Source organism: Rhodococcus sp. NPDC003348, assembly GCF_053589375.1.
The window spans coordinates 1-54,879 of sequence record NZ_JBSFRT010000026.1; the positions used below are offsets into that span (position 1 = coordinate 1).

At 69.5% G+C, this 54,879-nt stretch carries 56 protein-coding genes and 1 riboswitch (1 of these 57 only partly in view); of the genes, 25 read left to right on the plus strand and 31 right to left on the minus strand.

Annotated elements, in window-relative coordinates; genetic code table 11:
- The first annotated feature begins 17 nt into the window (after window positions 1-17).
- Window positions 18-1,919 carry a sulfate adenylyltransferase subunit CysN gene (gene cysN, locus ACWDU4_RS17455; protein ID WP_450115170.1) on the plus strand — a complete coding sequence of 634 codons (1,902 nt, stop codon included), beginning with the start codon at window positions 18-20 and terminating at the stop codon, window positions 1,917-1,919.
- A gap of 81 nt (window positions 1,920-2,000) precedes the next feature.
- Window positions 2,001-2,363 carry a nuclear transport factor 2 family protein gene (locus ACWDU4_RS17460; protein ID WP_450115171.1) on the plus strand — a complete coding sequence of 121 codons (363 nt, stop codon included), beginning with the start codon at window positions 2,001-2,003 and terminating at the stop codon, window positions 2,361-2,363.
- A gap of 284 nt (window positions 2,364-2,647) precedes the next feature.
- Here the strand turns inward: ACWDU4_RS17460 and ACWDU4_RS17465 are convergent, their stop codons facing one another.
- The 5 genes from ACWDU4_RS17465 to ACWDU4_RS17485 all read right to left on the minus strand — a co-directional run bounded on the left by ACWDU4_RS17465 (window position 2,648) and on the right by ACWDU4_RS17485 (window position 7,420).
- Entirely contained in the window at window positions 2,648-3,160 is a 513-nt protein-coding gene (locus ACWDU4_RS17465) for a polyketide cyclase (protein ID WP_450115172.1), read from the minus strand.
- 285 nt (window positions 3,161-3,445) lie between these two features.
- Window positions 3,446-3,745, minus strand: a complete 300-nt coding sequence (locus ACWDU4_RS17470) for a hypothetical protein (RefSeq protein WP_450115173.1) — start codon at window positions 3,743-3,745, stop codon at window positions 3,446-3,448.
- Window positions 3,746-4,080: 335 nt separating this feature from the next.
- A complete protein-coding gene (locus ACWDU4_RS17475; RefSeq protein WP_450115174.1) occupies window positions 4,081-5,121 on the minus strand; it encodes an NAD(P)H-dependent flavin oxidoreductase in 1,041 nt (346 codons plus the stop codon).
- Window positions 5,122-5,430: 309 nt separating this feature from the next.
- Window positions 5,431-7,008, minus strand: coding sequence for a CYTH and CHAD domain-containing protein (locus ACWDU4_RS17480; protein ID WP_450115175.1), 1,578 nt, complete (start codon window positions 7,006-7,008; stop codon window positions 5,431-5,433).
- A gap of 49 nt (window positions 7,009-7,057) precedes the next feature.
- Window positions 7,058-7,420: a low affinity iron permease family protein gene (locus ACWDU4_RS17485; protein ID WP_450115176.1), complete on the minus strand. Its 363-nt coding sequence runs from the start codon at window positions 7,418-7,420 to the stop codon at window positions 7,058-7,060.
- A 354-nt stretch (window positions 7,421-7,774) separates the two neighbouring features.
- On the opposite strand from ACWDU4_RS17485, the gene ACWDU4_RS17490 reads away from it, so the two are divergent.
- On the plus strand, window positions 7,775-8,872 hold the full coding sequence (locus ACWDU4_RS17490; RefSeq protein WP_450115177.1) for a 3-deoxy-7-phosphoheptulonate synthase: 1,098 nt from the start codon (window positions 7,775-7,777) through the stop codon (window positions 8,870-8,872).
- On the opposite strand, the gene ACWDU4_RS17495 is transcribed toward ACWDU4_RS17490, so the two are convergent.
- The gene (locus tag ACWDU4_RS17495) at window positions 8,838-9,518 is read right to left on the minus strand and encodes an alpha-ketoglutarate-dependent dioxygenase AlkB (protein WP_450115178.1); all 681 of its coding nucleotides are present in this window, start codon (window positions 9,516-9,518) and stop codon (window positions 8,838-8,840) included. The two genes, ACWDU4_RS17490 and ACWDU4_RS17495, sit on opposite strands and share 35 nt — an antisense overlap.
- Window positions 9,519-9,602: 84 nt before the next feature.
- Here ACWDU4_RS17495 and ACWDU4_RS17500 point away from each other — a divergent pair, with 84 nt between their 5' ends.
- Window positions 9,603-10,031 (plus strand): CBS domain-containing protein, encoded by a 429-nt coding sequence (locus tag ACWDU4_RS17500; protein WP_450115179.1) that lies wholly within the window; start codon window positions 9,603-9,605, stop codon window positions 10,029-10,031.
- Window positions 10,032-10,065: 34 nt separating this feature from the next.
- Here the strand turns inward: ACWDU4_RS17500 and ACWDU4_RS17505 are convergent, their stop codons facing one another.
- From ACWDU4_RS17505 to ACWDU4_RS17545, 9 genes are all read right to left on the minus strand, one after another.
- On the minus strand, window positions 10,066-11,073 hold the full coding sequence (locus ACWDU4_RS17505) for a MerR family DNA-binding transcriptional regulator (protein WP_450115180.1): 1,008 nt from the start codon (window positions 11,071-11,073) through the stop codon (window positions 10,066-10,068).
- Window positions 11,074-11,085: 12 nt separating this feature from the next.
- Window positions 11,086-11,742, minus strand: a complete 657-nt coding sequence (locus tag ACWDU4_RS17510; RefSeq protein ID WP_450115181.1) for a HEAT repeat domain-containing protein — start codon at window positions 11,740-11,742, stop codon at window positions 11,086-11,088.
- Between the two features lie 121 nt (window positions 11,743-11,863).
- Window positions 11,864-12,709 carry an alpha/beta fold hydrolase gene (locus ACWDU4_RS17515; protein ID WP_450115182.1) on the minus strand — a complete coding sequence of 282 codons (846 nt, stop codon included), beginning with the start codon at window positions 12,707-12,709 and terminating at the stop codon, window positions 11,864-11,866.
- Window positions 12,706-13,668, minus strand: coding sequence for a DODA-type extradiol aromatic ring-opening family dioxygenase (locus tag ACWDU4_RS17520; protein WP_450115183.1), 963 nt, complete (start codon window positions 13,666-13,668; stop codon window positions 12,706-12,708). Before ACWDU4_RS17520 ends, ACWDU4_RS17515 begins: the two co-directional genes overlap by 4 nt.
- Entirely contained in the window at window positions 13,661-14,995 is a 1,335-nt protein-coding gene (locus tag ACWDU4_RS17525) for a M20 family metallopeptidase (protein ID WP_450115184.1), read from the minus strand. Before ACWDU4_RS17525 ends, ACWDU4_RS17520 begins: the two co-directional genes overlap by 8 nt.
- Window positions 14,992-15,117: a hypothetical protein gene (locus ACWDU4_RS17530; RefSeq protein ID WP_450115185.1), complete on the minus strand. Its 126-nt coding sequence runs from the start codon at window positions 15,115-15,117 to the stop codon at window positions 14,992-14,994. Before ACWDU4_RS17530 ends, ACWDU4_RS17525 begins: the two co-directional genes overlap by 4 nt.
- Before the next feature lie 91 nt (window positions 15,118-15,208).
- A complete protein-coding gene (locus ACWDU4_RS17535) occupies window positions 15,209-16,069 on the minus strand; it encodes an alpha/beta fold hydrolase (RefSeq protein WP_450115186.1) in 861 nt (286 codons plus the stop codon).
- Window positions 16,056-17,291: a Rieske 2Fe-2S domain-containing protein gene (locus ACWDU4_RS17540; RefSeq protein WP_450115187.1), complete on the minus strand. Its 1,236-nt coding sequence runs from the start codon at window positions 17,289-17,291 to the stop codon at window positions 16,056-16,058. The genes ACWDU4_RS17535 and ACWDU4_RS17540 overlap by 14 nt, the downstream gene beginning before the upstream one ends.
- A 55-nt stretch (window positions 17,292-17,346) precedes the next feature.
- The gene (locus tag ACWDU4_RS17545) at window positions 17,347-18,288 is read right to left on the minus strand and encodes a PDR/VanB family oxidoreductase (RefSeq protein WP_450115188.1); all 942 of its coding nucleotides are present in this window, start codon (window positions 18,286-18,288) and stop codon (window positions 17,347-17,349) included.
- A gap of 149 nt (window positions 18,289-18,437) precedes the next feature.
- On the opposite strand from ACWDU4_RS17545, the gene ACWDU4_RS17550 reads away from it, so the two are divergent.
- The 4 genes from ACWDU4_RS17550 to ACWDU4_RS17565 all read left to right on the plus strand — a co-directional run bounded on the left by ACWDU4_RS17550 (window position 18,438) and on the right by ACWDU4_RS17565 (window position 22,145).
- Window positions 18,438-19,127, plus strand: coding sequence for a TetR/AcrR family transcriptional regulator (locus ACWDU4_RS17550; protein ID WP_450115189.1), 690 nt, complete (start codon window positions 18,438-18,440; stop codon window positions 19,125-19,127).
- A 363-nt stretch (window positions 19,128-19,490) separates the two neighbouring features.
- Entirely contained in the window at window positions 19,491-20,816 is a 1,326-nt protein-coding gene (locus ACWDU4_RS17555) for an MFS transporter (protein WP_450115190.1), read from the plus strand.
- The gene (locus tag ACWDU4_RS17560; RefSeq protein ID WP_450115191.1) at window positions 20,813-21,664 is read left to right on the plus strand and encodes an alpha/beta fold hydrolase; all 852 of its coding nucleotides are present in this window, start codon (window positions 20,813-20,815) and stop codon (window positions 21,662-21,664) included. The genes ACWDU4_RS17555 and ACWDU4_RS17560 overlap by 4 nt, the downstream gene beginning before the upstream one ends.
- A gap of 55 nt (window positions 21,665-21,719) precedes the next feature.
- Entirely contained in the window at window positions 21,720-22,145 is a 426-nt protein-coding gene (locus ACWDU4_RS17565; protein WP_450115192.1) for a VOC family protein, read from the plus strand.
- Window positions 22,146-22,154: 9 nt separating this feature from the next.
- On the opposite strand, the gene ACWDU4_RS17570 is transcribed toward ACWDU4_RS17565, so the two are convergent.
- Together ACWDU4_RS17570 and ACWDU4_RS17575 are read right to left on the minus strand one after the other, a co-directional pair.
- Entirely contained in the window at window positions 22,155-23,174 is a 1,020-nt protein-coding gene (locus tag ACWDU4_RS17570) for an AraC family transcriptional regulator (protein WP_450115193.1), read from the minus strand.
- A gap of 7 nt (window positions 23,175-23,181) precedes the next feature.
- A complete protein-coding gene (locus tag ACWDU4_RS17575; RefSeq protein ID WP_450115194.1) occupies window positions 23,182-24,363 on the minus strand; it encodes a pyridoxal phosphate-dependent aminotransferase in 1,182 nt (393 codons plus the stop codon).
- Window positions 24,364-24,482: 119 nt separating this feature from the next.
- Here ACWDU4_RS17575 and ACWDU4_RS17580 point away from each other — a divergent pair, with 119 nt between their 5' ends.
- Entirely contained in the window at window positions 24,483-25,085 is a 603-nt protein-coding gene (locus ACWDU4_RS17580; protein ID WP_450115195.1) for a carboxymuconolactone decarboxylase family protein, read from the plus strand.
- On the opposite strand, the gene ACWDU4_RS17585 is transcribed toward ACWDU4_RS17580, so the two are convergent.
- Window positions 25,060-25,980, minus strand: coding sequence for a sigma-70 family RNA polymerase sigma factor (locus ACWDU4_RS17585; RefSeq protein ID WP_450115196.1), 921 nt, complete (start codon window positions 25,978-25,980; stop codon window positions 25,060-25,062). The two genes, ACWDU4_RS17580 and ACWDU4_RS17585, sit on opposite strands and share 26 nt — an antisense overlap.
- A gap of 254 nt (window positions 25,981-26,234) precedes the next feature.
- Between ACWDU4_RS17585 and ACWDU4_RS17590 the strand changes: the two genes are divergently transcribed.
- Genes ACWDU4_RS17590 through ACWDU4_RS17620 form a run of 7 tightly spaced genes read left to right on the plus strand, consistent with a single transcriptional unit; the run spans window position 26,235 to window position 33,151 of the window.
- Entirely contained in the window at window positions 26,235-27,305 is a 1,071-nt protein-coding gene (locus ACWDU4_RS17590; protein ID WP_450115197.1) for an ABC transporter substrate-binding protein, read from the plus strand.
- A 16-nt stretch (window positions 27,306-27,321) separates the two neighbouring features.
- Window positions 27,322-28,131, plus strand: a complete 810-nt coding sequence (locus ACWDU4_RS17595; RefSeq protein WP_450115198.1) for an ABC transporter ATP-binding protein — start codon at window positions 27,322-27,324, stop codon at window positions 28,129-28,131.
- Complete coding sequence (locus ACWDU4_RS17600; protein WP_450115199.1) at window positions 28,124-28,984, plus strand: ABC transporter permease; 861 nt, start codon at window positions 28,124-28,126, stop codon at window positions 28,982-28,984. The genes ACWDU4_RS17595 and ACWDU4_RS17600 overlap by 8 nt, the downstream gene beginning before the upstream one ends.
- A 27-nt stretch (window positions 28,985-29,011) precedes the next feature.
- On the plus strand, window positions 29,012-30,358 hold the full coding sequence (locus ACWDU4_RS17605; protein WP_450115200.1) for an LLM class flavin-dependent oxidoreductase: 1,347 nt from the start codon (window positions 29,012-29,014) through the stop codon (window positions 30,356-30,358).
- The gene (locus ACWDU4_RS17610) at window positions 30,355-31,575 is read left to right on the plus strand and encodes an MFS transporter (protein WP_450115201.1); all 1,221 of its coding nucleotides are present in this window, start codon (window positions 30,355-30,357) and stop codon (window positions 31,573-31,575) included. The genes ACWDU4_RS17605 and ACWDU4_RS17610 overlap by 4 nt, the downstream gene beginning before the upstream one ends.
- An 11-nt stretch (window positions 31,576-31,586) precedes the next feature.
- Window positions 31,587-32,576, plus strand: coding sequence for an LLM class F420-dependent oxidoreductase (locus tag ACWDU4_RS17615; RefSeq protein ID WP_450115202.1), 990 nt, complete (start codon window positions 31,587-31,589; stop codon window positions 32,574-32,576).
- 5 nt (window positions 32,577-32,581) lie between these two features.
- Window positions 32,582-33,151 (plus strand): GNAT family N-acetyltransferase, encoded by a 570-nt coding sequence (locus ACWDU4_RS17620; protein WP_450115253.1) that lies wholly within the window; start codon window positions 32,582-32,584, stop codon window positions 33,149-33,151.
- Here ACWDU4_RS17620 and ACWDU4_RS17625 read toward each other — a convergent pair.
- From ACWDU4_RS17625 to ACWDU4_RS17645, 5 genes are all read right to left on the minus strand, one after another.
- The gene (locus tag ACWDU4_RS17625; protein ID WP_450115203.1) at window positions 33,148-33,807 is read right to left on the minus strand and encodes a DUF3239 domain-containing protein; all 660 of its coding nucleotides are present in this window, start codon (window positions 33,805-33,807) and stop codon (window positions 33,148-33,150) included. The two genes, ACWDU4_RS17620 and ACWDU4_RS17625, sit on opposite strands and share 4 nt — an antisense overlap.
- A gap of 10 nt (window positions 33,808-33,817) precedes the next feature.
- Window positions 33,818-35,497, minus strand: a complete 1,680-nt coding sequence (locus ACWDU4_RS17630; protein WP_450115204.1) for a DNA repair helicase XPB — start codon at window positions 35,495-35,497, stop codon at window positions 33,818-33,820.
- A 198-nt stretch (window positions 35,498-35,695) separates the two neighbouring features.
- On the minus strand, window positions 35,696-36,070 hold the full coding sequence (locus ACWDU4_RS17635) for a hypothetical protein (protein ID WP_450115205.1): 375 nt from the start codon (window positions 36,068-36,070) through the stop codon (window positions 35,696-35,698).
- Window positions 36,071-36,084: 14 nt separating this feature from the next.
- Window positions 36,085-36,210 (minus strand): hypothetical protein, encoded by a 126-nt coding sequence (locus tag ACWDU4_RS17640; protein ID WP_450115206.1) that lies wholly within the window; start codon window positions 36,208-36,210, stop codon window positions 36,085-36,087.
- A gap of 105 nt (window positions 36,211-36,315) precedes the next feature.
- Window positions 36,316-38,598 carry a helicase-associated domain-containing protein gene (locus ACWDU4_RS17645; RefSeq protein WP_450115207.1) on the minus strand — a complete coding sequence of 761 codons (2,283 nt, stop codon included), beginning with the start codon at window positions 38,596-38,598 and terminating at the stop codon, window positions 36,316-36,318.
- A gap of 60 nt (window positions 38,599-38,658) precedes the next feature.
- Here ACWDU4_RS17645 and ACWDU4_RS17650 point away from each other — a divergent pair, with 60 nt between their 5' ends.
- Window positions 38,659-38,850 (plus strand): hypothetical protein, encoded by a 192-nt coding sequence (locus tag ACWDU4_RS17650; protein WP_450115208.1) that lies wholly within the window; start codon window positions 38,659-38,661, stop codon window positions 38,848-38,850.
- A 66-nt stretch (window positions 38,851-38,916) separates the two neighbouring features.
- Here ACWDU4_RS17650 and ACWDU4_RS17655 read toward each other — a convergent pair whose 3' ends face one another.
- The 4 genes from ACWDU4_RS17655 to ACWDU4_RS17670 form a co-directional block, all read right to left on the minus strand.
- Window positions 38,917-39,528, minus strand: a complete 612-nt coding sequence (locus tag ACWDU4_RS17655) for a transglycosylase family protein (RefSeq protein WP_450115209.1) — start codon at window positions 39,526-39,528, stop codon at window positions 38,917-38,919.
- A gap of 5 nt (window positions 39,529-39,533) precedes the next feature.
- Window positions 39,534-39,737, minus strand: a riboswitch (cyclic di-AMP (ydaO/yuaA leader).
- A gap of 131 nt (window positions 39,738-39,868) precedes the next feature.
- Window positions 39,869-41,191, minus strand: coding sequence for a glycosyltransferase 87 family protein (locus tag ACWDU4_RS17660; protein ID WP_450115210.1), 1,323 nt, complete (start codon window positions 41,189-41,191; stop codon window positions 39,869-39,871).
- Window positions 41,188-41,595 (minus strand): YccF domain-containing protein, encoded by a 408-nt coding sequence (locus tag ACWDU4_RS17665; protein WP_450115211.1) that lies wholly within the window; start codon window positions 41,593-41,595, stop codon window positions 41,188-41,190. Before ACWDU4_RS17665 ends, ACWDU4_RS17660 begins: the two co-directional genes overlap by 4 nt.
- Window positions 41,592-41,849, minus strand: coding sequence for a hypothetical protein (locus ACWDU4_RS17670; protein ID WP_450115212.1), 258 nt, complete (start codon window positions 41,847-41,849; stop codon window positions 41,592-41,594). The genes ACWDU4_RS17665 and ACWDU4_RS17670 overlap by 4 nt, the downstream gene beginning before the upstream one ends.
- A 134-nt stretch (window positions 41,850-41,983) precedes the next feature.
- Between ACWDU4_RS17670 and ACWDU4_RS17675 the strand changes: the two genes are divergently transcribed.
- On the plus strand, window positions 41,984-42,391 hold the full coding sequence (locus ACWDU4_RS17675) for a cold-shock protein (RefSeq protein WP_450115213.1): 408 nt from the start codon (window positions 41,984-41,986) through the stop codon (window positions 42,389-42,391).
- A 68-nt stretch (window positions 42,392-42,459) separates the two neighbouring features.
- Here the strand turns inward: ACWDU4_RS17675 and ACWDU4_RS17680 are convergent, their stop codons facing one another.
- The 3 genes from ACWDU4_RS17680 to ACWDU4_RS17690 form a co-directional block, all read right to left on the minus strand.
- On the minus strand, window positions 42,460-42,957 hold the full coding sequence (locus ACWDU4_RS17680) for a DUF2771 family protein (RefSeq protein ID WP_450115214.1): 498 nt from the start codon (window positions 42,955-42,957) through the stop codon (window positions 42,460-42,462).
- Between the two features lie 48 nt (window positions 42,958-43,005).
- Window positions 43,006-44,667 carry an MFS transporter gene (locus ACWDU4_RS17685; protein WP_450115215.1) on the minus strand — a complete coding sequence of 554 codons (1,662 nt, stop codon included), beginning with the start codon at window positions 44,665-44,667 and terminating at the stop codon, window positions 43,006-43,008.
- Between the two features lie 61 nt (window positions 44,668-44,728).
- Window positions 44,729-45,538 carry a glutaminyl-peptide cyclotransferase gene (locus ACWDU4_RS17690; RefSeq protein WP_450115216.1) on the minus strand — a complete coding sequence of 270 codons (810 nt, stop codon included), beginning with the start codon at window positions 45,536-45,538 and terminating at the stop codon, window positions 44,729-44,731.
- Between the two features lie 59 nt (window positions 45,539-45,597).
- Here ACWDU4_RS17690 and ACWDU4_RS17695 point away from each other — a divergent pair, with 59 nt between their 5' ends.
- From ACWDU4_RS17695 to ACWDU4_RS17710, 4 genes are read left to right on the plus strand one after another with little or no spacing between them, the layout of a single operon-like run.
- Window positions 45,598-46,506: a DUF3027 domain-containing protein gene (locus tag ACWDU4_RS17695; RefSeq protein WP_450115217.1), complete on the plus strand. Its 909-nt coding sequence runs from the start codon at window positions 45,598-45,600 to the stop codon at window positions 46,504-46,506.
- On the plus strand, window positions 46,503-49,277 hold the full coding sequence (locus tag ACWDU4_RS17700) for a sacsin N-terminal ATP-binding-like domain-containing protein (protein WP_450115218.1): 2,775 nt from the start codon (window positions 46,503-46,505) through the stop codon (window positions 49,275-49,277). The genes ACWDU4_RS17695 and ACWDU4_RS17700 overlap by 4 nt, the downstream gene beginning before the upstream one ends.
- A 28-nt stretch (window positions 49,278-49,305) precedes the next feature.
- Window positions 49,306-49,866 carry a phosphatase PAP2 family protein gene (locus ACWDU4_RS17705; RefSeq protein WP_450115254.1) on the plus strand — a complete coding sequence of 187 codons (561 nt, stop codon included), beginning with the start codon at window positions 49,306-49,308 and terminating at the stop codon, window positions 49,864-49,866.
- Between the two features lie 60 nt (window positions 49,867-49,926).
- A complete protein-coding gene (locus tag ACWDU4_RS17710; protein WP_450115219.1) occupies window positions 49,927-51,822 on the plus strand; it encodes a YhgE/Pip family protein in 1,896 nt (631 codons plus the stop codon).
- Window positions 51,823-51,851: 29 nt separating this feature from the next.
- On the opposite strand, the gene ACWDU4_RS17715 is transcribed toward ACWDU4_RS17710, so the two are convergent.
- Window positions 51,852-52,100, minus strand: a complete 249-nt coding sequence (locus ACWDU4_RS17715) for a DUF2530 domain-containing protein (RefSeq protein WP_450115220.1) — start codon at window positions 52,098-52,100, stop codon at window positions 51,852-51,854.
- 98 nt (window positions 52,101-52,198) lie between these two features.
- On the opposite strand from ACWDU4_RS17715, the gene ACWDU4_RS17720 reads away from it, so the two are divergent.
- The 3 genes from ACWDU4_RS17720 to ACWDU4_RS17730 form a co-directional block, all read left to right on the plus strand.
- The gene (locus tag ACWDU4_RS17720) at window positions 52,199-53,653 is read left to right on the plus strand and encodes an NCS2 family permease (RefSeq protein ID WP_450115221.1); all 1,455 of its coding nucleotides are present in this window, start codon (window positions 52,199-52,201) and stop codon (window positions 53,651-53,653) included.
- A gap of 33 nt (window positions 53,654-53,686) precedes the next feature.
- Complete coding sequence (locus ACWDU4_RS17725) at window positions 53,687-54,118, plus strand: MarR family winged helix-turn-helix transcriptional regulator (RefSeq protein WP_450115222.1); 432 nt, start codon at window positions 53,687-53,689, stop codon at window positions 54,116-54,118.
- Between the two features lie 85 nt (window positions 54,119-54,203).
- Window positions 54,204-54,879 carry the 5' portion of a TrmH family RNA methyltransferase gene (locus ACWDU4_RS17730; RefSeq protein WP_450115223.1) on the plus strand. The gene runs 128 nt beyond the window's last position, so the window shows 676 of its 804 coding nt (coding positions 1-676); its start codon is at window positions 54,204-54,206; its stop codon lies off the right edge, out of view.

Consider the following 54,879-nt stretch of genomic DNA (forward strand, 5'->3'; position numbering starts at 1 on the left):
CAGGAAGGGTACTTCTGATGTCCCACTCGTCCAACCTGATCGCCGAGGACATCGAGCAGTACCTCGCCCAGCACGCCACCAAGTCCATGCTGCGCCTCATCACGTGCGGCAGCGTCGACGACGGCAAGTCCACGCTGATCGGGCGGCTCCTCTACGAGTCGAAGCTGGTGTTCGAGGACCAGCTCAGTGCGCTGGAGAGCGACTCGAAGAAGGTCGGTACCCAGGGCGAGGGTCTCGACTTCGCCCTCCTCGTGGACGGTCTCGCGGCCGAGCGGGAGCAGGGCATCACGATCGACGTGGCCTACCGCTACTTCACCACCGAGCGGCGCAAGTTCGTCGTCGCCGACACCCCGGGCCACGAGCAGTACACCCGCAACATGGTCACCGGCGCGTCGACCGCCGACCTCGCGGTGATCCTGATCGACGCGCGCAAGGGCGTTCTGACGCAGACCCGCCGGCACTCGTATCTGGTGTCGCTGCTCGGCATCCGGCACGTGGTGCTCGCGGTGAACAAGCTCGACCTCGTCGACTACTCGCAGGAGGTGTTCGAGGGCATCGTCGACGAGTACACCGCCTTCGCGGCCGAGATCGGGCTGGGGAGCGTCGTGCCGATTCCGATGTCCGCGTACATGGGCGACAACCTCACCGAGCCGAGCCCGAACACGCCCTGGTATCACGGTCCGTCGCTGATCGAACACCTGGAGACGGTCGAGATCGAGGACGAACTGGTGGGCGGTCCGTTCCGGATGCCCGTGCAGTGGGTGAACCGCCCCGACCTCGACTTCCGGGGGTTTTCCGGGCAGATCGTCGGCGGATCGGTGCGTCCGGGTGACCGCGTTCGGGTGCTGCCCAGCGGGAAGGAATCCACCGTCGCGCGGATCGTGACGATGGACGGTGACCTGGACGAAGCGGTCGCGGGCCGGTCCGTCACGATCACCCTCGCCGACGAGATCGACGTCAGCCGTGGTGACGTGTTGGTCGCGGCGGACGCGCTGCCCGGCATCGCGGACCAGTTCGAGGCGCAGCTGGTGTGGATGGGCGAGCACGAGATGCTGCCCGAGCGTCCGTACGTCTGCCAGATCGGCACGATGACGGTGCAGGCCCGGATCACCCGGCCCAAGTACAAGATCAACGTCAACACGCTCGAGCAGACTGCCACGAACACGCTGGCGCTCAACGAGATCGGCGTGTGCAACATCAGCTTCGATCGGCCGGTCCCGTTCGACGCCTACACCGACAACCGCGACACGGGCGGCTTCATCCTGATCGACCGGCTGACCAACACCACGGTCGGTGCGGGCATGATCGCGCACTCGCTGCGTCGATCGGACAACATCCACTGGCAGACGGTCGATGTGAACGACGAGGCCAGGACCGTGCTGAACGGCCATCGGCCGCAGATCGTCTGGTTCACCGGACTCTCGGGGTCGGGCAAGTCCACGATCGCGAACGAGCTCGAGCGCCGTCTCCACGGGCTCGGTGTCCACACCTACCTGCTCGACGGCGACAACGTCCGGCACGGCCTGAACCGGGACCTCGGGTTCACCGAGGCCGACCGGGTGGAGAACATTCGGCGGGTCACCGAGGTCGCCCGGCTGATGGCGGACGCCGGGCTGATCGTGTTGGCGTCGTTCATCTCCCCGTTCCGGGCCGAACGTGATGCGGCCCGCGAGCTGATCGGCGAGGACCGCTTCTGTGAGGTGTTCGTCGACACCCCGATGGACGTGGCGGAGGAGCGGGATCCCAAGGGGCTCTACCGCAAGGCGCGGCGCGGTGAACTCGTCAACTTCACCGGCATCGACTCCCCGTACGAGGAGCCCGAGGCCCCCGCGCTGCGCATCGACACCACGACGACGAGCCCCGCGGAGGCGAGCGCCCTGCTCGTGGACCTCCTGCGCAGCCGCGGCGTCATCGCCTGATCGCGGACCGTGACGTCCGCCGTCTTCGCCGGTTTCCACTCCGTCCATGCAAGTTCCAACCCAACAAGAAGGAGAGCCCCCATGCCCAACCGTGACGAAGTCCGCTCTGCTGTCGAGACCTATGTCAAGTTGCTCGCCGTTCACGACACCGACGGCCTGATGGAGCTGTTCGCCGCGGACGCGGTCCAGCACGAACCTGTCGGTGTCCGGACCAACCGGGGTCACGACGAGATTCGGGCGTTCTTCGCCGAATCCGAGAACACACCGTTCACGGTCAGCCTGCTGACGCCGGTCACCGTCGTCGGCAAGTTCGCCGCAATGATGATGCGCGTCGAGCGCGAGGGTCTGAAGGACTTCGGCTCCACCGACCTGTTCGAGTTCGACGACGAGTGCAAGATCGTCTCGATTACCGCGGTGCCGGACATCAAGGCGCTCGTCGACTGATCTGCCGAGATATCCGACGCAAGACCGGTTCAGTGGCCCCGCACCCGCCGCGGGGCCACTGAACCTTGCGAGCACCACCCGGTCTCGGGCCGGGTCACTGCTGAAGACTGCAATGACGGCTACCAATTGCACGGAGACTGCACAGTATTCGAGCGGGCGCTCTGATTCCCGACACTCGAGGGTCGAGCGGATAGGATGATCCTCGACGCCTTCGGCCAACGGCATTGGCTATCGCGGTGGTTCGTTGTCCGAGTCATGCTCAGTGCGCGTCGGCCGACCGCCCTTCAACGGATCGGCATGCGCCCGTCATCGGCAGCGTCCGACGGTGGTTGGTTCTCGGCGAGCCGCTTGATGTTGAGTAGTTGCCTTCTCGCCATGACGAGGTCCCCGACCGACAGGACAGGAGCCAGCCAGCCGCACCCACTCATGACGACCTTCAGCAACAACCTGGTGTCTGAGCCGACCGGGACGAGCACGTATGACATGACAGCACCCAGAATGGAACCGGTGTAGTGCACCTGCGTTTCCACCGACAACAGCCGCCCTCGCGGGCGGTTCGCCGTACTCGTGAAATGTTGACCGGGTGCCGGCGCAGGAATGGCGAGCAGCCGCTGTGGAGAGCGACGTCCAAAGTTGTCGATCCAGTCATAGGAGTAGGGCGCCAGCTGGATCTGGGTGACCCAGGACCAGACCACCGCTGGAGTCGCGTGCACGGTGACGCCTCGCCACGCCTGCAGATTCGGAGCGGGAACCACCTCGTCACACGGGTAGCGGCGAGTGACCTCATCGTCGGTCACACCCCAACGGTCGCCGAACATGCATCCCCTCCCGCCGCCACTACGTCCAAATCGGTCCAGTATGACTACCAAGCGGACCGATGATCTTGTCCTCATCCTCCAGTGGCGGTCCTGGAGCCGTGAATCGTAAATGTTGTTGGCGACTCCCGAGGACTTGACCTGCGGTGTGCCAACTACGGTGACCACCTTCGGGCGCGATTGTGATCGAGATATTTGGCAATTGTTCGCGGATTCGCCGCGCGAATTCGGCCCGCTCTGGCGGGCGAACCGCATGTTGGCCAGGTGTCAACGAGTGAAGAGGTGATCCATCAGTTGTCCCAGGGTGTCCTCATCCAAACGGGGGAGGACGTCCATCCACACACGCAGTGGCGGCCGCCCGATCATGGGTACGTCGACGAACGCGAGGTCACGCTGCGGTGAGGACCAGTCGCGCATATCGAGTGTCGAGCACCCGGGCGTCGGCTCGAAGCCGCTTGCGCAATACACCCTCACCCCGGGCTCGACCGGCGTCAGAACACGGGTTCCCCGGACATCGGGGTTCCAGAAACCAGGGTCCTGCGGACCGAGCACGTCGTTGACGGTCACGAGGGAGCCGCGGGGAATCGACGGGGTGGCCGGCCCGGCACCGGCAGGGGCCGATGCGAGCCAAACCGTCGCACCGGCGAGGGCGAGAACGACACCGAGGCGCCGTCTCGAGGGAGTCGGTAGGGCCATGCCGGAGCTCCTTGATCATCGACCGTGGGAAATCGCATCCTCACGTTAGCCGTCCGTTCGAGCGTGGCGAAGCCTAATGGTTCCCAGGTCAGTTTTGCCCAGGGGCAGGCCAAGCCTCCCGTTCTGCCCGATCCCGATCAGGCCCTGGGCCATCCAGAGCCGTACGCGCACGGGGCTCTGCGGACTCGACGCCGACGTAACGGCGGTTAGACCCGCTTCGCCGCAGCCTCGAGCGACGCACGGCACCCCTTGACCAGGCGCTGCACAACCTCGGCAGCGGGCCGCTCCGGCGCGAGCCGGTAGGCCTGTCCGGCCCAGAGATTCACCGCTTCGCTGTCTCCCCTCTCACGCGCGGCCTTACGCAGCGGCGACGTCGCGTAGTGGATCTCGGGATAGGCCGCGGGTGCGGTGGCGGTGTGCTCGTCGAGGAATCGGTTGCGGATGCCACGCGCCCACCGTCCGGTGAACGCACGAGTGAGCGCGGTCGACCGCGCCCCGGTGAGGGCGTCGCGCACCACCGCCGAGGTACCCGCCTCCGGGCAGCGCAGGAAGACCGTTCCGAGCTGCGCGGCGGCCGCGCCGGCCGCCAGCGCCGCGGCCAGCCCAGCGCCGGTGGTGATGCCGCCGGTGGCCACAAGGGGGACCGGGAAGACAGTGCCGCGCAACAACTGCATCAACGCGATCAGGCCGATCGGATCGGTGAGATCGTCGCCCGGACGGGAGAGGAAGCTCGCGCGATGCCCGCCGGCTTCGGCTCCTTGCGCGATCAATACATCCGCACGCGCATTCACGGCGACCTGCGCCTCGATTGTCGATGTCACGGTGACCCACACCTCGGACCCGACGCCGTGCAGTCGCTCGATCTCTGCTGGCGACGGACAGCCGAACGTGAACGACACCACCGCAACGGGATTGGCGGTAAGTAGATCGAGCTTGGCGGACCAGTCGTCGTCGTCGAAACGCGGTTCGCCGACTTCGGCTCCGGTCGCGGCGAGCTCGTCGAGGTACGGCGCGATCTGCTCGACCGGTGTCGGCGTCCCCGGTGCGAACAGGTTCACACCGAACCGCGCCGAGGTGAGCTGCCGCGTCTCCGAAATCCGCTGCGCCAGTGTGTCGGCGCTCAGATATCCGGCCGCGAGGATGCCGAACCCGCCCGCCTCGGCGACGGCCGCGGTGAGTTCCGGCGTTGACGGCCCGCCGGCCATCGGGGCAAGAACGATGGGCGCAGGGATGTCGTCGAGGACCACGCGGAACTCCGTTTCTTCGAGTACCAACCCGACGGCACCGAGATCAACACGGTCCGCTTTTCACCAGTATCCCCCTGCCGTCGGGGCGGTCGCGGGCGAATCGAGGTCCCGCCTGGCGGCGATGCCGCCGCGAGGACACCAGGAGCGGTGCTCCGCGTAGTCCGTCGACGCATCGGATCGATGCGGCCGTGAGCGCGGACAAGACGGCCATTTCTCGCATCCGGTCTCGCCCGCTCTGCACGTGTCGGGATTCGTGCGGGGGCGCCGACCCTGTGGGGGAGCGGCGCGGCGGGTGACCTCACGGTGCGGTCATCGCCACAGTCGGCGCGCAGCTTTGCGTGCCGCTTTCCACTCGCTGCTCACGTGGTCGGCGCGTTCGTCGCCGATCTGCTGTTCCAGCTGGTGGAGAATGCCGAGTCCGAAGCTCGACTCGGCGGTGTGATCGTGTGCTGTGGCGATGGCCAGCAGGTGCTCCCTCGCCACCGTCGAGTCCTGAAATTCTCCGAGGACGTCCTGGAAGTCGTTGAAGCGCTTGAGCGCCCGTGCCGTCTTCTTCGGCGCGTGGTGGCGAATCACCTCCATCGCGTAGCGCATCCGCTTGGCTCGCTTGCGGGCGCGGTGGATCCGTTCGCCGCGTTCTCGACGTGTCGCTGCGTCACCCGCCTTGTCCACCCGTTTGGACACCGTGGCGGCGAGACGTTTGAGGATCCGGACCGAATCCTCGGCACTCACCTCGCTGCGCGTGTCCCGGTCCGGGGCCTGCGCGGTCGGGGTGGACCCGGCCGGGGTGGCGAGATCCTCGACGAAGACGTCGAGTGCATCGAGAAGTGTGAGATAGCGCTCGGAGTCGAGACCCGCGAGCGCCGAGGCCCGGGCCGTATCCGCCTGCTCGGAGAAGTACTCGTTCACGCGGGCGTACACGGCTTCCTGCCCGGGCAGGGCCGCCGATTCGGCGATCCGGGTGCTGATCCGTGCCCATTGGACCTCGACGTCACGCGCCGGGCTCAGTCGTCTGCCGAGCCAGCGCAGGTCGAGGATCAGCGGCTGCGCCCGCTCGTCGAGTCCGAACCCCGGGGCGTAGGCCTGCAGCGCGCTGCGGGCGCGCCGCGCCGCCTTGCGCATCTTGTGGACCGCCTCCGGTTCGTCTCGGCGGACAGCGATGTCGGCGAGGCCGAGACGGCGGATCTGCTTCTGCAGGTAACGGCGGAGACATTCTCGGGGTTCGTCCGTCTTGCGGGCGCGCCGCTCCTCGAGGTCGGAGGCGGTGACGACCTCGGCGAGCGCGCGGTTGAGCTTGGTGGGGTGGGTCGATCGTTCGATGCCGGCCTCGAGCAACCTCGTTTCGATGGCGTCGGCGAGCGTTCGCCCGGCGCCGGCCTGCTCCACCTCGATTTCGGTCCAGATTCGTTGCTCGCCGGTGTCGGGCAGCACTGCGGTGACGGTGTCCTCGACGATGTCGGCCTGTGGTGCACCGGCGGCGTCGAGGAGCCGGTTGCGGCGGCGTCGGGTGTCGAGCCGCGCGATCGGTGCCAAGGCATGTGCGTGGGTGATTCCATGGACGAGAGCTGTGAGCTGTCGAGGTGGGGTGTCGCCGGCGGAGAGGGGGAGCCGCGTTTCGGTGCGGGTGTCGTTGTCGCCGGCGGGGATCTTGAGGTGCCATCCCGCATCGTCACCGCCGGTGCGTTTGCGGAGGGTGATCCCGTTGCGTAGCAGTCGGTAGTCGGAGGTGTCGAAGTACTGGGCCGACAGTTGTTGCACCTCGACCATGGGTCGCCCGGCGATGCCGGGCAGATCCGACAACGGAGGCAGCTCCTGGTCCGGAGCGGCGTCGTACTTTCGTTCCGTTTCTGCCGATTCCTCGGGAATGCTGGCCTGCGCGGCGGTCATCGGACCCCTCCTCGGTGGTCGGCGCACCACACGACTCCACAAGACTGGTTCAGTGGTCGTGGTGTAGTTCGTTGTGCAGTTGCTCCTGTTCACTGATCTGTTCGTCCTCGACGTCGATCAGTTCGTTGTGTGCGCGGGCTGACGAGTGGATGAGTTCGTCGAGTTTGACCAGGATGGCGTGCGATTCTCGGTTGGTGGTGTGCTGGACGACGAACAGCATGAACACGCTGATGAAGGCGCCGGCGGTGTGTACGGCGTACGCCCACCCAGTCGAGAAGTCGCCGAGAGCGCCGACGACCAGAAGCGCAGCGATCACGGCCGCGGCCGCCGCGGGTGCCCAGGCAGAGCCGGACCAGCGAGCGACCGCTTCGGTGGCGCCAGCCAGACGTGACTCGGCCCCTCGAACGGACATGTATGCCGCGTGCCCACAGCTGTCACCCACGAAACGTCAGTGGGCACATCTCCTGTGCCCACTGAGGATGGTTGGACCCATGTCGCCGAACGCGGTGGGAACCGTTGGGCGCGCGGCCGGGTGACCTGACTGTTCCCACGATCACACGGTGGTGGCCGCCGCAGACGAGGCTCCTGCTACAGTGGCGGCCATGCAGCGCGCATATTTCTGGTTTAGCAGGCCGGCCCCGGGTGGGTCGGTCGGCGTAACCGCGCGCTGACCTCTCCACCCCGAGCCGGAACAGACCGGCTCGCGGATGCATTCAAGTCTCCTGGGTCGGCCTCCAACGAACAGCCGCCAAGAACAGGACGACGAATGACTCTCACGATCGACACCGCCCGCGATCTCGACGATCAGCGGACCATCTCGATCTCGCCACTGGCCCCGCCCGTCGAGGTTCGGGGCGAGCACCCCGCCGCTGACGCCGTCGCCGCCACCGTGCGCGCCGGTCGCGCCGCCACCGTCGACATCCTCACCGGTCGCGACGACCGGCTGATGGTCGTGGTCGGCCCCTGCTCGGTGCACGACACCGAAGCTGCGCTCGACTACGCGCGCCGGCTCGCCGCGAAGGCGGAGGAGCACCGCGACAACCTGCACGTCGTGATGCGCGTGTACTTCGAGAAGCCGCGCACCACCCTCGGGTGGAAGGGCCTGATCAACGACCCGCACCTCGACGGGAGCTTCGACATCAACACCGGCCTGCGCATGGGCCGCAAGCTGCTCGTCGACATCACCGAGATCGGGCTGCCGGTCGGCTGCGAGTTCCTCGATCCGATCACCCCGCAGTACATCGCGGACCTGGTCAGCTACGGCTCGATCGGCGCCCGCACCGCAGCCAGCCAGGTGCACCGGCAGCTGTGCAGCGCGCTGTCCATGCCGGTCGGCATCAAGAACTCCACCGAGGGTGACGTGCAGGTCGCAGTGGACGGCACCCGCGCCGCCGGCGCCAGCCACGTGTTCCCCGGCACCGACCTCAACGGGCAGTCCGCACTGATCCGCACGGTCGGGAACCCGGACTGCCACGTCATCCTGCGCGGCAGCAGCGCCGGCCCGAACTACGACCGGGAGTCCGTCGCGGACACCCTTGCGCGCCTTGCGAAGTCGGGCCTTCCGGAGCGGGTGGTCATCGACGCCAGCCACGGCAACAGTCAGAAGAACCACGAACGTCAGGTCGACGTCGTCACCGACATCGCGAACCGGATCGCGGGCGGTGAGAAGGGTGTCGTCGGCATCATGCTCGAGAGCTTCATCGAGGCGGGTCGGCAGGACCTGACCCTCGGCAAGGCGGACGAGCTGACCTACGGCCAGTCCATCACCGATGCGTGCATCGACTGGAACACCACGGCAGCCCAGCTGGATCGGCTCGCCGAGGCGGTCGTCACCGCACGCCGCGCGTCCGGAACTGCACGCTGATCCGCGGGCCGGTGGGGCGCGTCGTCTTCGGGACGGCGTGCTCCCAGGTCCGCTGACAGGACCCGCCCATCACCAGTAGGTCGCCGTGGCCGAGGGAGAACCGGATCGTCTCTCCTCCACCGCCGCGGGGACGCAGCGTCAGCGGGCGGGCCTCGCCGAGCGAGAGGATCGCGACCATGGTGTCCTCGGTGGCGCTGCGGCCGATGGTGTCGCCGTGCCAGGCGACGCTGTCGGAGCCGTCGCGGTACCAGCACATGCCGGCAGTCGTGAACGGTTCGCCGAGTTCGGACAGGTAGTGCGCGCTCAGCGCGTCCCGGGCGTCGGTGAGCACCGGATCCGGCAGGGGCACGCCCTCGTCGTAGAAGCTCACCAGGCGGGGGACGTCGACCACGCGGTCGTACATCCGGCGGCGCTCGGCCCGCCACGGCACGGCGTCGGGTCGCGACGCGTCGATCAGGTCGGTGAACACCCGCTCGGAGCCGGTGAGCCAACCGGGCCGCACGTCCACCCAGGCGCCCGCGGTCAGGATGCGACGCCGGATCGTCCCGCCGAGCGTCCCCAGGTGCGGGCCGCCGGTCGGGTCGTCGAACAGCGACGATTGCATCGCAATCTCCACGCGTCGGATCCTACACCCGAAATCGAACATTTGTTCGTAAAGCGCGGTCGGATGCCCGCACGGATATGATCTGGATCACATAATGCTGTCGAGCGGATGGATCGAGGTATCCGGATGCGAATTGCGGATGTACTGCGCGGCAAGGGCCCGGCCGTGGTCACCGTGGACCCCGGCACCTCGGTCGACGCGCTGATCGGAGAACTGACCAGGCGAAACCTCGGGGCCCTGGTCGTCGTGCAGGAGAATTCGATGGTCGGCATCGTGACCGAACGAGATGTGGTGCACCAGATCCACCAGCGCGGGCCCGGCGTGCTGAGCGCCACGGTCGGCGAGATCATGACCCCGTCGGTGTTCACGTGCGCGCCGACGGACACCGTCGACAGCCTCGCCGCGACGATGACCGAGAGAAGGATCCGGCACCTGCCGGTGCTCGACGACGGCCGGCTGGTTGGCATCGTCAGCATCGGTGACGTCGTCAAGAGCCGGATCGACGAACTGCAGAGCGAACGGGACCAGCTCGAGGCCTACATCGACCGTCGCTGACCGTCCCGTGCGGCGGCAGCTCGGTTCGGTGCACCTACGTCCGCTGATCGGGTTCGCGCGTGCTCAAAATCGCTGCCGCGGTGGCCGAGACCGTCCGGTCACCGTCCTCGACCAGTGCGACGAGCGCGTCCCGCGCCGCTGTGCCCGGAATCTCGGCCAGCGCCTGGGTGATTCGCAACCGTGTGGCGAGGGCGACCGTGCCGTCGAGCCTGTCCCGCATCGCCCCGACGATGGCGTCGTCCGAGGTCGACACCGCCGACAGGCGTCCAAGCACCTCGGCGGCCTCGACATCGCTGCGCCCGTCGAAGACCATGTCGAGGAGGGCCGGGACCGCGTCGGCCCCGCCCCTCGTGCCGAGAGCGAGGGCAGCACGGTCGCGGACCGTGTCGTCCTCATCCCCGAGCGCCCGCCTCAACAGCACCGTCGCCTCCGCGGTGGACAACGCCGCGATCGCCGACGTCGCACGCCGCCGGACGGCGACCACCTCCGAGTCGAGGCCGACGGCGAGATCGGCGAGGCCCCGGCCTGCCCTCGCCAGCGACCACTGCAGCGCGCCGGCCACATTGGGGTCGTCCTCCGTCAGGGCCGCCAGGGCCAGCGCTTCGACGGGCAGCCCCGCACTCCCGTCGTGCGACAGGATCGCCTGCTGCCGGTGGGCCCCGGACTCCGATTCGAGCGCCCGCAGCAGCGCAACGAGGTGCAGGACGTCCGCCCACTCCGCGGGCCCGGCCGCGTCGACGTGCTCGAGCCGCGTGAGCAGTTCCTCCTCGGCGGCAATGCGTGCTCGCGTGTGCCGGATGAGATCGCCCACCAGCTCGGCCGGCGCGAAGCCGGGCTCGCCCAGCGCGCGCCCGACATCGTGCAACGACAGCCCCAGCGTCCGCAGGCTCTCGACGTGGAAGAGGCGACGGATGTCGTCGGCGGAGTACTCGCGGTAGCCACCGGACGTGCGCCCCGTCGGCGTCACCAGTCCGAGCGCGTCGTAGTGGCGCAGCATGCGCGTGCTGACGCCGCAGCGCCGCGAGACCTCACCGATCAACATCGCCTCTCCTCCTCACGTGTCCGGACCCGCAGCGGCAACGCGTTTCGCCAACTCGAGCGAGAGGGTGAACCCGCTGTCGGGGTCGTGGCAGAGCCGCTCGGTGGCCTCCGCATGCGCGCGAACCCGCGGATCGGGACTCGTCGCCGCGGCGTCCAGGACCGGGAGGACGACCTCCCCGAGCCCCACCAGCGCCCGGCTCAGGCTGAGCTGCATGTCGCGGTCGCCCCGGCCCAGCTCCGACACCAGATCGGCCGCGAGCCAGCCCTCTGCACCGGGCGGCACGAGCGCGACGGCGGCCCGCCAGGCGCTGCGCGCGACCTCGTCGTGCCCGTCGTGCAGCAGCGCCGCCACCGCGGGCCAGGCCCGCCGATCGCCGATCTTGGACAGGGTGTGCAGCGCCTGACTGCGCGCCTGGTCGACGTCGGATCCGAGCTCGTCGAGCAGCCGCGGCACCGTGTCCTCGGCGGGCATCCGGCACAACGCCCAGGTCAGCATGTCGCGGACGAAGAAATCCGGTTCGACGGCGCACCGGGCGACGAGCGTCTCCGTGAGACGCGGGTCGCGGTCCGTGCCCGCCGTCAGCGCCGCCCGCAGCCGGGCCGACGGGTGGTCACCGGCCAGAGCAGTGACGAGGTGAGTATTCGACCCACCGTGGTTGATTGCGTTCATCCTCAACCACCTCCTTCGCCGATCACTCCACTCCTTGTCACTGTGTCAGGGTCAAGTGTCGGTGTTGGGGACGCAGGATGCACGTTGCCCCGCACCGTGCGGTGCGGGGCAACAGGTGACATCACGCCAGGAACTTGAGCGCCAGGTCGTTGAAGCGCCCGGCGTGCTCGTGCTGCGGCCAGTGACCGCACTCGGCGAACACCTCGAGCTGCGACCCGGGGATGGATTCCTGCATGCGGTTCGCCTCGGGCACGTCCCCGAACGGGTTCTGCGCACCCCACACGATCAGCGCCGGGGCGGTGATGCGGGCCATCTGTTCCGGTGACAGCAGATCGACGGTGCGGTTCTCCATCTTCTGCAGGCACAGCAGCTCGTCGATCCCGGCGACGAACGCCGGACGGTGGTAGATGGTGTGCCGGACGTCGACGAGTTCGTCGGTGACGTTGACCGGATCGTGCATCAGCAGCTCGAGGCGCTGCCGGGTGAGGCCGCGGTCGTCGCTGGCGACCGCCGCGGCCGTGCTGGTGCGAATGCGTTCCATCACTTGCGGATTGGCGACGGTGCCGCCGGGTGCGACGAGCACGATCCGGCCGACCCGGTCGGGATGGTCCGCGGCGAGCCGCGCGGCGACCCATCCGCCGAGGGATTCCCCGATGAAGTGGGCGCGTTCGATGCCCCGGCTGTCGAGGTAGGCGAGGACGTGCTCGACGTACCGCGGGATGCGCAGGTCGCCGCCCGGGTTCTCGGTGTAGCCGTGGCCGAGCATGTCGAGCGCATGCACCTGGAAGTGCTCGGCGAACACCGGGATGTTGCGGACGAACGCCTCGAGATGCCCGCTTGTGCCGTGCAGCATTACGACGGCGTCCGCGTTGTCGTGGCCGGCGCGGAGTACACGCGTCGCGGCGCCACCCACGGGGGCGTGCGAGATCTCGAACGAGGTGCCGGCAAGGTCGGTCCAGATGGTCATCGGTGGGTCTCCTCGGTGGTGGTGGGGGTGAGCAGGCTGACGCCCATGCCGGTGAGCCAATTCGGCACCGCGCCATAGGCGAGGGTCCGGCCCGACACGGGTCCGGGCACCGACAGCGCCGCGGTCATCGCGATCCAGGCCCGTAACTCGTGGGCACCGTTACCGGCCTCCTTCTCGAGTCGTTCGTCGGACCATTCGAGCAGGGGCGTGACGTCGCCGGTTTCGAGCAGATTCAGGAACCACTGGTCGAACCCGTCGTTGATGTCGGGCTCGGCGGCCCGGATGATCTGCCGCCGCCGCACCTCGTATTCGCTCCACGACGTGCGGCCGTTGAGCCACGCCTCGACGAGGAAACGGTCGTCATCCGACAGCGCCGCAAACCATTTCGGCCAGGGAAGCCGGTGCGAGAGTCCACCGGAGGCGATGACGGCGACCCGCCGGTCCGCGCCGTCGCCGTTGATCGCGGCGCCGATGACGCGACCGAGGTCGTGGCAGCGCCACAGCGAGGGCAGGGGAGGGGCGAACATGTTGATCACCACCGGCACGATCGGGATGTCGAGCGCGGGAACCAGGTGCTGCAGCGAGTGCGTGATGCCGTGGTCGACGGTCAGGCGCAGCGAGAACGCCGGATCGAAGTCCGCCGCGACCAGTCCGTCCACGACGGTCCGGGCGAGGTCGGTGTCCACGGGGAGCGGCCCGCCGGGTGTCCCGGCCTCGCCGGCGCCGAGCACCTCGCCGACACCGACCGTGAACGCGGGCATGAGGTCGAGGAACATTCCGCGGAAGTGGTTGGAGCCGAGGATCACGATGGCGTCGGGCCTCGCCGCGGCGAGCGCGTCCCGCGCCGCCGCGAGACCGTCCCGGAAGGTGTGCGCCTCGGGGAGGTGGTCGACCTCGTCCCAGTGCGTGTTCATCAGGGTGCTGTGCGAGGCACCGATCCCCAGTACGAGTTCACTCATCGGTTGCTTTCTCGGTCGTGGGGTGAGCGTGGGTGGTGACGGCGATCGCGGTGTGCACGATGGCCTTGGTCAGGCGCAGCGCCTCCCGGAGATCGACGACGTTCATCCCGGATGGAAAGTCCAGCGCGAGTGGCGCGTCCGCGCCGATCCGGTCCATCCCGATCCGGGCCGTGGGGATGCCGCGGGAGCGGAGGATGTTCGCGTCGGTGGCGCCACTGTTCGCCACGATCGGCTCGTGCGGGCGCCCCTCGAGTGACTCCCACGCCTCCTTGGCGGCCGCGACCACCAGTGCATCCGGGGGCGTCCCGGTGCCGGGGATCGACAGCACCATGTCCCACTCGACGTCGAGGCCGGGATGCCGCTCGACGATCGCGGCGATGGCGGCACCGAACTCGCGACGAACGTCGTTCGGATTCGCGCGGGGATTGGTGCGGAGATCGACCCTGATCCGGCACAGGGCGGGGGTGACGGCCGCCATGCGGGGCCATCCGCCCTCAATCGACGACACGATGCCCTGCGGGGCCACCAGGCCGTCGGTGTGCCGCCGCGCGTACTCGGGGAACCATCGCTCGAGTCCGGAGACGATGGTGGCAGCGGCGTCGATCGCGTTGCGGTAGGGCATGCGGTGCCGGCTGCCGACGTAGGTGTACGTTCCGCGGACCCGGATCTCGAACCAGCACAGGCCGACCTCCTCCCAGGCGACGGCCCAGCCGGGTTTCGCGATCAGGGCGTGGTCGGCCCACCAGCCCTGCTCGAGCATGAACGAGCAGCCGACACCCTGTCCCGTGTTGTGCCGCGTCGAACCCCGAGTGAGGCGGCCGTTGGTGGGCATGCCGCCTGCGCCGAGGCCGACAATCAGGTCACCGCGGAGTGGAATACCTGCTCGTGCAATCGCTTCGGCGGCGGCCACCACGGCTGCCGCGTGCCCCTTCGGGTTACTGGCGCCGAGTCCGAGAACGTGGTTGCCGTGCACTTCGGCGCGGGGGCGCATGTCGGCGCGGAGGTCCGGGCCGATCCACGGCACGTCCTCGTCGGGATCGCCGACGGTCAGGGTGTCGATGGGTGCGTAGAGGAGAAGATCGTCTCCGCTGCCGTCACCATGCAGGCGCCCGACGGCGTTCGCCTGACGGTCGTCGAGGGGTTGGAAGTGTGCTTCCAGACCGGACGCGGCGAGGGTGTCGGTGAGCCATCCGGCGAGTTCGGCTTCCTCGCCGGTCGGGCTGGGGATGTCGACCATGCCGACGACGAGCTCGCGTAGTCGCGCACCGTCGATCGCCGAGCATGCCCGGTCGACCCAGGTGCGCTGCAGTTCGGTGAGCACGGTCATCGCCTCGCCTGAACGGTGCGCACGGTGGTTCCGCGACCCAGCCGGGCGATGAGGTGGGTCCGTTGCGCCACGACGATGAGGACGGCGAGCAGGGTGAGCGGGACGGCGATACGGGAAAGCATGAGAACAACTCCTGTCGGTGCGCAAATGCGTCGGTTGCACTGTCTGCGTGCGTATTTCCCGACGTTCAAGATTCCGTACTAAGTACGGTACCTAATATCGGCCGGATCGGAAACCGGAGACGCGAACCGGGTCGTGGTCGAGGAACGCGTCGGCCAGCGCGGCGACCAGGTCCGGCCGCTCGGCCTGTGGATGATGCGCGGTGCCCGCGAGGACGGCGAGATCGCCGCGCGGCAGGGCGTCGGCCACTGCGGCCGCGTAGTCGGGCCCGGCGAACGGATCGTGCCGGCCCCACACCACGAGCGTCGGGGAGCGGACGCCCGCGAGGTGGTCCGTGAGATCGTCCGCGGGTGCGGGAGTGGTCCCGGTGGACCAGCGGAGTGGCGACAGGCTCGACCGGTATCGTGCCGCGACCGTGTCGGCCGGGATGCGCGTCGCGTCATGCCATTCCAGCGTGGTCAGCAGTTTGCGCATCTTGCCCTCGCTGGGGCCGGAGCCGCCGTAGTAGTGCGTTCGGATGCGTGCGGCGAGACCAGAATCCCGGGTGAGGTCGCGGCGTCCCCCGGGGGCGGGGGACGGCTGGCTCCCGATGACCACCATGCGGCGGACCGTCTCCGGATGCTCGGAGGCGAGGCGCAGCGCCACGGACCCCCCGAGCGACTGCGCGAGGACGTCGACCCCGGTCAGGTCCAGCTGCGCCAGCAGCCGAGAGACCGCGTCCGCGGCCACACCCGTCGCGGGAGTGTCCGAGTGACTTGCCGCCGCCGACCCGCCGTAGCCGGGTAGGTCGATCCAGAGCCAGCGGCGGCGGCCACGGGTCAGGACGTCATGGAAGTCGGACGTGGCGTGGCAGCCCGGTCCGCCGCCGTGGAGGACGACGGTGACCGGTCCGCCGCGCGCGCCGGCCCACCCGTGGTGCAGCGGGTGATCGACAGCGAACTCAGTGTCCGACAAGGCGTTCGGTCGGCTGGACCGCGGGTGCCTGCTGTTCGATGTGACGACGCCACGCCGAGATCGACAGGTCGGGCCGGTAGAGCTGCTCCGGCGGGGCGTCGGTGACGTCGACCATCCAGGCGTCCTGCCGGGTGAACTGGCCGTGGAAGAGCCACCGGAACGCCGCCAGGTACTTGGCCTTGAATGCCAGTGCGGTTCGGCCCTTCTCGAAGCGCACCATCAGCTGCACGTAGCGGACGTGGTCGGCGTCGACGGGGACGTACCACTCGTAGTGGATGAACTTGGGGTACGCGACGCGCAGCAGGCCCGGCATCCGGATCGAGACGAACCCGGGGATGTCGAGGGAGTCGATGACGGGGTTGGCGTCACCGTTCTTGCCGGGATGGTCGGGCAACGGGATCCGCTTCCACCACCGCTTGTTGGTGAACTTCCCGACCCCCGGGAAGTCGGCCTCCCAGTGGATTGCGTCCTGCACGCGGACGAGCCAGCCGTCCTTCTCGACGATGCGGGTCTCGTTCCAGGCCGGCATCACCTTGAACAGGCGCCACAGTGCGGTGTTGTGCAGATACTTGGCGTGGCCCTCGTCGAATCCGTTCTCGGCGGCGAAGCGCCAGTTGCCGTTCCGCACCTCGTTGCGGCCGCCGAGGACGAGGGTGTTCTCGGTGAGCTCACGCGGGATGTCGCGCTCGACGGGCGGCGGGGTCTCGCCGTCGGCCACGTCACCGATGTAGACCCACAGGAGGCCGAGGCGTTCCTCGACTGGGTAGGTGGCGACCGATGCCTTCCCGCAGATGGGGCTGTCGGGTCCGTCGGTGAGGACCGCCTTGAGCTCGCCGGTCTCGAGTCCGAACGTCCAACCGTGGTACGCGCAGCTGATGGTGCCGGGGTACTGGCGCCGCCCCAGCGACAGCGGGACACCACGGTGCGGGCAGCGGTCGTGCAGGCCGCGGACGGTGTCGCCGTCGCGGACCAGGACGACGCGCTCACCGGCGAGGGTGATCGGCACGGGCTTCTCCTGGACCTGATGCGCCCAGATCGTCGGGTACCAATAGTTGCGCAGGCCCACGGTCGCTGCGTTGTAGACGGGCCACGACGTCCAGTCGGTTCCACCCTGCACCGGGGGACCGGACTGCGGCGCCTCCGGCTTGCGGCCGCGCGGGAGGCGGGCGCGGGGGGCACGCCGGGGTGCGGCGTCGGGTGTCGGGTCGGCAGTCGTACTCACAATTGCTCCAAACGGTCGGGTCGTGCAGCCGAGTGGCTGCGGTGAGAGATGAGATTCAGAGGTCCAGCACGAGTTCGGGGGTCCGTGCACGTGACACGCACGGCATGAGGGCGTCCATCCGGTCGTCGTCGGTCAGCGAGTCGCGATGAAGCGGCACACCGGCGAGCACCTTGGTCTGGCAGCTTCCACACACGCCGTCGCGGCACGCGCTCGGGAGAACGATTCCGGCGTCGTCGAGCGCGTCGAGCGCGGACCGGTTTGCGGGCACGGTGACCCGGATACCGGAGCGATCCAGGATCAGGTCGAACGGTGTCAGGTCGTCCTCGTCCTCGCGTGTCGCGGCTGCGAAGCGCTCGACGTGCAGCGTCCCGGCGGGCCACGACGCCGATGCGTCCTCGACCGCGTCGATCAGTTCTTCCGGACCGCAGCAGTAGACCGCCGTCGCGTCGTCGGGCGCGTCGAGCACGGTCGACAGGTTCAGCCGCCCCAGTTCCGCGGACGGGTGGACGGTCACCCGGTCGCCGTAGGCGGCGAGTTCGTCGAGGAAGGCCATCGAGTCGCGTGATCGGCCGCAGTACACCAGCCGCCACTGGCTGCCCGCGGAGTGCAGGCGCCGGATCATGGGCAGCAGCGGCGTGATGCCGACGCCACCCGCGACGAGGAGGTAGCGCTCGGCGTCGACGAGTTCGAAGTGGTTGCGCGGACCCCCGACCTCGACCAGGTCCCCGGGACGCAGCTCCTCGTGCACGTAGCGCGACGCGCCGGCCGACTGCGGGTCCTTCAGTACCGCGATGCGGTAGCAGTGCCGCTGTTCGGGTTCGCCCACCAGTGAGTACTGACGGACGTGGTCCGGCAGCCCGAGGTCGACGTGCGCGCCCGGTTCCCACTCGGGGAGCAGCCGGCGCTGGGGGTCGGCCAGCTCGATGGAGAGAACTCCGTCGGATTCCCGTCGTAGAGCTACGACTTCGAGATCGAGAACTCCTGTGTCCGTGGTCATTTTGTTCCCTTCGGCAAGTTCCGTACTAAGTACGGTACCGAATACGAGCGCGTTGCGAAACCTGGGAGGCGAATTTGATCGGAATGCCACTGCGGCGGTCCGCGGGGGGTCCGGTACGGTAGGGCTCGTCGAGAGACCCGAGGAGACCCATGGTTCGGCAGCAGAAGCGATCCCCTCGCCCGCTCACACCCGAGCGGATCATTGAGGCGGCTCTCGCCATCTGCAACACCGAAGCGGACCTCGACCGCCTCACCGTCCGGCGACTCGCAGCCGAACTGGGCGTCGGAGTGATGACGCTCTACGGCTACTTCCGCAGCAAGGACGAGATCCTCGATGCGATGGCAGACCACGTACTCGGCCGGATGACGTTGCCCGATGAACCTGACGAGGATCCCGCCGAGGCGATCCGCACCGTCGGTCGTTCCTTCCTGTCCACCATGCGCGACCAGCCCGCGGTGGTCCGCCTGTTCGCGACTCGTGTGACCGACAGTCAGACGGCGCTGCGCGGCGCGATGGAAGCGGTGCTGAAGCGGCTCGTCGACGCCGGTGTTCCGGGGTCGATTGCGGTGCGCTGCTACGGATTCCTCATCACGTACGCGATCGGATTCGCGAGCTACCAGGCGCCGCGGCAGTGGGGGCAGTCGACCGCAGAGGATGCGGACGAGCAGCGTCGTCAACGTCGTCATTACTACGCCGGGCTCCCGATCGAGGAGTTCCCGCTGGTGGTCGAGTATGCCGGCGAGGTCGTCGATCTGGCGTCCGACGCCCAGTTCGATGCCGGACTCGAGGCGTTCATCGACAGCACGATCCGCGAGATCGAGCGCGTCGCCCCGCACTGACCCGGCCGTTGTTTCCGGGGCGACCGCCGACCTGCGCGCGCCTGCGGCTTCGGTCTTCGCGGCCCGGCGTTGCCTGGAGTTCGTGGTCGATTAACGCTGTGTAAAGCAGTGGCTCGAAGCCTTCTCCACTGTTGACACCGTGCAATGGACCGTACATAGTACGGAGAAGTCGGTGCGATCGACCGGCGACCTTTGTCACTGTGCGCGCAGGCCTTCTCACCGTTGCGATTTCCTGCGCGCCACCTGTCCGGCGTGCTCTCGCCGGGCGCCCCTTTCGCTCCATGGCAGCCTTCTGCCAGCTCGCACGTGACGTCCCACTTCGACACGGTCGGCCGATGCGGCCGGCGCCCCTTAAGGACGACGATGACCGAAAGTTCGCACACCAAGTCGCAAAGCCGAAAAGCCGTGTTCGCAGGGTGGATCGGCACCACGATCGAGTACTACGATTTCGCCTGTTACGGACTGGCTTCCTCGCTCGTATTCGCCCCGCTCTTCTTCCCGTCGACCAATCCCGCTGTCGGCACGCTGCTCTCGCTCTCCACGTTCGCCGTCGCCTACATTGCCCGCCCGGTGGGCGCGATGGTGTTCGGGCACTTCGGTGACCGGATCGGCCGGAAGGCCGCGCTGATCATGACGCTCGTGCTGATGGGCGGGGCGACGTTCATGATCGGCCTGCTGCCGACGCACGACCAGATCGGGATGGCGGCACCCATCCTGTTGGTCCTCGCCCGGCTGGCCCAAGGCTTCTCGGTCGGCGGCGAGTACAGCGGCGCCGTCCTGATGACGGTCGAACACTCCGAACGCGGAAAACAGGGACTCCTCGGCGCGGTCGTCAACACCGGCGCCACGATGGGACTGCTGCTCGCCAACCTGATCTTCCTGCTCGTCTTCCAGATGCCGACCGACCACATGGAGTCGTGGGGCTGGCGAATTCCCTTCCTGCTCAGTGGTGTTCTGGTCATGGTCGGGCTCGTCGCCCGGACCACTCTCGACGAGACGCCCGACTTCGCGACGGCGAAGGAGAGCGGTGACGTCGAGCAACGTCCGGTCGTCAGCGTCCTGCGTGGTCACCTCTCCACGGTCGTCCTCGTGGCGATGGGCATCATCGCGGCGGGCAGTGTGTTCACCATGACCACCGTCTTCTCGCTGAGCTACGGCAAGGACGGGCTCGGGATGGACAAGAGCGCGATGCTGGAGGTGCTGCTGCCGGCGACCGTCGTGATCCTGATCTGCCTGCCGCTCTTCGGTCGCCTCGCCGATCGCGTCGGAATCCGGAGAATGTTCCTGGCAGGCGCGGCCTCACTCGTCGTCCTGCCGTTCGTGTGGTTCGCGTTGCTCGACACCCGCAACTACTGGCTGATGCTGCTGGGATTCGCGCTCATCTTCGTTGGATACTCGGCCAATTATGCAGTGGTGCCGGTGTACTTCTCGCAGGTCTTCCCGCCCTCCGTCCGGTTCACCGGGATGTCGATCGGATTCACCGTCGGACTCATCGCGGGTAGCGCGATCGCTCCTCCGCTGTCCGCGATGCTGCTCGAGAACACCGGGAGCTGGGTTCCGATCGCCGTCTACATGGCCTGCACCGGCGTCGCCTCGGTCATCGCCGGCGTGCTCCTCAAACTGCCCGATGGATCCGCCTCGACCGAGGATGCAGTAAATGACATTGTCACGGAAAGGATCTCGGGATGACCATCGCCGATGCGGGGGAGGTCGGCGCGGTGCCGACGCAGCGCCGTGAGGTCGTGGCGCGGGGTGCCACGCTGTCTTACCACGTCGCCAATCCGGACGCGCCGGGACGACCCGTCGTGTTGCTGCACCCATGGTTCGGCTGCTGGCAGTTCTGGACGCCGACCATTCGGGCACTGGAGGACAGGCCGTGCTTCGCGGTCGACTTCTACTCTCCGGCCGCGGGGCACTGGGACACCGTCGTCGGCCCCGAGGGGCTGGCAGAGGTGGTACTGGCGATGATGGACTCCGAGGGGCTCGACCAGATCGACCTCGTGGGCAATTCGGTGGGCGGCATCGTCGCCCAGGTGCTGGCATCGTCGGCCCCCGAACGGGTGCGCACCCTCGTGCTGGTGGGAACCGGCGCCGGCACGGTGGGGTGCCTGCCCGGGTTCGCGTCCGCGGTCGACGACTGGATCGCGGTCGCCCACGCCGGCGCCGAAGCGAGCCGGGCCGCGATCGACACCACCGTCGGGATGCTCGTCAGCCGGCGCCCGGACCCCGACACCTGGAACACTTTCCTGGACATGGTCGCGCAGGCAGACCCCGCCTATCTCGCCGCCACCCTCGCCGCCGCACGGCAACTCGACCTCACACCGAGGCTCGGCGCGATCACCGCCCCGACCCTCGTGGTTCGCGGCAGCGAGGACTGTGCCCGGACCCCGGCGCACGTCGAGGTGCTGGTGGCCGGGATCCCAGACGCCCGCGCGGTCGAGATGGCCGGCGCCGGGCACTCGCCGATGGTGGACCACCCCGACGAGTTCAACGCGTTGGTGGTGGCGCACCTGAACGGGGACGTCGTGCGCAGCTGACCGGTGTCGAAGCGGAGGAACGCGCACTGTCGGTGCCCGGCGGTACCGTCCCGACATGAGCTACGACTTTCAGGTGACGGTGGATTCGCAACGCCCGCACGAACTGGCGAAGTGGTGGGCGCAGACCCTCGGCTGGCGGGTGGAGCCGAGCGACGAGGACTTCATCCGCGGCGTCGTCGCCGCGGGTCAGGCCAGTGAGGACGACACCGAGATCTTCGAAGGGGTGCTGGTGTGGAAGGCCGGCGCCGGGATCAGCGATCCGGAACATCCGGAACGCCCGCGGGTCCTGTTCCAGTGGGTGCCCGAGGGCAAGACGGTGAAGAACCGGATGCACCTCGACCTGCGGGTGGGTGACGACCGGCAGGCGGTCGCCGACGCGCTCGTCGAACGCGGTGCGACGATCCTGCACCACGCCGAGCAGGGCCCGTTCCGGTGGATCACCATGACCGACCCCCAGGGCAACGAGTTCTGCCTCACCTGAGGACCGGAGTCAGCGGTAGGCGCCGGGGGTGCTTCCGGTCCAGCGCTTGAAGGCGCGGCGGAACGCGCTCGGCTCGGAGAACCCGAGCCGGGCGGACAACTCGTCGACGGACTCGCCGCGGGCCAGGCCCGAAATGGCGGTGTCGCGGAGCACCTCCTCGCGCAGCTGATTCAGCGAGGTGCCCTCGTGCCGGAGCAGCCGACGCAGGTGCGCGGCGCTGATCGAGAGCATGTCCGCGATGTCGTCGGCGGACGCGGTACGCCCCGCCACGCCGCGCTCGAGCGCCTTCCGGACCTGCGCCGCCGCGCTGCTGTCGTAATCCCGTTCGGAGAACAGCAGATTCGGGGACTCGCGCAGATACTCCTCGAGGGTCTCCTCGGTCTGGATGATCGGCGCCCGCAGCACCGCGTTGTCCAGTTCGATCGCGGCGTGATCGGCGCCGAAGCTGACCCGGACACCGAAGATGGCGTCGTACGCGCGAGCGAGCACCCGGTCCGGCTCGGGAAGGGGGAGGCGCACCGCGACGAGCTTCACTCGGCGCCCCACCAGCCACGCCGCGAACCGGTGCAGCAGCATCAGGACGAAGTCGGTGAGCAACTGGTCAGCCGCGTCCGCGATCTCCCGCGGCACCGCCGGATCCCGGTGCGGCATCTCCGCGTGCAGCACGGTGGTCTCCGGACCGGTCTCCAGACGGAGCGGCGACAGCCCCGGCATCACCCGGATCACGTCGACGAGCCGTTCGAGCGCGCTGCCGAGGTCGGGCCGGTGGATCAGGGTCAGGCACACCACCCGGAACGTGCCCCGCGGGACCGGCGCCGCGCCGAGCCCGAACAGTTCGTCGTCGGTCAGGTGCCACGCCGCCTGGGTGAACCGCGTCAACTGGGCGGGGGTGATGCGCTCGGCGCCCTCGCCGAGGACCGTCGGGGCGATCCCGGCCGCCGACAGCGGCGCGGCCATGTCGAACCCGGCGCCGGCCGCCAGCACGGCGGCGCGGCGCACGAAGTCGGCGGGAACGGTGCGACCGGTCATCGCCGGATCACCACCGCCCCGCCAGCCGGTGCAGCCGCTCGACCGCTTCGGTCAGCACGTCGTCGCGTTTGCAGAATGCGAAGCGCACCAGATGATTCCACGGCTCCTTGTGGTCGGCGAACACGCTGACCGGTACCGCGGCGACGCCGATGCGCTCGGGCAGCGCGCGGCAGAACGACTCGCCGTCGACGGCGCTCAGCGGAGAGATGTCCGCGCACACGAAATAGGTTCCGGCACTGGAACGGACACCGAAACCGGCCTCGGCGAGGGCGGTGGACAGCATGTCCCGCTTGCGCTGCAAAGTCTTCCGCTGCTCGGCGACCCAGGGCATCTCGTGCCGCAGGGCGTGCGCGACCGCAGGCTGGAACGGCCCGCCCGCGACGAACGACATGAACTGCTTCGCCGTGCGCACCGCGTCGACCAGCTCCGCCGGACCGCACGCCCACCCGGTCTTCCAGCCGGTGACCGCGAACGTCTTCGCCGCGCTCGACACCGTGACCGTCCGCTCCGCCATGCCCGGCAGCATGCCGATCGGCGTGTGGCTGCGGCCGTCGAACAGCAGGTGCTCGTACACCTCGTCGCTGAGCACCAGCACGTCGTGCCGGACGGCGACCTCCGCGATCGCGGCCAGCTCGGCGTCGGACAGCACGGTGCCGGTCGGATTGTGCGGGGTGTTCACCACGATCATCCGGGTGTCCGGACCGACCGCGGCCCGCAGCGCGTCCAGGTCCAGTGCGAAGCCGTCGCCGTCCGCGACGAGGGGCACGGTCCTGCGCACCCCGCCGGCCAGCGCCACCGCGGCGGCGTACGAGTCGTAGTACGGCTCGATCAGCACCACCTCCTGGCCCGGTTCGACCAGGCCGAGCAGGGTCGCACTGATCGCCTCCGTCGCACCGACCGTGACCAGCACCTCGGTGTCCGGGTCGAAACGCTGGCCGTACCGGTCGGCCCGATCCGCGGCGATCGCCTCGCGCAGCACCGGCATGCCCGGTCCGGGCGGGTACTGGTTCAGCCCATCGGAGATGGCGGTGCGCGCGACGTCGAGCATCGCGGCCGGTCCGTCGGTGTCGGGGAAGCCCTGCCCGAGGTTGATCGCCCCGTTCCGGACCGCGAGCGCCGTCATCTCGGCGAAGATCGTCGAGGCGAACGGCTGCAGTCGGGTCACCGTCTGAACACGTGGTGCGGGCATTGTCACAGCTTATCGGCCGTGTATCGGGCTGCTTCGACGACCGCTGTCACGTTTACTGGTCCTGTCTCGTCCACAAGTTGAAGGCCCCTCTCGGGCGCCCGCCGCGAACAGGAGAAGACATGACCCGCATCGCCCCCCTCGCCCCGAAGGATGCCGGAGTGCTGGCCCGGATCGCGTACCGGTTCGCCACCCGCCGGTTCGGTGTCGTACCGGAACCGTTCACCGTCGTCGCGCATCACCGGAAGCTGCTGATGGCGTCCGCCGTGCAGGAACTGGCCGCGGAGAAGGCCTCGACGGTGCTGCCCGCCGCGGTCCGCGATCTCGCCGTGTACCGCGTCGCGTGGACCGTCGGGTGCTCGTGGTGCGTCGACTTCGGCGCGATGCTCATGCGCCTCGAGGATCTCGACGTCGATCGGCTGCAGCACATCGACGACTACGCGACCTCGCCGCTGTACAGCGAGGACGAACGCGCGGCGATCGCGTACGCCGACGCGATGACCGCGACCCCCACCACCACGACCGACGAGCAGGTCGCCGACCTCGAACGCCGCTTCGGGAAGGCCGGCGTCGTCGAGCTGACCTTCCAGATCGCACTGGAGAACCAGCGGTCGCGAATGAACTCCGCGCTCGGGATCGTCGATCAGGGGTTCAGCACGGACTCGTGCCGGGTGCCGTGGGCCGACCAGCCGGCGGCCGTCACGTCGTCGGATTCGCCATCCTGACCCCGCCCAGCTTGGCGGGATTCGCGAAGTCGTAGGCGGCACAGACCTTTCCGTCGCGGACGGTGAACCCTCCCGCCCGCGCCGGAAAGCCGCGGTGGGTGGCGCCGCCCGGCATCCCCCGCGAGTAGAACCCGAGACGCCCGTTGACCATCGCCGGTTCCAGGCTCTCGAACACCCGGTCGCCGTACTTGGCGGCCAGGCCGAGGAAGAACCGCGCGAACCGGTCGGCGCCGTGCAGCACGTTCAGGGCGGTGCTCGTGGTGCCGCCGGCATCGCCGATCACCACGGCCTCCGGGTGGAGCGCGTCGATCACGGCACGCAGGTCGCCGGTGGCCATCGCGGCCAGCAACCGTCCCACCGCGGCGTCGTGATCGGGGTCGGGCGGTGGCACGTCGGCGGCCGCCACCGTGCGCCGGGCCCGCGACGCGAGCTGCCTGCAGCCCGCGACGGAGTTCCCGAGCAGCCCCGCGATCTCGTCGAACGGGACCCCGAATCCGTCGTGCAGCACGAAGGCGACGCGCTGGTCCGGGCTGAGGGTGTCGAGAACGACCAGCGCGGCCAGCCGCGCGTCCTCGTCCCGGACCACTGCCTCCAACGGGTCGACGGAAAGGGCTGACCCGACCGGTGTCACGATGGGCTCCGGAAGCCACTGTCCCACATACTTTTCCCTGCGCACCGCGGCGCTGCGCAGGTGGTCGAGGCAGAGTCGGCCGACCACGGTGGTCAGCCACGCGCGCAGGTCCCGGATGGTCCCGGCGTCCACCTCCTGCAGCCGCAGCCACGACTCCTGTACCGCATCCTCCGCGTCCACGACCGAGCCGGTCAGGCGGTAGCCGACCGCAAGCAGATGTCCGCGGTGTGTCTCGAACTCGTCGATCGGAACGGTGTCGTGCACGTGCCCCAGTGTACGGACGGCCCGGAGATAAGAATCGCGCTGCGAGTAATGGTTCACCCCGGTGGCGAACCGGACCTACCGTGTGCCATCACACCAGGTCCGAGGAGGCCGCCATGCTCGAGTGTTGTTGCCACCGCAGCTGAATCGTTCTGACACGTCACGCACTTGCGCACGTCCGATCCGCTCCGCCGAGCCGTCGACGGTGTGCGCACCCGACCCCGCCGTCGGCGGGCCTCACCCTCAGGGACACCACCATGAATCGTCCACGCCTCGCGCGGACCCTGGCGGCCGCTGCCGCACTGCTCACCGTCACCGGTCTCGCGGCCGGCTGCTCCTCGTCCGACACCGCGACCACGGCCGACGGCAGGACCGTCCTCCGCTACGAGGGCACCACCGGTCAGGTCACCTTTCCTGAGCTCGCCGCGGACCTCGGCTACTTCGACACCGTCGAACTGAACTGGGTCGGCGACACCACGAGCGGGCCGCAGAGCATCCAGAACGCGGCCACCGGCCAGACCGACTTCGGTGGGGCGTTCAACGGTGCGGTGCTCAAGCTGGCCGCGGCGCACTCGCCGGTCACCTCGGTGATCGGCTACTACGGCTCGGACAAGGAGACCTTCAATGGCTACTACGTCCAGGATGACAGTCCGATCCGGTCCGCGCGTGACCTGATCGGAAAGAAGGTCGGGATGAACACCCTTGGTGCCCACCACGAATTTCTGGTTCGGGAATGGCTGGCCCGGGAAGGGTTGACACCGGACGAGATCAAGCAGGTCGAGCTCATCGTCGTGCCGCCGGTCAACACCGAAACGGCGTTGCGACAGGGGCAGATCGATGTCGGCACACTCGGAGGCGTGTTCCGCGACAAGGCCGTCGAGCGAGGTGGGATCCGTCCACTGTTCACCGACGAGTCCATCTTCGGCAGCTTCACCTACGGCACCTATCTGCTGCGCGACGACTTCATCGCGGAGCACAAGGACGCCGTCGCGGATTTCGTACAGGGCACTGCCCGGGCCATTCGCTGGACACAGACCACCCCACGAGACGAGGTGGTGGCGCGATTCGAGGAGATCATCGCCGCTCGGGGACGCAACGAGAACACGGACCTGATCTCGTACTGGAAGTCGCCGGGTGTCGCCGGACCCGGCGGGGTGATCACCGACGAGGAGATCCAGACCTGGATCGACTGGCTCACCCGAAACGGTGAACTCGAGCAGGGGGCACTGACCACCTCCGACGTCTACACCAACGAGTACAACCCGTACGCCAACGGAACCTATCCCGCCGACAGCGGCGCGGACGGCCAAGCCCTCGCGGCCAAGTGACGGAGGAAGGAGCCCCATGACGATCAGTCCGAAACTTCGGCTCGAGCACGTCACGAAGCAGTTCGACGTGCGCGGGTCCAAGGAGCGGTTCACCGCGATCGAGGACATCGACATCGACGTGGCCGACGGCGAGTTCCTCGTCCTCGTCGGCCCGAGCGGTTGCGGAAAGTCGACGCTGCTCGACCTTCTCGGCGGTCTCACCACCCCGACGTCGGGCCGGATCCTGCTCGACGGTCGTCCCGTCACCGGACCGGGACTCGACCGAGGCATCGTCTTCCAGCAGTACGCTCTCCTGCCGTGGCGGACGGCACGGCACAACATCGAGTTCGGGCTCGAGGCCAAGGGCCTGTCCCGGGCGGTACGCCGTGAGCGTGCCGAACACTACCTGGAGCTGGTGGGACTGAAGGGATTCGGCGACCGGTACCCGCACGAGCTGTCCGGTGGCATGAAGCAGCGGGTCGCCATCGCCCGCAGCCTGGCGTTCGATCCCGAGGTCCTGCTGATGGACGAACCCTTCGCCGCGCTCGACGCGCAGACGCGGGAATCCCTCCAGGACGAGTTGCTGCGGATCTGGAAGGCGACCGGCAAGACGATCCTGTTCATCACACACGGGATCGACGAGGCGATCTACCTCGGGCAACGGGTCGCAGTGCTCACCTCACGTCCAGGCCGTGTGAAAGCCTTCGTGGACATCGACATCGAAAGGTCTGGGGCGGACGTGCGCTCCGACGCCGAGTTCCGGCACTACCGACACCGGATCTGGACCCTGCTGCACGACGAGGTGGAGCGCGCCCAGGTGATCGAGAAGGAGACGACTCATGTCTAGCGCTCTGCTCACCCCCGAGATCTCGGCACCGGCCGAACCTCGTTCGGCAGGAACCATTCCCGAGACCGGCCGTGTAGTTCGTGGAAACGGTGCCCGGCTGTCGGCGTCCCTCCTGCGGGTTCTCAAACCATCGCTGGCGATCCTCGTGTTCCTGGGGGCGTGGGAGCTCGCCCCGAGAGTCGGCCTCGTCGACGAGGTGTTCCTGCCGCCGTTCAGCACGGTCTTCGGCGCGTTCACCGACCTGGCCCGGAGTGGGGAGCTCTGGGAACACGTGTCCGCGAGCCTGTCCCGGGCGCTGACCGGGTTCGCCGTCGCCGTGGTGATCGCGATCCCGCTCGGCATCGCGATCGCGTGGTACCGGCCGGTGGCCGAGTTCCTGAACCCGATCCTGGAACTGTTCCGCAACACCGCCGCGCTGGCGCTGCTACCGGTGTTCGTGCTGATCCTCGGGATCGGCGAGGAGTCGAAGGTGGCACTGGTCATCTACGCCTGCACCTTCCCGATCCTGCTCAACACCATCTCCGGGGTGCGCACCGTCGACCCGCTGCTGATCAAGTCGGCGTCGTCGCTGGGCCTGTCCCCGATCCGGTTGTTCCAGAAAGTCGTTCTGCCTGCTGCCGTCCCGACGATCTTCACAGGGATCCGGATGGCCGCGGCATCCTCGATTCTGGTGCTCATTGCCGCCGAAATGGTCGGCGCCAAGGCTGGTCTCGGCTACCTGATCACCGCATCGCAGCTCAACTTCCAGATCCCGAACATGTACGCCGGGATCGTCGCGATCGCGCTCCTCGGCTTGTTTCTCAACGCAGTCCTCGTCCTCGTCGAGCGCCGGCTCTCCCGCTGGCGGGCGTGACCCCCGGACACATCGAAAGGTATATCAATGGCACAGTCCGCCAAGCGCTTCCATCTCAACGCATTCCTGATGGGGGTGGGGCACCACGAGGCCGCGTGGCGTCACCCGCGCACCGAGGCACACCGAGTCCTCGACGTCGCACACTTCCAGGAGCTCGCGCGCATTGCGGAACGCGGCAAGCTGGACTCAGTGTTCTTCGCCGACGGTCTCGCCGTCGGCCCGCGCATCAAGCACAACGCGCTGGCCGTCTTCGAGCCGGTGACCCTGCTGTCTGCGATCGCGGTGGCCACCGAGCGGGTGGGTCTGATCGCGACGGCGTCGACGAGCTACGGCGACCCCTACAACCTGGCTCGCAAGTTCGCCTCACTCGACCACATCAGCGGGGGACGGGCCGGCTGGAACATCGTCACCTCAGCGGGCGCCGACGAGGCCGCGAACTTCGGGATCGACGGCATCCCGGCACATCTCGGTCGCTACGAGCGCGCCGAGGAGTTCGTCGACGTCACTCTCGCCCTGTGGGACAGCTGGGAGGACGGCGCCGTCGTCCTCGACGAGGAGTCCGGCGTCTTCGCCGACCCCGAGCGCGTGCACACCGTCGATCACGTGGGGGAGCGGTTCCGGGTCAAGGGTCCGCTCAACTCACCCCGCTCGGTCCAGGGTCGGCCCCTGCTGGTCCAGGCCGGATCCTCGGAGAGTGGCAAGGAGTTCGCCGCGAAGCACGCGGAGGCCGTGTTCACCGCTCAACGCACCCTGGAGCAGGGACAAGAGTTCTACCGCGATCTCAAGGCCAGGGTGGTGCGGCACGGTCGCGCGGCAGACGAGTTGAAGGTGTTGCCGGGAATCGTCCCCTTCATCGCCGACACCCTGGAGGAGGCCGAGGAACTCGAGCGGTCCTTCACCGCTCTCATCTCGCCCGAGTACTCGCTGCGACAGCTGTCCACGATGCTCGGCGTCGACCTCACCGAGCATGCCCTCGACGCTCCGCTTCCGCCGTTGCCGCCGCTGGACGAGATCGAGGGCAACAAGAGCCGCTACCAGCTCGTCAAGGACCTGGCCGGCGAGGGTGACCTGACGGTCCGCGAGCTGATCGGATTGCTCGGCGGTGGCCGCGGGCACCGGACGTTTGCGGGAACACCCGAGCAGGTCGCGGACGAGCTGCAGGCCTGGTTCGAGCAGGGCGCCGCCGACGGATTCAACATCATGCCGCCGTACCTGCCGGGCGGCCTCGACGACTTCGTGGACCGGGTCGTCCCGATTCTCCAGGAGCGGGGGCTGTTCCGCGCCGAGTACACCGCCACCACCCTGCGCGGCCACTATGGGCTCGCGGACCCGGACAACCGATTCGCACGCACCCGGGCCGACGTCAGCGCGTGAAACCGGGGCATCACCTGAGGCCGCTGATCACCACGGTCTTCGTGCCGTCGGCGATCTTCGGGATCGGGCAGGGCGCGGGGGCGCCCGTCATCGCGCTGCTCGCGCGGGACCTCGGTGCGTCGGTTCCGGTCGCCGGGCTGATCGTCGCATTGGTCGGTCTCGGCGCGGTGCTCGGCGACCTGCCCGCCGGGCGGCTCGTGGCCACGTTCGGCGAACGTCGCGCGATCATAGGGGGCAGCGCGCTCGGTGCGCTCGGGGTGCTGCTGTCGCTTTGCGCGTGGAACCCCGCAGCACTGGCGGTCGGGGCAGTGCTCACCGGATTCGCCAGCGCGGTCTGGGGATTGGCGCGACAGAGCTACCTCGCCGAGGTGGTGCCCGACGAGATGAGGGCGCGGGCGATGGCCACGTTCGCGCTGATGTGGCGGCTCGGCTTCTTCGTCGGGCCGTTCCTCGGGGCGGCGGTGATCCTCACGGTCGGGATCCGCGGCGGATTCGCGGTCCAGTTCATCGGAGTCGTGCTCTCGGGCGTGCTCATGGCCAGAGTGCCCGATCCGCCGCGGGCGGCCGGGGCAGGTCCCGCGGCGGTGGCGACACTGCCCGAGATCCTGCGACGGCACCGCAGGCTGCTGAGCACACTCGGTGCCGGGTCTCTGCTGATGGGTGCCGCACGCGCGTCCCGGGAGGCGGTGCTGCCGCTGTGGGCGGACCACATCGGCCTCGATCCGGCGGCGGTCTCCGTCGTGTTCGGCGTAGGGGCAGCCGTCGACCTGCTGTTCTCGTACCCGGCCGGACATCTGATGGACCGGTACGGGCGCCGCTTCATCGCCGTGCCGTCCCTCGTCGTGATCGGTGTGTCGTACCTGCTGCTGCCGCTGTCCCACGACCTGGTGACGCTCGGTGCGGTGGCGGTGCTGCTCGGCCTCGGCAACGGGCTCGGGAACGGGGTGATCATGACGGTCGGTGCGGATGTGGCGCCACCCGCGACCAGGGCGGAGTTCCTCGCCGCCTGGCGCCTGACCCACGACACCGGCATGTTCACCGGACCGTTCGCGGTCGGGGCCCTCGCCGTGGTCGTGCCGCTCGGCGTGGCCGTCGCGGGCCTCGGGTTGGTCGCGGCCACCGGCGCGGCGGTGCTGTTCCGCTACATCCCGGTCTACTCGCCGTGGCCCCGAAACCCGGCGCCGGCGAACCCTGTTGCGGTGTCGGAATCTCGGTAGGATTCACGGTCATGCGATTCGGAATGTTCGTGCCGCAGGGTTGGCGGCTGGACCTGGTGGGCATCGACCCCGCCGAGCAGTGGAGCGCGATGAAGTCGGTGGCGCTGCGCGCCGAGGCCGGACCGTGGGAGTCGGTGTGGGTGTACGACCACTTCCACACCGTGCCGACGCCGACGGACGAGGCCACTCACGAGGCGTGGTCGCTGATGTCGGCGCTCGGCGCGGTGACGTCGTCGGTCCGGCTGGGCCAGATGTGCACCGCCATGAGCTACCGGAATCCGGCGTACCTGGCGAAGGTCGCCGCGACCGCCGATCTGATCTCCGGCGGCCGGATCGAAATGGGTATCGGCGCCGGCTGGTACGAACACGAGTGGCGCGCCTACGGTTACGGGTTCCCGGCGGCGGGGGAGCGGCTCGGCCGGCTCGACGAGGGCGTGCAGATCCTGCGGCAGGCGTGGACCACCGGCCGCGCCACGCTGGACGGGAAGCACTACCAGGTCGACGGTGCGATCGTGGCTCCGAAACCGCTGCAGGACGGCGGTATTCCGCTGTGGATCGCCGGTGGTGGCGAGAAGGTCACGCTGAAGATCGCCGCGAAGTACGCGCAGTACACGAACTTCGACGGCACCCTCGACGGGTTCACCCACAAGTCCGAGGTGTTGCGCGAGCACTGCGCCGCGGTCGGCACCGACTTCGGTGCGATCGTCCGCTCGGCGAACTACAACATCGCGATCGGCGCCACCGAGGCCGAGGTGGAGCAGCGGCTGGCGCAGATCAAGGCACAGATCGCGCAGTTCTCGGGGGAGGAGGTCGCCGAGGCGGCACTGTCGGCGTACCGCGGCATGCCCGGCGTGGGTACCCCGGAGCAGATCGTCGAGAACCTCACCGCACTGCGTGAGCGTGGCCTCGACTATGCGATCTGCTACTTCGCCGAGGCCGCCCACGACACCTCCGGCATCGAACTGTTCGAACGTGAGGTGATTCCCGCACTGGAGGCGTGAACGCGATGTTCGTGGTGGGCCTGTCCGGGCCCGGACTGTCACTGACGCCGCCGACCGAGGCGGACGTCGCCTCGATCACCAGCTGCTGCCAGGACGAGGCGATCGGACGGTGGACGACGATGCCGGTGCCGTATCGGCGGGCGGACGCGGAGGCGTTCGTGACGAGGGTGGTTCCGGCGGGCTGGGCCGACCGCAGTCCCACCTGGGCGGTGCGACACGGCCCCGACGGTCCGGCCGTCGGGATGATCGGGCTCGGCGCCCGTGACGAATCGGCCGCCGAGATCGGGTTCTGGCTCGACCCCGCCGAGCGTGGTCGAGGGCTGATGACCGCGGCGCTGAACCTGGTGTGCGACTTCGCCTTCCGTTCGGACACGCTGGCCCTCGAACGGATCGAGTGGCGGGCGTTCGTTGGGAACGCGGCGTCCGCTGCGGTTGCGCGGCGGGTGGGATTCCGATTCGAAGGCATCGCCCGCCGCGGGGGACTGCAGCGCGGCGTCCGCCGGGACATGTGGGTCGCGGGACTGCTGGCCACGGACCGGCGCACACCCCACGAGGGCTGGCCCCCGCTGGCCTAGCGGATGTCGTTGGCGGAGACCGGGATCTGCTGGTTCTGCGCCTTCGCCACGTCGTCGACCAGCGGGATCGACTTGGTCAGCAGCTTCCACTCGGCGTTCGGGATCTGCTCGATCGCCCGGCGGAGGACCTTCGGGTCGCGGGTGCCCCACGCGATCGGCATCGGGCTGACCATCTGCCAGGTGTCGGCATGGGAGTTCGTGGTGCGGTCCGAGAGCACCGAGATCGACGGGACGCGTTCGCCGACATTGGTCAGCGAATGCCCCGGCAGGGTGCGGATCGTGCGGGTGACCAGCGCGTAGTGCGGCGCGTCGGCGCTCGGCTTGGCGGTGTTCACCAGCGCCAGCAGCGTCGCGCCGCGCGGGCGGGACACCGCGACGATCGCCGGGACCAGTTCCCCGTTCGCGTACAGGTCCTCGACCGACCCGACCTTGCGGGGCGCCCAGAACGCCATCCACAGCGAGGCCACCGCGACCACGACCGCGACCGCGGCGAGGATGTACGACCACGGATGCGCGAGCACGACGAACCAGGCGGCGAGCGCGGCGAACAGCAGGGCGGTGATGATCGCGGACCAGCGCAGGCGGCGAACGTCACCGACCGTCTCGTTGACCGACTTGGCGTGGGCGGTGTCTACCGGGAACTCGAAGCGACGCACAGTCCTATTCCTACCCGATCGCCGGTCCGAGGAGGTCGTCCGCGTCGGTGATCCGGTACGCGTACCCCTGCTCCGCCAGGAACCGCTGCCGGTGCGCCGCGTACTCGGCGTCGAGCGTGTCGCGGGCGACGACCGAGTAGAAGTGCGCCTGCCCGCCGTCGTGCTTGGGCCGCAACAGCCGGCCCAGCCGCTGCGCCTCCTCCTGCCGTGACCCGAACGTGCCCGACACCTGGACGGCGACCGACGCCTCCGGCAGGTCGATGGAGAAGTTCGCGACCTTGCTGACGACGAGGGTCTTGATCTCGCCCGCCCGGAACGCGTCGAACAGCGCCTCACGCTCCCGGGTCTTCGTCGACCCCTTGATCACCGGTGCGTCCAGCGCCTCGCCGAGCTCGTCGAGCTGGTCGATGTAGGCACCGATCACCAGGGCCGGCGAGTCGGTGTGCCGGTCCAGGATCGACTTGACCACCGCGTTCTTGGTGTGCGCGGTCGAGCACAGCTTGTAGCGCTCCTCCGGTTCGGCGGTCGCGTACGCCATCCGCTCGGCGTCGGTGAGCGTGACCCGCACCTCGATGCAGTCGGCGGGGGCGATCCAGCCCTGCGACTCGATGTCCTTCCACGGCGCGTCGTAGCGCTTCGGGCCGATCAGCGAGAACACGTCGCCCTCGCGGCCGTCCTCGCGGACCAGCGTCGCGGTCAGGCCGAGGCGTCGCCGCGACTGCAGGTCCGCCGTCATCCGGAAAACCGGCGCGGGCAGCAGGTGCACCTCGTCGTAGATCACCAGGCCCCAGTCGCGGGAGTCGAACAGTTCGAGATGCTTGTACTCGCCCTTCGTCTTCCGGGTGATCACCTGGTAGGTCGCGATCGTGACCGGGCGGATCTCCTTCTTCTCACCCGAGTACTCGCCGATCTCGTCCTCGGTCAGCGAGGTCCGCGCGATCAGTTCCCGCTTCCACTGCCTGCCCGCGACGGTGTTGGTGACCAGGATCAGGGTCGTCGCCTTCGCCTTCGCCATCGCGGCCGCGCCGACCATCGTCTTGCCCGCACCACACGGCAGCACCACCACACCGGAGCCGCCCGCCCAGAACGAGTCCGCCGCCATCTCCTGGTAGTCGCGCAGGTGCCAGCCGCCGTCCGCGGAACCGGGGAACCGGCCCTCGTAGTCCAGCTCGATCGGGTGCGCCTCGCCGTCCACGTAGCCGGCGAGGTCCTCGGCCGGCCAGCCGATCTTGAGCAGCATCTGCTTGAGGTGCCCCCGCTCGGAGGGATGGACGACGACGGTGTCCTCGTCCACCTGCGCGCCGAGCATCGGGCCGATCTTCTTGTGCCTGCGCACCTCCGTGAGCACCGCCCGGTCCAGGCTGACCAGCACCAGTCCGTGGGCCGGGTTCTTCACCAGCTGCAGCCGTCCGTAGCGGGCCATCGTGTCGACGACGTCGACGAGCAGCGGCTGAGGCACCGCGAACCTCGAATAGGTGACGAGGGCGTCGACCACCTGCTCGGCGTCGTGCCCGGCGGCACGGGCGTTCCACAGCGCGAGCGGCGTGACGCGATACGTGTGCACGTGCTCGGGCGCGCGCTCGAGTTCGGCGAACGGCGCGATCGCCTGCCGAGCCTGATCGGCCATCGGGTGGTCGACCTCGAGCAGCAGGGTCTTGTCGGACTGGACGATGAGCGGTCCGTCGGTCACGTACGCCTCCTAGCGATGACAACCACTCCATTGTCCACGCTTCGCGCAGGAGGCGACGTGACCCGACGTCGGGACCGCCGGGCATCCGCGGGGTGTGCCGGAAACAGGTACGAATCGCGCCGGGTTCGTGCGCAACACCACGGAATTGTTTCCGCAGGGCCGAATTTCTCGAAAGCGTCGGCCGACCGTTTCCTTTTTCTAGCGCCCGAGATCCTGTCGAATATCCATCACCTGGACCAGCGCCTCGGAAATTCCGGCACGGTATCCGGCTTCGCGTTCGGTGTGCCCCGACGTGGCATCGAGTTCGTTTTCCAGTCGGTCCTTGATTCGATCAAGGGCTAAGAGTGTCTTTTTCACGAGGGGGCCTTCTGTTGTGTTCGATGCGGCGTGGATCGGGAAAATCCAATCCTGGGCGCACTCGTCGAGGACGAAGATTCGCGCGGAGGTCAGCGCCGCGAGCCGTCCGCGGGACCTGGGGCTCGGGGGTGCCGCACCGTCGGCGGACCCGCGCAACTGTCGGTAGAGGGTGTCGAGAACTCGGGAGGCCGCCGGTGCGGCGGTGTCGCAGTGCACGGAAATTCGGTCCGTCAGTGGCGCTTGCGTTTCCGGATCAACTCGCCGGACTCCGCCGCCCGGTCCCGCTTTTCCGCGCGCCTTTCCTTCAACGACTGTGCCGGTTTCTTGAGGTTTTTGCCGGGTTTCTTGTCTGCCATTGTCGCTCCTGAATTCGAAGTGGCAATCACTGGGCCCGACCATACTTCATTTTCCGAAGAAAGCCAGCCGTGCAGGCAGGCGGTCTTTTTCGAACTTTTTTCGGGTCAGTCGACCAGCGAGACCGACGTCACCCGGTGCAGCGTGAACCGGCGGATCGCGCCGTCGGCGGGGTCGAAGGCGTCGAGTTGGCCACCACCGACGCTGACCGGGTCGACGATGCGTTCCGAGGCGATGCCCTGCGCGTCGACGTACCCGATCCGGACGCTGCGCCCCACCTTCACCGCGAGCTGCAGCAGCGCCATCGTCGCGGCACTGCCGGCGCGGGTGCCGTCCGAGCGGACCGCCTCACCGCGCGGGGTCGAGGCCGCGCGCTGACCGGCCCGCAGCTGCCGGACCAGGAGGTCGAGCTGCTCGTCGGTCGGCGGGGCGGGCATCCGCCGGACACCGCGCGCGCGGCGCCTGGGCACCCGGGCCCCCGGCGGGCGCAGATCCACGATCGCGCCCGAGGAGTCCTCCCCGGCCGGGGCGAAACCGGCCGCCCGCAACTGTTCGAGCACCTCGCCGAGCGACGCCTGCGAGACCGCAACGGTCGGCGCCAGCGCCCGCAACGCCAGCGCCTCGGCGACCGGGGAGGACAGCACCTCCGCCAGCATCGCCGGGTCGTCGCAACGGACGAACGCCTGCGCGATACCGGCCCGCAGTCGGCCGTGCCTGCGCGCCACGTCGTCGATCAGGTACGTCAGGGCCTGCGGGACCGGGGTTCGCGAATGCGACGCGAACAGGGCGTGCAGTTCGGCGGCGGTCCGCCCGGCGTCGAGGGCGCGCCGCACGCTGGCCTCCCCGACCCGGTACACCGTCGCCGCGCCCGCCGACTCGACGTCGGCGACCAGCGTGATCTGGGCGAGCAGATCCGGCACCAGCGGCCCCGGCGCGATCACCGTCAGGTCCGCCTGAACCAGCACATGGTCGATCGGTTTCGGCAACGCCGCGACCATCTCGGCGAGCACCGACTCCGGAGGGCCGCCGTGCAGCAGGCTGCGGCCCGGTGACGACAGGGCCCCGCGGCCGATCAGCCCGACCGCGGTCGCCTCCCGCAGGGTGTGCTCGATCGCGGACACCCCGAGCCGGCCGGCCCAGCGGGGCCGGCGCCACGCCACGACCGCCGCCACCGCCGCGGCGCTCGCACCCACCCCGGTGCCGAGTTCGGCGACGACGTCGAGCACGAACCGGCGATCCCGCGGGGCGCCGGACGCCCGCACCTCGTCGGAGAGGGCGGCGATCGGCTTGTCGTGTGGGTCGCGCAGCCCCACCGTCCACGGTCGGCGCGGCAGGTCCAGCCACACCTGCGCGAGCAGCTGCCACCGATGGCCCGGGGTGCCCTCGAGCCACGCGTCCGCGGCCGTGGTGGGCGCCCAGTACTCGTCGCCGGTGTCGGCCGCGGGCAGCGGGTCGGGGACACCTGCGGCGATCAGTCCGGCGGCGGACAGCAGTTCGACGAGCAGACTCACCCTGGCCTCGTCGATCCCGACGATCTTGGCCAGCCGCCGCGCCTCGCGCACCCCGAGACCCCCGGCCTTGAGGGTCGGTGCGGGATGGTCACCGAGCGCGCCGAGCAGCTCCTCACAGTGCCGGATCAGTTCCAGCGCCTCGCCGGCGGCGGCCGCGTTCACCTCGGCGATCTTGTGCTTGGTCCCGCGCACCGCGGGCGGGGCCAGCACGGACGGGTCGGTGACGGTCTCGCCGCGCAGCACCTGGCCCACCTGGTGGGGCAGTTCGACGGTCTGCTCGTCGAGCCAGGTCAGCAGGCCCGATGCCAGGAGCCGCTGCACCGGCCGATCCGGCGAGGTGCCGGGGGCCGCGTCGCGGGTCCGGCCGATCGGTGAGCTGGTGGCGAGGGTGTCGAGCAACCGTCGTTCGTCCTCGGTGAGCCCCGCCACCGCCGCGGCGATCTGATCCGCGGTCAGCGTGGTGGTGGCCGGGTCGATCCGCCAGGTGACCGCATCGCGCGCCGCCGGTGTCACCCGCAGCGCCTTGGTGCCCCACACCAGCGCCCGGTCGCGCAGCACCGTCAGCGCGCGATCCACGGCCCGCGCCGGTGCCCGGCCCGCGACCGCGTCGGCGAGCTGGTCGCGCCGCACCCCGGACTCGGCGGCGCCGTCCCGGGCGAGCAAGCCGATCAACGTGAGTTCGAGCACGCTGAGGTCGTCCGCCACCCGCAACACCGACGCCCGCTGCTCGGCGCGGGACGCCAGCACCGACAGGTTCGCCGGCGGGGGGACCGCCAGGTCCGGGCGCAGTCGCAGCAATTCCGCCAGCTCGCGGTCGCTCCGCGTGCTGAGCCAGGTCGCCAGGCTGTCGGTCACGGCGGCGGGATCGGTTTCGGTCATCGATTGTCAGATTAGTGACCTGGGCTGTACCGGATGCCGACTCGGTGTCAAAATGGCCTCGTGGCTAACAATTCGAGCAAGCGTTACGTTGATCCAGGCTGGCCGGAGCACGTCAAGGAAGGTGACCACGCGGTCACCGAGCTCTCGTCGACTCGTTCCGGAGGGTTGTCCCCGTTCGGTGAGGAGACCGAGTTCCCGCGGCCGCTGTCCGAGCTGCCCTACACCCATCCCGTCACCGTCATCAACCGCTGACCGGACCGAACGGCAGAAGGGCCCCGCACCGAAACGGTGCGGGGCCCTTCTCACGTTCTGGGTGGCTCAGCGCGGAGCGACGGACTTGAGGAAGTCGATGACCTGCGGGTTGAGCTTGGCCTGCTCGTACAGGTTCTCGATCTGCGGGTCGACGGCGATGCCGCGGGCCTTGACGGCCTGGATGGTGCTGTCGAGCGAATCGAACACGTCGGCGGTGCCGTCGGTGGTCGGGATGCTGGTGACGGCCGGGGCCGGCGCCGGCGCGGGGGTCTCGGCCGGGGCGGCCGGTGCGCTGCGCTGGGTCGGGGCGCTGGTGAGGCCGAGGCTGGAGGAGCAGGACGGCCAGGCGCCCCAGCCCTGCGAGGCGAGGACCTTCTCGGCGACCGCGATCTGCTGCTCGCGGGTGGCCTGGTTGGCGGTGGCCGCGTACTGGCCGCCGCCGTGGGCGGTCCAGGTGCTGGGGGAGAACTGCAGGCCGCCCTGGTAGCCGTTGCCGGTGTTGATGGACCAGTTGCCGCCGGCCTCGCACTGGGCCAGGCGGTCCCAGTCGGAGTCCGGGGCGGCACCTGCGGGGGCCGCGAAGGCCGCACCCGCCGCGCCGAACACCGCGGTGGTGACGACGACCTTGGCGGCGGTCTTGCGCGTGTTCGTGGGCTTGCGATGGCGTCCAGCGCTCATGGAGGTTTTCCTCTCCGCACGCGCCTGCGAGGTCAGCTGTCGGGTTCGGGCTGAGAGGTCGCCCGGCCGTGATCGCTCCGTGATCGGCGCGAAAAACGGCTTCACCCCAAGGAAGGCCGGTTGCTCGCCTCCCGGTGTCCACTGGGGACGTGGGTCCCCCGTCCTTGTCCCTGGTTTCCTCTGGGGAATCCGTTCCGCGGGACAAGGTTTGGCGCGGCGGTCCGGACTGGCCGGAACACCGACCGCTGACGACCGTACGTGGCCGATCGCGGTGAGTCACCTCCTACGAAATCGGCGTGTTTCTCGGCGTTTCGCCAGGAGAGGTGGGCGTTTTCGCAGGTCAGCTGGCCGCTGCGTGGTCGAGACCGGTCCGTGACTCAACCGTTATGTGAGGTAGATCACAAGACTTCTCGGGGGTGTCCTGGGGCTTCGAGCGGCCGCGACCCCGCGGCGCGATCAACGTCGCCGCCGCAATCACCACGAACAGCAACGGATACACCGCCGCGAAGAGCGGGACGAGGGCCGCAGGCGCCGGGATCATGAACAGCCCGATCGCGTACACGTCGTCCGGGAACCGGTGCGCCCAGCACAGCAGCGGCACCGCCAGCGCGACAGGAAGCAGCCAAGGCCTCGCCCGTCCGGCCCGCAGCGCCCGATCCAGCGCCAGGATCAGCAACGGCACGAACCACACCCAGTGGTGGCCCCACGAGAACGGAGAGACGGCGCACGAGGTGAGACCGCACAGTGTCGTGGCGAGGAGGGTCTGCCCGCGTCGGTGCGCGAGACGCGCCGAGGCCAGCCCGAGCGCGGCGAGCGCGATCGCAACGCCCAGCCACAGCAGCCGCGGCGGCTCGTCGAGGTTCAGCCACCGTGCCAGGACACCCGACGCGGACTGGTTCGCCGGCCACGCCGTCTCGCCGATCCGGGTCGAATGCCAGATCACGCCGGTCCAGTACGCCCTGGAGTCGGAGAAGATCACCGCGAAGCCGATGGCGACGGTGGTCGCGAAACCCGCGACCGCCGTCGCGGCCGCCCGCCACTGCCGGGTGAGCAGCAGATGGACGACGAACAGCGCCGGGGTCAACTTGATGCCCGCCGCGACGCCCACCCCGAATCCCCGCAACCTGCTGCCCTCGGGGCGGCCGAGATCCCACAGGATCAGCAGCATGAGCAGCAGGTTCACCTGGCCGAGCCAGATCGTGGTCCGTACCGGCTCGAGCCAGCTGAGGACCACCGTCAGCAATCCGGTGGTGACATACAGCGCGCGGTCCGTGCGGTAGCCGAGCAGACGCCAGCACAGCAGCACGACCAGGTACAGCGCCGCGAAGTTCGTCAGGTGGCCGAGCAGGGTCGTCATCTCCGGCGTGAACAGACCCAGAGGGGCGAACAGTACCGCGGAGAACGGGGGATACGTCCACCACATCCCGCCGTGCAGTGCATGGTCGTAGAGTCCGGCGCCGGTCAGGACGGTGGCGCCGCCGCTGCGGTAGACGAGCAGGTCCAGGCCGTTTCGGAAGAAGCCCCACAGTGGGTGGCCGAGCGGGACGACCCGGTCGTGGGCGACGAGGGCAGCTGCGGCGAGCACCGCGAGCACGCCGAGGAACAGGGGATGTGTGGGGAGCGACCGCCCCGCATCCGGGTCGGTGCGGGGCGGTCGGCTCATGCGGGGCTACCGGGTTGGTACGAGCGGACTGAGCGGACGTCCACGATGTCCTTGCCGAGTGGCATCAGTGAGATCGGGACCATCTTCAGGTTCGCGACGGCGAGCGGGATGCCGATGATGGTGATCGCCATCGCGACGGCGCTCAGGACGTGACCGATCGCGAGCCAGATGCCGCAGAGAACCAGCCAGATCACGTTCCCGATCAGGGACCCGACGCCGGAGGTCGGTTTCTCGACGACGGTCTTGCCGAACGGCCACAGCGCGTAGACGCCGATCCGGAACGAGGCGATGCCGAACGGAATCGTGATGATCAGGATGCAGCACAGGACGCCGGCGACGAAGTAGCCGAGCGCGAGCCACAGCCCGCCGAAGACCAGCCAGATGATGTTCAGGAGGATCCTCATGTCTTGTCCTCTCCACGTACACGCCGGCCTGCCATCAGTGCGGAGATGATTCCGAACAGGAAGCCGAGCGGACAGAGCAGCGCCAGCAGGTACAGCGCGAGTCCGGGGGTGTGGCCGGTCGCCGCGACGACGAAGATCGCGATGATCGCGACCAGGCCAAGGAAGAACAGGGCGATGGCGGCGCGGAACAGGATGCCGCCGCCGGAGGCGGGGGTGCCGTTGGTGGATTCGGTGCCGGGGGTCTGTGGTGCCACACCCCCACGTTATCCCCGGCAAACCCGAGTGCCCGGGAGGGGCACGCGGAGGTAGACTGCCGACCATCGCGTCCCACACACGGTGGGGCGCGTTCGTTTATATGGTCGTTTTACGTGGATGAGCAGGTGACGCGGTGCCTACCGGCAAGGTGAAGTGGTACGACGTTGAAAAGGGCTTCGGCTTCCTCTCCCAGGACGAGGGAGAGGACGTCTACGTCCGGTCGTCGGCGTTGCCCGAGGGGGTCGAGGGCCTCAAGGCCGGCCAACGGGTGGAGTTCGGCATGGCCGCCGGCCGTCGCGGTCCCCAGGCGCTGAGCCTGAAGGTGCTCGATCCGGCGCCGAACCTGCGCCAGACCGGTCGCCGCGACGACGCCGCTCGCAAGCACACCCCCGACGAGCTGCACGGCATGGTCGAGGACATGATCACCCTGCTCGAGGCGAAGGTGCAGCCGGACCTGCGCAAGGGCCGGTACCCGGACCGCAAGACCGCGCAGCGCATCTCCGAGGTGGTCCGCGCCGTCGCCCGGGAACTCGACAGCTGAGTTCGTCCGACTGAACGCGCGGAGCCCCCGGTCACCTGGACCGGGGGCTCCGCTGCTGTTCGGGCCTCTTACTGGACGGCTGCCGGTTCGGGCAGGTCCGGCAGGGTCTGGATCGCCCACACCGGGGCGAAGTCGCGCGACGACGGCTGCTGGATGATCACGCCGAGCAGCTGCTCGTTCTCACGCGTGGGGATCGTCACCGAGTACTTCTCGCCCGCGGTGTAGTCGCGGTATCCCTCGAACACCTCGCCGGTGCGGGGGTCGCCGAACTGGACGTTCAGTCGCCAGTCGCCCTCGGCGATGTCCTTCGGCAACGACAGCTGCAGCGACGAGCCGGCAGGCACCGGAAGGTTGGCGACAGCGAGGTCGGCGCAGCGCATGTTCGCGTCGCAGATCCCGGCGTCGACGTCGACGGTCCGGCCGTGTGCGTACGCGGTCACGGTGGGCAGCTGCTCGGGTGCGTCGCGGACGAGCATCGTGACGACCGCGGCGAGCCCGCCGGCAGCCACCAGCGCCACCACGACCACCGCTGCGAGGATCTTCTTCGTCCGGGCTTGCAAGGTCATCGGTTTCCTTGTTCTCGTTCGTACCCGCCCGGTGTGGCGGGTTCGGTGTCAGTCGGCCCGGGAGCCGGGACCGACGGGTGCTTCCTGGTTCACGTGTTCGGGGCGTTTGCCGCCGAGCCCCGGCAGCAACGTGCGGCCACGGTACGTGAGGAACGTCTGGACCAATCCGAGGACCAGCACCACCGACACGACGGTGAAGCCGATCCAGTACTCGGTGGGCAGCAGGACGCCGAGCGCGCCACCGATGACCCAGCTCAGCTGTAGCACCGTCTCCGAGCGGCCGAATCCGGAGGCGATGGACTCCTCGGGCAGGTCCTGCTGCAACGAGGCGTCGAGGGAGACCTTCGCCAGTGCGCTCGCCGCGGACGCGACGAGCGCGGCCAGGGCCGCGGTGAGCAGGCTGTCGGTGAAGGCCACGAGGATCGCCACCACCGTCACGGCCGCGGTGCACCGCAGCACGACGAGCGCGGGCCGGCCGAGCTTGAGCCGGGCGCCGGTCGCATTGCCGGCGAAGTTGCCGATGCCGGCCGCGGCGCCGACGAGGCCGAGCATCGCGGCCTGCATCCATGGTTCGTGTTCGGTGCGGGACTTCGCGACGAACGCGATGTACAGGGTGAGGAAACCGGTGAGCACGCGGATGGTCCCGTTGCCCCAGAGTCCGGTGATCGTGGCGCGGCCGAGCGGTTGGCGCCGCTTGTCCGGGGCGATCGTCTCCTTCTGCTCGCGGGTGATCACCTCGGTGACGGCGTCGTCGCCGTGGTAGGCGAGGGTCGCCGGGACCTCGCCCTCGGTGACCTCCACCCACGCCGGGATGCGCATGCTCAGGTAGGCGCCGAGAACCGTGATCGCGGCGGTGAACCACAGCACGCCGGTCGAGTGGAAGGCGAACGCGATCGCGCCCGCGATGCCGCCGGCGACGATGGTGCCGCCGATCAGGCCGAACACCGTCAGCCGCGAGTTGGTGCGCACCAGGTCGATGTCCGGGGGCAGCACGCGTGGGGTGACGGCGCTCTTGAGCACCGAGAAGGACTTGCTGAGCACCATCATCCCCAGTGCACAGGGGTACAGCGCCCAACTGTCGAAGTTGAACACCAGCAGCACCGCGAGCACGGTGCGCAGCGCGAACGAGGAGGCCAGCGCGATGCGGCGACCTCGCTGCAGCCGATCCAGGGCCGGGCCGATCAGCGGGGCGATCACCGCGAACGGCGCGATCGTGATCAGCAGGTACAGCGCCACCTTGGTCTTGTCCTCGCCGGTGGCGGCGGAGAAGAACAGGGTGTTGGCCAGTGCGACGGCGACGGCGGCGTCGGTGGCGAAGTTCGCCATCACCGCGTAGGTCAGGTGGGTCAGACCGGACTTGTCGGCGCCGTCGGCGGTCGCGGCCCGGCGGAACGTCGCGATCCCGCGGTTGGTCAGCTCCCGGCTGCGCATCGCCGCGACCCGGGTGACCGTCAGCTTGCGCGGGATCGGCGGCGGCTTCGGGCCACCGGACCGGGACGACGGCCGGATCTGCTCGGTGGGGGGCTCTCCGGCGTCGTTGCCACCGGCGGTTGCGCTCGTGTCCGTCGGGTGCAGCGGCGGCAGCGGTTCGCGGCGTCCGGACGGCCGGCGGGGCGGGTAGTTCGTGTACCCGGGATGCACCGCACCGCGGCCGGCGTCGGCGGCTGCCCGACGCCCGTCGGGTTCGGAGGGGTGGCGCGGTCCGGTCACAGGTCCAATTCTGTCCTAGGAGCCGGACAAACAACCACAGGCCCCGCTGACCGTGGCGCGGTCACGAGACGAAGCGCACATCGAAGATCGCCGGATAGAGCTTGCCGGTGATCAGGAAGCGATCGGTGCCGGGGATCGCGGCGATGCCGTTGAGCACGTCGACGCCCTTCTGTTGCTCCTCGGTCAGCAGCCCCGACGCGTCGATCACCGCCACCACCGCGCCGGTGGCGGGGTCGATCCGCACGATGTCGGTGGTCTGCCACACGTTGGCGTAGACCAGACCGTCCGCGGTGCATTCGAGTTCGTTGAGCCGGTCCACCGGCTCGCCGTCGAGGGTGACCGTGACGGCGCCGACGGAGGCGAACGTCGCCGGGTCGCGGAACGTCAGGGTGGCACTGCCGTCGCTCATCACCAGACGGTCGGGCTGCGCGCACAGGCCCCAGCCCTCGCCGGCGTAGGAGACGCGGGACCGCTCCGCGAGGGTGTCGCGGTCGCGTGCGAACGCGACCCCGTTCCGCCAAGTCAGCTGCCACACGGTGTCCCCTGCGACCGTGATCCCCTCGCCGAACATCCCGTCGGGGAGCGGGACACGGGCACGCTCGACATCGGTGTCGAGGTCGCGCGCAGCAATGTAGGAGCGGCCCACCAGTCCGGTGCCCTCGAGCAGCTCACCGCCCGACACCTCGAGCCCCTGGGTGAACGCCGCGGTGTCGTGTGGTCGGGTGCCCAGGACCTCGACGCGCAGCTGGGGCACCGAACTCGACGATCCGAGCCACGAGGAGCCGCTGTCGTCGGAGGATCCGGCAGCGCAGCCGCCGAGGGTCAGCGCCGTCGCGGCCGCGACGACGCTGAGCAGTCGGTACCGGGTCACGACCCAAGCATGGCAGCCCGAACGGGCACACCACCCACTCGATACGGCAAAATGGGGGTGTGAGTGCGCAGTCTGCCCCCGAGCTTGCCCCCGTGCGTCCCCTTCTGGCCGAGGCCGTGGAGTTCGCACGCCAGGCGCTGACCGACCTCGGTGAGGTGCACATCGGCGCACACCTCGGTGTCACCGCCGAGGACGAGAACACCGCGACCCACCGGTTCGCGGCGACCCTGCCGGGCTACCACGGCTGGCAGTGGGCGGTGGTGCTGTCCGCTCTGCCGGACTCCGATCGGGTGACGGTCAACGAGTCCGCGCTGCTGCCCGGCCCCGACGCCCTCGTCGCCCCCGAATGGCTTCCTTGGGATCAGCGGGTGCGCCCCGGCGATCTCTCGCCCGGGGACCTGCTCGCCCCCCGTGCCCACGATCCGCGACTCGCGCCGGGGTACGTCGCGACCGGCGACCCGGTCGTCGACGACCTGGCCCGCGAGGTCGGGCTGGGACGCAAGACGGTGCTCAGCCTCGAAGGCCGGCTCGACGCCGCGCAGCGGTGGCACGACGGCGACTTCGGCCCCGACTCGGAGATGGCGAAGGCCGCGCCCTCGATCTGCGCCCTGTGCGGGTTCTATCTGCCGCTGGCCGGGTCGCTGCGCGCCGCGTTCGGGGTCTGCGGCAACGAGCTGTCCGCCGACGGTCACGTGGTGCACGCCGAGTACGGCTGCGGCGCCCACTCGGACACCGAGCTGCCCTCCGGCGCCGGAACCCCGCGCTACGACGCCTACGACGACGGCGCGCTCGAGGTCGTCGAGGTACCCAAGCCCGCCGGGACCGGCCCCACCGACGCGGAGACCGGCGAGGCCGCGACAGCCGAGGTCGAGAACGCCGAGCCTGCTGCGGTCGAGGCCGTCGAGCCTGCTGCGGTCGAGGCCGCCGAGGCCGCCGAGACCGGAACGGACACGGCATCGACCGAGTGACCGATCCCTTCGGCACCGACGCGCTGCGGGCCGCGACGCTGCTCGCGTGGACGTCGTCGCCGACGCGGTTGCGGGAGGACGCGGCCACCGAGGCCGACCTCGTGCGCGGCGGCTACCGGGATCGGGTGCTGACCGAGCTGGCCCAGAACGCCGCCGACGCGGCCGAGCGGGCCGGGGTGCCCGGGCGGCTCGAGGTCCGGTTGGACGACGGGGAGTTGCACGTCGCCAACGTGGGTGCGCCGCTGGACGAGGCCGGTGTCCAGGCGCTGTCCGCGCTGCGGGTCTCCGGCAAGAGTGCGGGTGTCGGGCGCTTCGGCGTCGGGTTCACCGCGGTGCTCGCGGTCGGTGACGAGATCGAACTGCGCTCGACGACCGGATCGATCGCGTTCTCTGCGGACCGCACCCGTGACGAGATCGTCCGGGCCGGACTGTCCGAGCCCGAGTCCGGGATCCCGGTGTTGCGACTGGTGTGGCCCATCGACGCGGCTCCCGTCGCCGGGTGCGACACCGAGATCGTGGTGACGCTTCGTTCCGGACTCGACGGGGAGGCGCTCCTCGACGCGATGCCCGGCGAAGCGGTGGACCTGCTGCTGGAACTGCCTGCGCTGCACTCCATCCGAATCGGGGAACGCGAGTTCGCGCGCAGCGAAAGGGATCTCGGTGACGGTCTGACCGAGGTCTCCGTCGGCGACCGCACCTGGTGGCAGTACACCGGACCGTCGGCGCGATGGCTGGTGTCGGTGTCCGGGGGTGCGGTGCGGGCGTCGGACGGTGACGTGCTGCGCGCCCCGACCCGCTCCGACGAGGAACTGTCACTGCCCGCGCTGGTGGTGGCGAACACCGACCTGCAACCCGACCGCCGCCGCATCCTGCCGGGGGCCGCCATCGCACACCTCGCGGACGGATACGCGGAATTCGTTGCGGCGCTGCCGCACTCGCAGCGCCTGGCGTTGGTGCCGCTGCCCGGGTTCGCCCGCGGCGCGGTCGACGAGCAGCTGCGCGAGGCGGTGCTGCGTCAGCTCGCCGACCACCCGTGGCTGCCCGGTGTCGCCGGTCGCGACCTGCGCCCCGGGGACGCGACGATGCTGCCCGGGCTCGGAGACGACCTCGCGGAACTGCTCGTCGACACGGTGCCCGGGTTGCTCGCGCCCGAGATGTCGGGTCCCGGCGGGGTCCGCGCGCTCGCCGCGGTCGGGGTGCACCGGCTCGGTCTCGCCCGTCTCGCGGAGCTGCTCGCCGGCCTCGAACGCGAACCCGCGTGGTGGGGGCGGCTCTACGAGGCGCTGACGCCACTGGTGGTCGACGCCCTCGCGGTCGAGGAACTCGCCGCGATTCCGGTGCCGCTTACCGACGGGCGCACCGTCACCGGTCCGCGGACGGTGGTGCTCGGCCACGACCTCGGGTCCGCGGGGCGCGGCGTGGACTGGATTCGGCTGGTCCATCCCGACGCGGCGCACCCCCTGCTGACCCGGCTGGGTGCCGGCACCGTCGGCGCGCTCGACGTGCTCACCGATCCGGCGTTGCGGGAGCGGATCGAGGATCATGCCGACGGCCCGCCCGGGGCGGACGACTGGCCGGGCGAGAGTGGTGGCGGTGCAACCGAACTCGCGGACGCGGTGCTGCCACTGGTCGAGGCGGCCGCCGCGCAGGGTGCCCTGCCCGGCTGGCTGGGTGCGCTGCCGCTGCCCGACGAGGTGGGCGACGTCCGGCCCGCGGACGAACTGCTGCTGCCGGGCGCACCGCTGGCGACCGTGCTGGACGTGGACTCCCCGTTCGGCACCGTCGCGTCCGCCCTCGTCGAGACACACGGCGCCGAAGCGCTGCGAGCGCTCGGGGTCGGATGGGGGTTCACGGTCCTGCGCGCGGAGCTGCCGACCGGACCCGAGCACGACCTCGACGACGAATCCGACTGGTGGGCGACGCTGCCCGACGACCCCGAGGTGCTGATCGCGGTCCGCGACCTCGATCTGGTGGACCCCGACACCTGGCCCGCCGCGCTGACGCTGCTGGCGTCGCAGCCGGAGACCGCGTCCCTGCTCGCGGACCGGTCCGGGTACACGGCGTGGTGGTTGCGGCGGCACGCGCGCGTGCGGGGTGTCGCGCTGGGATCGCTGCGCGCTCCGGACGACCGCACCTTCGAGGGACTGCTGGACGTGCTGGACCATCCGGACGCCGCGACCCTGTCCGGTGCGTTGGCGGCGGACCGCGTCGAGGGCACCGAGATGGCGGAGCTGTTGCTGGGCCGGCTGGCGGATCCGGATCGGGATCCCGGCCCCGCGGTGGTCGTGCGGGCCCACCGGCTGCTGGCGGAGGCCACCGCGGCCGGGGTACTCGACCTGGACGCGCTGATGCCGCCTGCGCGGGTGCGTGCGATCGACGGCACGGTCGCCGACCCCGCCGAGGCGCTGGTGCTCGACCGGGCGTGGCTGGCGGCCGCGATCCCGGCGGATCGGTTGGTCGTCGGCGACCTGGTGTCGGTGGATGCGCTCGCGGAGCTGCTGGACCTGCCGCCGGCCTCGGAGCGGGTGCGCGGGGAGGTTCTCGGTGTGGGCCGCGCCGGCGACTGGGCGCGTGAACCGGCGGCGGTGCTCGCGTCCGTGGCGTCCGGTCGCGCGTTGCCGTCCGGCGCCGTCGTGCTGCACGAGACGCTGACGGTGCGGCTGTCCGGCGCCGTGGAGGCCGACGTCGAGGTGCCGTGGTGGGTGGACGGGTCGGGCCGAACGCACGTCGACGAACGCAGGCTCGGGCCGGGGGTGACCGGTGGGTGGTGACCCGTTCGACCAGGCGGTCCTCGACCAGATGCTGCGCTGGCGCACGCCGTGGCTGACCGACGTGGTCACCGCGATCACCCATCTCGGTGACACGCTCGTCGCGTCCGTGATCACCACCGCCATCGTGATCGCGCTGCTCGTGCGCGGTCGCCGGGTCGAGGCGGTCATGGTCGGGGGTGCCATGGTCAGCGGGTTCCTGCTGATGAGCGGTCTGAAGCTGGTCTTCGGCCGGGAGCGTCCGCCGTTCCCGGAGCGTCTGGTCGAGGAGGTCACCCACTCGTTCCCGTCCGGGCACGCGATGATGTCGGCGATCCTGGTCTGCGTGGTCGGGGCGACGGTGGTCCGGTTGACCGGTCGGCTCGGCCCGGTCCTGGCCTGCGGGCTCGCGCTGTGGACCGTCTCCATCGGACTGTCGCGGGTGTATCTGGGTGCGCACTGGCTCACCGACGTGCTGGCCGGTTGGCTGCTCGGGATCGCGTGGGCGGCGTTGTGGATCTGGGCCGCGCCGCGGGTCGCCCGGCGCGGTACACCGACCCTCCGCCGACCTGGGCCGACGAGATCTGGCGAATCGGCCCCGGAACGGGACTGAACTCTCTACCCTGACCAACTTGGACGTGTGTCCAGCGGTTTGCCGGGGAGAGAGAAGCCAATGTCGCGACGAATCCATCTGACCCGTATCGCCCTCGCGATGCTGGTCATCGCCCCGTTGGCGCTGCTCGGCTTCTACATGTGGGCGTTGTGGAACCCCGGTGACACCGTCTCGCGGTTGCCGGTCGCCATCGTCAACACCGACGCAGGCGCCGACCTCGACGGCAGCCGGCTGACCGCGGGTGCCGACGTCACCGCCGCGCTCGTCGAGGGCGGCGACGTCAACTGGCACGAGGTGACCCTCGACCAGGCCCGGGAGGGCGTCGAGGACGGCCACTACTACTTCTCGGTCGTCATCCCCGAGGACTTCAGCCGGGACATCGCCAGCGCTGCGAGTGGCGCAGGCGAGAAGGCGCGGCTCGAGGTCGTCTACAACGATCACAACAGCCTGGTCGCGACCCCTGTCGGCGAATCGGTGATGGCGCAGGTGCGTTCCGCGGTCTCGGAGACCATCGGGGAACAGTCCGTGGACCAGGTGCTGCTCGGTCTCGCCGATGTCGGCAAGGGCCTGTCCGACGCCGCCGCGGGTGCGCAGCAGCTCAACGACGGCACCGGTGAGGCCCTCGCCGGGACCACCGAACTGGCCGCGGGCAGCGTCGAACTCTCGAACGGGCTCGGCCAGGCGCATGCGGGCAGCCTCGAACTCGCCGACGGCACCGGGCAGCTGGCGGCAGGTGCGGGGGAGGCCGCCGCCGGCTCGGGTGAGCTCAGTGCCGGGCTCGGACAGCTCGTGGCAGGCACCGATCAGCTCGGGGCCGGGGCGGCGCAGATCAGCGAGGTCATCGACACCGTCGTCGGCCCGCTGGTGGACGCGGTGGTCGCCGCCGGGCTCCCGATCGCGGACGACGACATCGTCGGGCAGCTCCAGCAGCTGCGCGACGGGGCCAGGCAGATTGCGCACGAACTCTCCGATCCGAACGCCGAGTACCGCGGCGGACTGGAAGCGGCCGCCGCGGGCGCCGCAGAACTCAACACCGGTCTCGGCCAGCTCACCGATGGCGCGGGTCAGCTCGACGCGGGTGCGCGCGAGCTCTCGACCGGACTCGGCCAACTCGACGAGGGCGGCGTCCAGCTCCGCGACGGTCTCGGCCAGCTGCTGGACGGCGTCGGTCAACTCGACGCGGGCAGCGCCGAACTCGCGACCGGTCTCGCCGACGGCGCCGGCCAGGTGCCCCAGTTCACCGACGACGAGCGCGTCGCCACCGCGGGCGTCATCTCGTCGCCGGTCACCGTCAGCGCCAAGAACATCGCGCCGGCGGTGGGATTCGGGCCGGGTGCGATCCCGGCGGTGATGTCGGTCCTGCTGTTCCTGATCGGCATCCTCACCTGGTTCGTGGTGCGCCCGCCGCTGCAGCCGCACGGGCGGGTGCACGAGTCGATCATTCGTGAGGGGCTGCGCCGTTACCGGACACCCGCCGTGATCACCGTCGCCGCCGCCGCGCTGATGGCGGTGCTGTCGATGACCGTTGCGAAGGCCGAGCCGCCGAGCGCGCTGGCGCTGTTCGCTGTCATGGTGCTGGTCGGGGCGGCCGCGGTCGCGACGGCCCGGCTGTTCACGGTGGTGTTCGGGGCGGTCGGTGGCACCTTCGTCGGCCTCGGGGCCCTGATGATCCAGATCTTCGCGTTCGGCGCCGTCTACCCGATCGAGCAGATGGCCGCACCCCTGCGGTGGCTCCACGCCCTGATGCCGCTCACATACGCCCGCAACGCGATCCGCATGTCACTCGTCGGCTACTGGGGCCCCCGGTTCTGGCTGGCGATCGCGGTTCTGCTGGTGCTGGTCGCCGGGTCGGTGGCGCTGACCATCTGGTGGCGCAGCCGGCACCGGGACGAGGAGGCCGACGTCAACCCGGATCCCGACACCATCACCGAACGCTTCCCGGTGCCGACCTACTGATCCGGGGCGCGCGTCCGGCCGGAGGGAACTCAGCCGAGCCCGCGTTGCGCGGTCCGGCTGCCACGCCGGGCCGCGCGGCGCTGCAGCAGGAACAGGCCCGAGCCGAGCGCTCCGAGCGCCAGGCCGGCCCAGCAGATCGGCAGCCACGACTCCCACCGGTCGCCCGAGGTCAGGACCACGACCGTGACGACCAGCCAGGCCGCGGCGCCGATCGCGATCACCGGGCGCGGATCGGTCAGGCGATCGGGTAGGAGGGGGTCCTTGCGGGTCTCGTCCACGGACACGACGGTACCGTTGTGCCGGTCACACCGACCGCGTGCCCTAGTCTGCCGGGGGCGAGCATTGTGCTTGCACCCCGGTTACTGAGGAATGGCTGATGGCGGGAACACCGCGGATACTGGACAACTACTTCAAGATCACCGAGCGTGGATCGACGCTGAGCACGGAAGTGCGCGGCGGCCTGGTCACGTTCGTCGCGATGTCCTACATCATCGTGCTGAACCCGCTCATCCTGGGCAGCTTCTCGGCGGAGGACGCCGTCGCGAAGACGGACGTCCTCGGCAACATCCTGCCGGTCAGCCAGGTCGCGGCGGTGACCGCGCTCGTCGCGGGCCTGATGAGCATCCTGTTCGGCATCATCGCGAATTATCCGTTCGCCATTGCCGCCGGCCTCGGCATCAACACCCTCCTCGCGGTGACCATCGCCCCGCAGGTGACGTGGCCGGAGGCCATGGGTCTGGTGGTGATCGACGGCCTCATCATCGTCGCGTTGGCCGTCACGGGGTTCCGGACCGCGGTGTTCAACGCGATCCCCGACGCACTCAAGTCCGCGATCGCCGCCGGTATCGGCATGTTCATCGCGTTCATCGGCTTCGTCGACGCCGGGTTCGTGCGCCGCATCCCGGACGAGGCCAAGACCACGGTGCCGGTTGGGCTCGGCATCAACGGCTCGATCGGGTCGTGGCCGACGGTGGTGTTCGTCTTCGGTGTGCTGGTGATGGGAGTCCTGGTCGCGCGGAAGGTGCGCGGTGGTCTGCTGATCGGCATTGTGGCCACCACGGTGCTCGCGGCCGTGCTCGAGGCGATCTTCGACGTGGGCCCGTCGGCGGGTGTGGACCCGAAGGGCTGGAACCTGAGCGTGCCCGGGCTGCCGGACGTGCTGTTCCAGATGCCGGACCTGTCCCTGGTCGGGAACGTCGACCTGTTCGGCGCGTTCACCCGCATCGGGGTGCTGGCCGCGAGTTTGCTGGTGTTCACCCTGGTGCTGGCCAACTTCTTCGACGCGATGGGCACGATGACCGGGCTCGGCAAGGAGGGCGACCTCGCCGACGAGCACGGCAACCTGCCGAACATCGGCAAGGCACTGGTCGTCGAAGGCACCGGCGCGATCGTCGGCGGCGGAGCCTCGGCGTCGTCGAACACGGTGTTCGCGGAGTCGGCCTCGGGTATCGCGGAGGGCGCGCGGACCGGTCTGGCGAATGTGGTCACCGGCCTGCTGTTCCTGGCCGCGATGTTCCTGACCCCGCTGTACGAGATGGTGCCGATCGAGGCGGCGGCGCCGGCCCTGGTCGTGGTCGGTGCGCTGATGATCGGTCAGGTCCGCGACATCGACTTCTCCCGGTTCGATGTGGCATTGCCTGCGTTCCTGACGATCGTCGTCATGCCGTTCACCTACTCGATCGCCAACGGCATCGGCGTCGGATTCATCACGTGGGTGGTGATTCACGCCGCCAGCGGCAAGTTCAAGCAGATTCATCCGCTGATGTGGGTTGTCGCCGCCCTGTTTGTCGCGTATTTTGCTGTCGGTCCTATAACTGACGCGATTACCTGAACCAGTTGTGTCCCAGTGCCGTATCCTCCGTGAGTGACCTTGGATACACGCTCACTAGCCAGTGATCTCTCCCTGGCCGTCGTGCGCCTGTCGCGGCACCTCCGCGGCCGTCGGGCAGATTCTCCGGTGTCGTTGACTCAGCTCTCCGCGCTCGCCAGCCTGGACGAGCATGGGCCGATGACCCCCGGGGGGCTGGCGGCGAAGGAACGGGTGCAGCCGCCGTCGATGACCCGGGTCATCGCCTCCCTCGCCGAGGCAGGCATGGTCGCTCGCACCCCGCATCCCACGGACGGGCGGCAGATCATCGTTTCCCTGACCGACACCGGTCACGCGCTGCTCGCCGACGAGACCAGCGCGCGGGAAAAGTGGATGACCGACCAGCTGGCGGGACTCGATGCGGAGCAACTGCAGGTCCTTCGTCAGTCGATCGACATCATCGGTGGGTTCGTCAACAACTCCGAGTAGGTGGACACCGCTCGGGAGTGGGGGTTGAAACAGGGGGAGGTCGAGTGGGTCGGGGTGCCCGCTCGCGGTGCGGCAAGATGGTCGCGTGGCTGACGTTATCGACATCGACAATCCTGCGGACCCCAGGCTGGACGACTTCCGGGATCTGAACTCCTCGGACCGTCGACCCGACCTGCCCGACGGGAAGGGCCTCGTCATCGCCGAGGGCGTGCTCGTGGCGCAGCGCCTGTTGTCGTCACGGTTCCAGCCGATCAGCCTGCTCGGGGTCGATCGCCGACTCGACGAACTGTCAGCCGACCTCGACGGCGTCGAGGTGCCGTTCTACCGGACCTCGGCAGAGGTGATGGCGGAGGTTGTCGGGTTCCACCTCAACCGCGGCGTGCTCGCTGCCGCGCATCGTCCGCCCGCCCTCGATCTCGACGCCGTGCTCGAGGGTGCCCGCACCGTCGCGGTGCTCGAGGGAGTCAACGACCACGAGAACATCGGTTCGATGTTCCGAAATGCTGCCGGGCTCGGGGTGGACGCGGTGCTGTTCGGTGACCGCTGCGCAGATCCGCTGTACCGGCGCGCCGTGCGGGTGTCGATGGGACACGTGCTGCGGGTGCCGTTCGCCCGGGTTCCGGAGTGGCCGCACGGGCTTCAGCGGCTGCGGGACAAGGGTTTTCAACTCATCTCCCTGACACCGAACCCCTCGGCGACCACGCTGGCGGAGGCGATGACTGGGGAGAAGGTGGCGTTGCTGCTCGGCGCGGAGGGGCCCG

Excerpts from the sequence above, each read along its gene's own strand:
- cysN (WP_450115170.1), top strand. The coding sequence starts at position 18 with ATGTCCCACTCGTCCAACCTGATCGCCGAGGACATCGAGCAGTACCTC.
- ACWDU4_RS17460 (WP_450115171.1), top strand. The coding sequence starts at position 2,001 with ATGCCCAACCGTGACGAAGTCCGCTCTGCTGTCGAGACCTATGTCAAG.
- ACWDU4_RS17480 (WP_450115175.1), bottom strand. The coding sequence starts at position 7,008 with ATGACCGCCGCGCAGGCCAGCATTCCCGAGGAATCGGCAGAAACGGAA.
- ACWDU4_RS17485 (WP_450115176.1), bottom strand. The coding sequence starts at position 7,420 with ATGTCCGTTCGAGGGGCCGAGTCACGTCTGGCTGGCGCCACCGAAGCG.
- ACWDU4_RS17490 (WP_450115177.1), top strand. The coding sequence starts at position 7,775 with ATGACTCTCACGATCGACACCGCCCGCGATCTCGACGATCAGCGGACC.
- ACWDU4_RS17495 (WP_450115178.1), bottom strand. The coding sequence starts at position 9,518 with ATGTTCGATTTCGGGTGTAGGATCCGACGCGTGGAGATTGCGATGCAA.
- ACWDU4_RS17500 (WP_450115179.1), top strand. The coding sequence starts at position 9,603 with ATGCGAATTGCGGATGTACTGCGCGGCAAGGGCCCGGCCGTGGTCACC.
- ACWDU4_RS17505 (WP_450115180.1), bottom strand. The coding sequence starts at position 11,073 with ATGTTGATCGGTGAGGTCTCGCGGCGCTGCGGCGTCAGCACGCGCATG.
- ACWDU4_RS17510 (WP_450115181.1), bottom strand. The coding sequence starts at position 11,742 with ATGAACGCAATCAACCACGGTGGGTCGAATACTCACCTCGTCACTGCT.
- ACWDU4_RS17515 (WP_450115182.1), bottom strand. The coding sequence starts at position 12,709 with ATGACCATCTGGACCGACCTTGCCGGCACCTCGTTCGAGATCTCGCAC.
- ACWDU4_RS17520 (WP_450115183.1), bottom strand. The coding sequence starts at position 13,668 with ATGAGTGAACTCGTACTGGGGATCGGTGCCTCGCACAGCACCCTGATG.
- ACWDU4_RS17525 (WP_450115184.1), bottom strand. The coding sequence starts at position 14,995 with ATGACCGTGCTCACCGAACTGCAGCGCACCTGGGTCGACCGGGCATGC.
- ACWDU4_RS17530 (WP_450115185.1), bottom strand. The coding sequence starts at position 15,117 with ATGCTTTCCCGTATCGCCGTCCCGCTCACCCTGCTCGCCGTCCTCATC.
- ACWDU4_RS17545 (WP_450115188.1), bottom strand. The coding sequence starts at position 18,288 with ATGACCACGGACACAGGAGTTCTCGATCTCGAAGTCGTAGCTCTACGA.
- ACWDU4_RS17550 (WP_450115189.1), top strand. The coding sequence starts at position 18,438 with ATGGTTCGGCAGCAGAAGCGATCCCCTCGCCCGCTCACACCCGAGCGG.
- ACWDU4_RS17555 (WP_450115190.1), top strand. The coding sequence starts at position 19,491 with ATGACCGAAAGTTCGCACACCAAGTCGCAAAGCCGAAAAGCCGTGTTC.
- ACWDU4_RS17560 (WP_450115191.1), top strand. The coding sequence starts at position 20,813 with ATGACCATCGCCGATGCGGGGGAGGTCGGCGCGGTGCCGACGCAGCGC.
- ACWDU4_RS17565 (WP_450115192.1), top strand. The coding sequence starts at position 21,720 with ATGAGCTACGACTTTCAGGTGACGGTGGATTCGCAACGCCCGCACGAA.
- ACWDU4_RS17570 (WP_450115193.1), bottom strand. The coding sequence starts at position 23,174 with ATGACCGGTCGCACCGTTCCCGCCGACTTCGTGCGCCGCGCCGCCGTG.
- ACWDU4_RS17575 (WP_450115194.1), bottom strand. The coding sequence starts at position 24,363 with ATGCCCGCACCACGTGTTCAGACGGTGACCCGACTGCAGCCGTTCGCC.
- ACWDU4_RS17580 (WP_450115195.1), top strand. The coding sequence starts at position 24,483 with ATGACCCGCATCGCCCCCCTCGCCCCGAAGGATGCCGGAGTGCTGGCC.
- ACWDU4_RS17590 (WP_450115197.1), top strand. The coding sequence starts at position 26,235 with ATGAATCGTCCACGCCTCGCGCGGACCCTGGCGGCCGCTGCCGCACTG.
- ACWDU4_RS17595 (WP_450115198.1), top strand. The coding sequence starts at position 27,322 with ATGACGATCAGTCCGAAACTTCGGCTCGAGCACGTCACGAAGCAGTTC.
- ACWDU4_RS17600 (WP_450115199.1), top strand. The coding sequence starts at position 28,124 with ATGTCTAGCGCTCTGCTCACCCCCGAGATCTCGGCACCGGCCGAACCT.
- ACWDU4_RS17605 (WP_450115200.1), top strand. The coding sequence starts at position 29,012 with ATGGCACAGTCCGCCAAGCGCTTCCATCTCAACGCATTCCTGATGGGG.
- ACWDU4_RS17615 (WP_450115202.1), top strand. The coding sequence starts at position 31,587 with ATGCGATTCGGAATGTTCGTGCCGCAGGGTTGGCGGCTGGACCTGGTG.
- ACWDU4_RS17620 (WP_450115253.1), top strand. The coding sequence starts at position 32,582 with ATGTTCGTGGTGGGCCTGTCCGGGCCCGGACTGTCACTGACGCCGCCG.
- ACWDU4_RS17640 (WP_450115206.1), bottom strand. The coding sequence starts at position 36,210 with ATGGCAGACAAGAAACCCGGCAAAAACCTCAAGAAACCGGCACAGTCG.
- ACWDU4_RS17645 (WP_450115207.1), bottom strand. The coding sequence starts at position 38,598 with ATGACCGAAACCGATCCCGCCGCCGTGACCGACAGCCTGGCGACCTGG.
- ACWDU4_RS17655 (WP_450115209.1), bottom strand. The coding sequence starts at position 39,528 with ATGAGCGCTGGACGCCATCGCAAGCCCACGAACACGCGCAAGACCGCC.
- ACWDU4_RS17660 (WP_450115210.1), bottom strand. The coding sequence starts at position 41,191 with ATGAGCCGACCGCCCCGCACCGACCCGGATGCGGGGCGGTCGCTCCCC.
- ACWDU4_RS17665 (WP_450115211.1), bottom strand. The coding sequence starts at position 41,595 with ATGAGGATCCTCCTGAACATCATCTGGCTGGTCTTCGGCGGGCTGTGG.
- ACWDU4_RS17680 (WP_450115214.1), bottom strand. The coding sequence starts at position 42,957 with ATGACCTTGCAAGCCCGGACGAAGAAGATCCTCGCAGCGGTGGTCGTG.
- ACWDU4_RS17705 (WP_450115254.1), top strand. The coding sequence starts at position 49,306 with ATGCTGCGCTGGCGCACGCCGTGGCTGACCGACGTGGTCACCGCGATC.
- ACWDU4_RS17710 (WP_450115219.1), top strand. The coding sequence starts at position 49,927 with ATGTCGCGACGAATCCATCTGACCCGTATCGCCCTCGCGATGCTGGTC.
- ACWDU4_RS17720 (WP_450115221.1), top strand. The coding sequence starts at position 52,199 with ATGGCGGGAACACCGCGGATACTGGACAACTACTTCAAGATCACCGAG.